This is a genomic window from Ruegeria sp. HKCCD6647-2 (genome assembly GCF_057221075.1).
In genome coordinates this window covers 1-56,542 of sequence record NZ_JBWVBD010000008.1, presented here as the reverse complement: position 1 = coordinate 56,542, position 56,542 = coordinate 1, and the positions used below count along the sequence as shown (strand labels likewise).

The window sequence follows — 56,542 nt, the reverse complement described above, 5'->3', positions numbered from 1 at the left end:
GGACGTTGTGGCGGCTGACGCAATCCGTCTTTGCGACGAAGGTCTGGCGCTGGAAATCGACCCGGATACAATGCTGGCCCCGGCGCCCGATGGCACACCTGCATCCGAAGACTTTGGTGACCTTCTGGTCAGCGACTGTTTTATTCCACAGATCGTGTATTCGACCACGTTCGGGTATCGGACTGACTTGGTGGGTGACACCCCGCCGACTGATGTCTGCGCGATCTTCGATCTGGAAACCTATCCCGGCAAGCGTTCGCTGGAGAAACGCCCGATCAACAACATGGAATGGGCCCTGTTGTGCGACGGTGTCGCCAAAGATGACGTTTATGACGTTCTCGCTACACCTGAAGGTCAAGACCAGGCACTGGCCAAACTCGACACCATCAAGGACAACGTTGTCTGGTGGTCCGCAGGGGCCGACACGCCGCAGCTTTTGGCTGACGGTGAAATCGTCATGGGGTCGACCTATAACGGTCGCCTGTTCAGCGTGATCGAAGAACAGAAACAGCCCGTTGCCATGCTGTGGGACGCGCAGGTGTTCGATCTGGACGGTTGGATCATTCCTGCCGGTCTGAGCGAAGAGCGTCAGCAGCGTGCACTGGACTACATCATGTTCGCAACCGATACGCAGCGTCTGGCGGATCAGGCCAAGTATATCTCGTACGGTCCGGCCCGCGCATCGTCTGCTCCGCTGGTTGGCCAGCACGCAGAGCTGGGCATCGACATGGCACCGCACATGCCGACCGATCCGGAAAACGCCAAGAACACGTTCCTCTACAACTACGAGTTCTGGGCTGATTATCGTGACGACATCGACGCCAAATTCCAGGCGTGGCTGGCACAATAAGCCGTTGCACGATTAACGACCATGTCAGGGGCGGTGCGCTGCCCCTGATCCAAGACAAGCCAAGGAACAACAATGACTGACGCAAGCCAAAACGTGGGACCGATGCTGGCAGCGGACGGAACACCGCTCAAGCAATCTCTGGCTCGTTCGCTACGACGGCAAAAACTACGCGCGTTGTTGTTGGTGGCCCCGCTTCTTCTGTTTGTTCTGTTCTCGTTTATTATTCCGATCGCATCGATGCTGTTCCGATCTGTTGAGAACAGCATTGTCGCGGACACGCTGCCGCAGACAGTTGCGGCGCTGAGCGAATGGGACGAACAAACTGGCGAACTGCCGGGCGAGGATGTGTATGACGCATTCGTCCGCGACATGATTGTTGCGATTGACAACAAAGAGCACACAAGGCTCGGCTCGCGTTTGAACTACGAAGAAACTGGCATGTCTTCGATGTTCCGCAGGTCCGGGCGACAGATCAATAAACTGGATCCCGAAACAGATGGTCCATTCAAGGAGCAGCTGATCGAAATCCATGACGGCTGGGGCGATCCGCAAACCTGGCGTGTCATCAAAACGCATTCGCCGCAGATCACCAACGGCTATTTCCTGAACGCGGTGGACATGCGCCGCACGCCAGAAGGGGCGCAGGCTCAGCCAGAGGACAAACAGATCCTCGTCAAGTTGTTCGGTCGTACGCTGTTCATGTCGCTTGTGATTACGGGCGCCTGTATTTTGCTTGCCTATCCGGTCAGTTACCTGTTGGCGACACTGCCGATGCGGGTCTCCAACCTGCTGATGATTCTCGTACTTTTACCCTTCTGGACGTCTTTGCTGGTGCGAACGTCCGCTTGGAAGGTCATGCTGCAACAGCAAGGGGTGATTAACGATACACTGGTCTGGCTTGGGCTGGTAGCGGATGATGCCCGACTGATTATCATCAACAATCAAATCGGCACGATCGTAGCCATGACGCACATTTTGCTGCCCTTTATGATCCTGCCGATGTATTCGGTTATGCAGACGATCCCGCCGTCATATACCCGCGCAGCAAAGTCGATGGGCGCGACCAACTGGACCACCTTCTGGCGCATCTATTTCCCGCAATCCATACCTGGTATCGGCGCGGGCTCGATCCTCGTCTTCATTCTGGCGATTGGTTACTACATCACGCCCGAGATCGTGGGCGGCACCAAGGGTGTCTTCATCTCGAACCGGATTGCCTATCACATCTCGTCCTCGCTGAACTGGGGGCTTGCCGCGGCCTTGGGCACGATCCTTCTGGGTGTCGTGCTGCTGCTCTACTGGGTCTACGACAAGATCGTAGGCATCGATAACGTGAAGCTGGGATAATCAAGATGGCCGCACTGACACCGATATCCCGCAAGCCCATGTCCATGGTTCTGCCCAGTGTCGCATTGGCAGGTGCCTTTGCCGGCATTTTCGTCGGCGCCGGAAATGGCTCGGTCATCCTTGGAATTCTGGGCGGAACCGTCCTGATTGCCGGGCTGGCTTGGGTCTATATCAACATCGTGAAAAATGAAAAGCTGGCCCGCTGGATCAACATCCTCGGCTTTGGCATCGTCGGATTTCTGGTTTCCGGTCTGATGGGTGGCGTTCTGGGCTTGTTGGGCGGCTGGTTCTTCATCTGGTTCATCTACTGGCTGTACGAAGGTCGGTATCGGCGCAAGCTGCTGCCTTATCTGACGGCTCAGCAGGTGTTTTACCACTATCTGTTCCGCGTGATCTGCGGCGCGATCTTTGTTTTCCTGATCACGCCGATCCTTGTGGTGTTGCCACTTTCCTTCAACGCGCAGGACTTCTTTACTTTCACTCCCGAAATGCTGCGACTGGACCCCGAAGGATACTCGTTAAAGCACTACCGCGATTTCTTTACCAACAATGAATGGCAGCGAAGCTTCAAGAATTCGCTGATCATCGCGCCGATTGCGACGGTAATTTCAGTCACCCTTGGAACACTGGCCGCCATCGGGCTCAGCCAGTCCCACGTTCCGGGACGCCGTGCGATCATGGGTATCCTGATTTCCCCGATGATCGTTCCGCTGATTATCTCGGCGACAGGCATGTTCTTTTTCTACAGCGATATCGGAAGGTTCCTTGAGGGCACGCTGGGCATGAACAAGAACTTCGTGGGCTATTTGAAGGTGGTCCTGGCCCATGCGGTTCTGGGTATTCCTTTCGTAATCATCACCGTTACGGCAACTTTGGTTGGCTTTGATCGGTCCCTGACGCGCGCCGCTGCAAACATGGGGGCAGGCCCGGTTCGCACGTTCTTCAAGATCCAGATGCCGTTGATCTTGCCGGGCGTGATCTCGGGTGGCCTGTTTGCCTTCATCACCTCCTTTGATGAAGTTGTGGTGGTCCTGTTTGTGGGCTCCGCCAGCCAAAAGACGTTGCCGTGGCAGATGTTCACCGGCCTGCGCGAACAGATCAGCCCGACCATTCTGGCGGTGGCCACGATCCTTGTGGTTCTGTCTATTGCCTTGCTAACCACGGTGGAATTGCTGCGGCGTCGTTCGGAACGGTTGCGGGGTCTGTCGCCCGCTTGACGCAGCGTTTCGTCTCATCTAACGATTTATCCGTTCATCCCCGCCGCGATGGCGTCGCGGCACCTTAGGGGATGATCGGCTCTCGGACCCCGAGACCGCCTGTCCTGAACGCCGGGACATGTGGCCGGGCATTGCACACCCGGCAAAGATGAGAGACCAAAAATGACAGATACGTCAAATCGCCCCGAATTCTTTACCTGCCACAATGGCGAAAAAGCACCGCTGCCGTTCAGCAAGGCTGAGTATGATCGCCGCCTGGCGGCCCTGCGCGCGATAATGGCCAGACGAGACATCCCCGTTGTCCTGCTGACGTCGATGCAGAATATCGCCTATTACTCGGGCTTTCTGTATTGCGCCTTCGGCCGTCCTTATGGCTGCGTCGTGACCCAGGATAGCTGCACCACGGTTTCCGCCAACATCGACGCCGGGCAACCCTGGCGCCGGTCGGTTGAAGATAACGTGATCTACACTGACTGGAAGCGCGACAACTACTGGCGTGCCGTTGCCAACCTGATCGGGAATGCGAAACGGATTGGCATCGAAAGCGATCATATGACGCTGGCGGCTCGCGATACTGCGCTGAACATGCTGGGCAGTCCCGAACTGGTCGACATCGCACCCGACACAATGGCTGCCCGCATGGTCAAATCAGCGGAAGAGATCGATCTGATCAAAGGCGGCGCCCGCACGGCGGACGTTGGTGGCGCGGCCATTCACGCGGCAATCCGCGAAGGCGCAACCGAGATCGAGATTGCAATGGCCGGTCGTGACGCGATGGAAGAGGAAATCGCACGCGCCTATCCTGAAGCCGAATATCGCGACACGTGGGTCTGGTTTCAATCGGGTCTGAACACCGACGGCGCACATAACCCTGTCACCAAACGCGCGTTGCGAAAAGGCGATATCCTGTCGCTGAACACCTTCCCCATGATCTCGGGCTATTACACCGCGCTGGAGCGCACCCTGTTCCTTGGGGAACCGGACGCCGACAGCCTACGCCTGTGGAAAGCCAACGTGGCCGCGCACGAGCTGGGCCTGAGCCTGATCAAGCCCGGAGCGACCTGTGCGGGCATAACCGCCGAGATAAACCGCTTCTTCTCGGACGAAGGGTTGCTGCAATACCGTTCCTTCGGCTATGGCCATTCCTTTGGCGTTCTCAGCCACTACTACGGTCGCGAGGCCGGGCTGGAATTGCGCGAGGACATCGACACAGTTCTGGAACCCGGCATGGTCGTGTCGATTGAGCCGATGCTGTGGATTCCCGAGGGTCAGCCCGGCGCGGGTGGCTATCGCGAACACGATATCCTTGTGGTCGGCGAAGACGGTGCCGAGAATATCACAGGTTTCCCATACGGTCCTGGTCACAACATCATCGGGGCCTGACGTGAAGGGGTGGGGCGCACGCTCCACCCATTTTCATATGCGCCCGGCAATCGATGGCTCGGCAGCAAGAAACGTCTAAGTTCAAACAACAGAATATCGAAACGGATCACGTCAGTGAGGTTGGTCAGCAATCCGGTAGAATCGCTTTGCCGTGTTGCAGAACACATCTGACTGATGCTCGTCGGGCACCAGCTGCTGGTATCGGGAAACGAGCTCATCATAAGTGGAAGACAGGCTGTCGACCGGAAAGTTGGAGCCAAACATGCAGCGATCGGCTCCGAACTGTGACAAGCAGGTTTCGACGATGGGACCGACACTTTCTGTGCTCCAGTCATGATCAAACATCCCGAGGCCCGAGAGTTTGCAGTGAACTTGTGGCAAGCTGGAGAGCGATTTGAGAGAAGTCTTCCATCTGACCAATCCCGCCTCGGATCGATCATGTGGCGATCCTGAATGGCACAGGGCAATCTGTGTGTGTGGGGCTTTCTCCAACACCGCGGCAGTCCGCTCCATCAGATCAGGCAGAAGTTGCAGGTCGAAGGACAAACCGCGTTCACCCAGTTGCTGCAGGCCGGCCAGAAATTCTGGGTTCTCGAGCAACGTGTTTGTGCCGGTTGCCATGTCTTCGCCGGGTGACCGACCAATGATCTGGCGCACACCCCGCACCGATGTCAGTGTCTGTAGCCGATCCAACTGGTCTGTCAGGTCCTCGGCAGTCAGATCGCAGAATGCGACCTGCACCAGAGGCCAGTCAGGGAATTGCTCGGCGACGGATTGCACCCATTGAGCTTCGGCCCAAGGGTCAGCTGAACCGACCTGTATGTGAACAGATGCTGTAAAACCGCTGGCCTCCGCCTCCCTGCGAAACTCAGGCAGTAGATAGTCTCGCTGAATTGGTGTCGGGTCGCCGAAGAAACGCCTGACACCCTTTTCCATCAACCATGGATAGAGTACGGCGTTCAGGTCCCAAAGGTGGTGGTGTGCATCGATCCTCATGTCGCATCAATTCCTGTTGTCCGCGCCAGGATATCAACGCCTTGCTGCTTCCAGAAATGGAGCAGATCGATAAAGATCCAGTTCTCGGCCAGTTTGTCCCCCTCGCGTCGGTAGATGTCGATCACCCGGAACTCACCAGCTTTGTCTGTGGCGGGCATTCCCATGAAACCACCGGTGGGGCGTGCCGTGAAATTCGGCCACCCGAAAAAGCCCCCATAGTGCCCTTCGGCCATGCGGCAGACATGTCTGGTTTTCGAACGCTCGGTAAACGCGGCGCGGAACGGACCGGCATGCTGCTTTGCATAGCGTTCGATTGTGTAGGTGGCGCCGATACCAGTCGGACCCCACCAAATCATGTCCTCGCACCATGTGCGCCGTAACTCGTCCTCAAGGTTCAAGCCGCTATCCCAGCGGCCAAGATCGGAGATCATTGCATTGATAGCAGACAAGGTCTTGTCAGCTTCTTCGGCTGGTTGCGGGTCAAACATCAGGCCGTCCTGGGTCAATGGTCCGGGCTGAACAAGCTGCGCCGCAGTCTGCGGCGGGAAGGGTCGCAAACCAGCCTGCATCATGAGATGCGGAATGTCGAAAAACATCGCAGTCTCGGTGATTTTCCCGTTCTCGACCCGGTTGAACTCGCAATACCGCAGAAAAGCCATCTTGCCGGTCGGGGCGATGCCCAGCCAGGTTTTGTCGAACAGTCCCATGAGATGACCCATGGAAACGACCCAGACCGAGGTGAACCCGTCGATTTCGTTGGTGCCCGCCATGAAAACGTCCATGCGACGTTGCATTCGTGTCAGGCTTTTCATCAGCGGATGCCAGAATTTCTGGGTCACTTCGTCGGTGCCGAACAGTTCATCAAACGGATGAAATCCACGCCAGAGATAGTCCTCTGCACAATACTCCGAGATCGTCTCGGCAATGGCCGATTCTTCAGCTCGACTCAGTGCTTCGTAAAGTTCGAGGATAATCGTCTTTTCGGATTCATAGGGCATATTGTTTTCTTTCAGTGCTTTAACCCAAGCGATGCAGTGCTCGGCGATACATGGACGGGCGATTTTGCATGCGCATGCAAAAAATTCTTGCCAGATGTTGCTGTTGATGTCTATGCTCTTGCAAACGTATGCACGATGCATTCGGCAGGGAGGACAGAATGGCCGAGATTCAACTTCGAAATGTTGGAAAGCGCTGGGGTTCGTTTATCGGGGTGGACAATTTCGACCTGACAATTTCCGACAAAGAGTTCCTGGTGCTTCTCGGCCCTTCCGGCTGCGGCAAAACTACGACGATGCGTATGATCGCCGGTCTGGAAGACGCAAGCGAGGGCGACATTCTGATCGATGGTACGCGCGTAAACGACATGGAGCCCAAGGATCGGGACGTCGCGATGGTGTTCCAGTCCTACGCTTTGTATCCGAACATGAACGTCTACGAAAACATCCGGTTTCCGCTGAAGGTTCGCGGTATCGACCCCTCGTCGCATGACGAAAAAGTGCGTCGTGCGTCGGCCATGGTTGAACTGGATGACTTTCTTCATCGCAAGCCAGCAGAGTTGTCGGGTGGTCAGCGTCAGCGTGTCGCTTTGGCCCGGGCAATTGTGCGCGAGCCGAACGTTTTCCTAATGGATGAGCCCCTGTCCAACCTCGACGCTAAATTACGTGTCTCGACTCGTGCCCAGATCAAGAACCTCAGCCACGAGCTTGCAGTAACCACAATCTATGTGACGCACGACCAGATCGAGGCGATGACACTGGCCGACCGTGTCGTGGTGATGAAACAGGGCGTGGTGCAGCAGGTTGGCAGCCCGACCGACATTTATGACACGCCCGCCAATACGTTTGTGGCCAGCTTCATTGGCAATCCGGCAATGAACCTGATGGATGGAGAAGTACGCGGCGGGACGTTTGCGGCCAAAAATGTTGAAATTCCCAATGTCAGCGCACCCGACGGCCCGCTGACTTTAGGCTTTCGCGCAGAAGATGCCTCGCTCGCGGCTGACGGCCAGGGGCAGATCAACGCGCCGATCTACACTCAGGAACTGCTCGGCGACGCGACGATGATCTCAGTGCGCGTGGGCGGGGCTTTGGTCTCTGTAAAGGCCGAAAAGAACTATCGCGCTGAAATTGACGACATGGTGTCAATCTCAGTTCCAAACGAGATTTGCCATTTGTTTGACGGTCAGACCGGGCAACGGATCTGACAATAGCCCCACTAAATCACCGGGGATGAGCCTCGGGGTCAAAACCACATGCGTGTAAGGGGCACGCATCCAAAACTCAAAGAAACAGGGAGACTGAGATGTTTCTGAGAAAGTTAGCTACCGTAACGACCTTTGTCGGTCTGATGGGCTCGGCCGCATATGCAGCGAATTGTGGTCCTGAAGGCCAGTCGGTCCGCATTCTGGCCAGTGATTTTCCGGCAATTCACGCCGTCGCAGGCACCGCCGAAACCAATTGCGCGGCCAACGCGTCTGAATTCTCAACGAACCATACGACCGAAGCGCGCCAGATCATGAACGCGGCCCTGACACCGAACCCGTCTGAATACACTTCGGTCATTCTGGCCAATTCGACGCTGACTCAGCTGATGAATGACGGTCTGGTGCGTCCGCTGAACGATCTGGTCGAAAAGTACGGCGAAAACATCTCTCCGAACTTGTTGATCACCATCGATGGCAATGTCATGGCGGTAGCCTTCATGGCCAACTCACAACACCTGTTTTCCCGCACGGATATTCTAGAGCAGGCAGGTTTTGACGGCATTCCCGCCACCTACGAAGAAGTCCTTGAAGCGGCCGAAAAAATCCGTGCCGCCGGCATTATGGAGCATCCGATCGTGATGAACCTGAGCGCCGGGGACGGCGGCTGGAACCTCGCTGAGGTGTTCAACATGATCTATCTTGGACATGGTGGAGAGTTCTTTGAGCCGGGAACGGCCGAGCCTGCGATCAACAACGAAAAAGGCCTGGCCACACTTGAAACCATGAAGGCGCTTGCCGAATACGCGCATCCTGACCACCTGACACATGCATCAAACGAGACACAAGGTTTGTGGGAGGCCGGTCAGGCGGCGTTGGGCGTTATGTGGGGGTCGCGCGGTGCGCCGATCCTGGATGATGAGGGTTCATCCGAAGAGGTGACCTCGAACACGGTTCTTTCGGCGGCACCGACTGTTGGTGGCGGGTCGATCCCGGCCGCAACTTTGTGGTGGGACGGCATCTCAATCGCATCCAACGTGTCGGATGAAGAAGCAGAAGCCACTTTTGCAGCGTTGGTCAGCGCTCTGACACCGGAAATGGTTGCGGAAAACAACGATGATGCGGTCTGGCTGCTTGAAGGCTACAAACCTGGGCCTGCCGCTGCCGGTGTTTCTGAAACTGCGCGGGGTGGGGCAAAACCTTACCCAATGATCCCGCAGATCGGTCTCATGCACGCCGCACTTGGAAAAGAACTGTCCGATTTCCTGAAGGGCAACGAGAGTGCAGAACAAGCCCTTGCCGATGTCGAGGCGGCCTACAGGACTTCGGCCAAAGAGGCTGGTTTCCTCCAGTAAATCTCCCCGACTTGAGGGGGCTGTCATGGCCCCCTCTCTTTCTCGAATTTAGATCGGGACGCATGCTATGAAACACCGCACCTTCTTCTGGTTTGTTCTGCCGACGCTGTCCGCGATGATACTGTTCATCGCGCTGCCCATCGTGTCGGTGTTTATCCAGTCGCTATTCGTCGAACACGAGCAGGTCCTGATCGTCTCGGAAAGCTGCGGTCCGTTTGGATGTAACCCGACTACGACGGTCGATACGGAAGCGACCGAGAAGCTGCGGGAAGAACAGCCGCTGGGCCGGTTCAACGGTCTGGGCACGTATTTCGACCGGTCGCATTTGGCGCTTGCTGATATCGGTGAGGCCTGGGCAAGCTCGGATAGTCTGGGTGACTTCTGGTCGAAGGTTTACAACCTGCCATTCTACAACGCTCTGACCTTTACACTGGCCTACACATTTCTTGTGACGCCCCTTGTTTTGGTGCTGGGCCTTGCGATCGCGGTGGGCGTCAATAACCTGCCCCGTGCAATGAAGGGTTTGGCGATATTCATTTCCCTCTTGCCGTTCCTCGTGACCCCGCTGGTTGGTTCATTGATCCTGTTCTGGATGGTCGACGGTGACGGTGTTATCGGGGCGACAATTCAGAAACTGTTCAATGATCCTTCGCTGAGCCTGAAAGCGTCTACGCCGCTCATGTGGATTATGCTGATGGTCTATGGTGTCTGGCACACCCTCCCCTTCAGCTTCATCACATTCTACGCGGGTCTTCAGACGGTTCCGGAAGACACGATCGAGGCCGCACAGATCGATGGTGCGAACAAGTGGCAGAGCATGATCCACGTCGTCGTGCCGCACCTGATGCCGCTGGTCTCGTTTGTGACGCTGATGATGATCATGGACAACCTGCGTGTCTTTGAACCCATCGTCAGCTTCAAGGCCGAGGCACATGCGCGCTCGCTCAGCTGGATTATCTTCAATGACCTGCGCGAAAGCGGCAACCCGCTCTATGCGTCGGCTGGCGCGACCTCGCTGATCACCATCTTCATCGTGGTCATTCTGATGATGCCGGTGCTGGTGCGCACATGGCGCGACTTCACCCGTAAATCTCACTGAGGACACGACATGGCGACCAAAGCACAATCCCGCATGACCCCGCTAAAACTGTTCTCTTACGGTTTTGTGTTGCTCTGGCTGATCATCGCGGCATTCCCGTTCTTCTGGACGTTCTGGGGCAGCTTCAAGGTGCAGGCCGACTTCTTGTCCAAGGCCGACTGGATGAACGCATTGCGCGGCACAAACACCATCGAACAAACCGGTAGCGCCTTTACTGGCGCAGGCTACTACGGCGCGTGGATCGAAGAAGACTTCTGGTTTAACTTCAAGAACACCGGCATCGTTGTGTTCTTTACCGTGGTCATCTCGCTGACCTTTGGAACGTTGGGTGGATACGCGCTGGCCCGGTCCGGATTCCGCTATGCGTTCTGGATTCTGATGGCCGCATTGGTGTTCCGCGCCATGCCACACATCACGCTGGTCTCAGGCTACCTACTTTGGTTCTTTGAGTGGAATGTCTGGGGCATCCTGCCGACTACCATCATCGTGCTTGTCGCAATCAACCAGCCGTTTACCCTGTGGATGCTGCACTCGTTCTTCAAGAATATCCCAAAAGACATGGACGAGAGCGCAATGGTCGACGGTTGCACTCGCTTTCAGGCTTTCCGGCACGTGATTGTTCCTGTCATGTGGCCCGGTGTGATCACCACAGGTCTCTTCAGTTTCTTGTTGGCCTATAACGACTTTACCGTGGCCGTGATGCTTTTGAGTGAAGAGAATGAGACTATCATTCCGGCCATCAACAGCTTCATGGGTACCACTCAGGTGGAAGGTAAGGTCATGTACGCCGTTGCTGCGGTTGTGTCTGCGACAGCCCCGCTGTTCGTCCTGATCCTGTTCTTCCAGCGCCAGATCGTCAGCGGCCTGACAGCAGGAGCGGTAAAGGGCTGATCATGAGCACGGTTCACGATCAAAACAAGGCGCTTGTTGAACCGCTTCGTGCCGCATTCCGTTCAGGCGACCCTGATCGGATGCGACAGGAAGTTCAGCGGGTCTTTGCCCCGGATGCGAGGATCCGCCTGGGTTATCCCTTTAACCGGGTGGCAGGCCCTGAAGACCTGTGGAACCGGGTTTACAATCCGCTGATCGCAGCCATGCCTGATCTCGAGCGCCGCGATTTTATCGTCATGGCCGGTCCCCGTTGGGGCGGCGGGGAGGCCGGGGATTGGATTGGGCTGGGCGGTAATTTCGTCGGCACATTGTGCGCGCCATGGCTGGGTATTCCTGCGACCGGTCAGCCAATGTTCATGCGGTATCACGAGTACCTTCGCATTGAGGGCGGCCAAGTTGTCGAGATGGAAGGGTTGTGGGACATTCCGCAGGTGATGCTTCAGGCCGGGGTCTGGCCCATGGCACCACAGCTGGGTGTGGAATGGATGTGCCCCGGTCCTGCAGACGGTCAAGGCATAGTAACGGCACCAAATGATCCAGAAATGACCGATGCTTCGGTCCGGTTGGTATGGGACATGCTGCACGATCTGAAGCAGGGCGATGCCAGTTTTCCGGGACGCGGGCTTGGCGGGTTCTGGAATGATTATGCCTATTGGTATGGCCCCACTGGATTGGGCACAGCGCGCGGTCATACGGGTATCCGCGACAATGTTTTCAGCGGGTTCCGTACAGGGTTGTCGGACAATATGCGCCACCTTGAGAAGGGCGTGTTCTTCGGAGACCGGAACCTGGTGGCCTTCACGGGCTGGCCATCCGGCACAGCCACGCATTCCGGGGATGGGTTTCTTGGGCTTGCCCCGACAGGGCGGCGTATTACGCGGTGCAGCCTGGATTTCTGGCGCGTGGAAAACGGGCTCGTGCAGGAATGCTGGGTCATGGTCGATATAATCGACCTTTATCGCCAACTGGGCGTGGACGTGTTTGCCCGCGCCGCGGCCATGAGCAATTTGAAGGAAGTGGCATGAGTTCCGCCGCAAGACACAGCTTTATTGCGCGTCACCCGGCGCTCAACCGGATGCCAAGAGATTATCTGACGGACGACTAACACGGTCTGCCGCTTCGAAATCTCTCAGGCATCAATAAAAGGACAAGACACATGAAGGGCTCCCGCCCCGAACAGGCCGTGCTGACCAAGGACACGGACATGAGCAAAACCGAAAACACGAGGGCCGTAATCGAAGGGATGGTTGACGGGCTCAACGATCACCGCATTGACGATATTGGAGAGTTCTTCTCGCAGGGATTCCGCTGGATGGGCAACCAGGGTTGCGGAACCAAGACCGGCCTGAAGGAGTTCCAGGAAAATTGGCAGCGCCCGTTCCAGGCGGCGTTTTCGGATAAGACGTGTATCGATGAAGCGCGCCTCTACATGGGCGAATGGGCAGCCGCTTTTGGTCGGCAGGAAGCCACCCATTCCGGCGAGTTTCTGGGCATCGCACCGACCGGCAAACGGGTGGAAATCCGATACATGGACTTTTGGAAAGTCGTTGACGGCAAGATCGTCGACAACTGGGTGAATGTCGATTTCGCCCACGTCGCCGCGCAGCTGGGCGTGGACGTGTTCAACGGTGAAGGCTGGGAAGCATTTGACCGGGGTGAGAAAACACCGCCCCGGCCCGACAACTGAGGATTAGGACAATGGCAATCGAATATCTCAAACGCGGCAAGCCCGAGGCCGACAGGGCCGAGGACGATGCCAAGACGCGCGCCGTCGTCGAGGCGACACTGAAAGATATTGAGACACGTGGTGACGCTGCGGTGCGCGAACTGTCGGAGAAATTCGACAATTACTCGCCAGAGAGCTTCCGCCTGAGCCAGCAGCAAATCGACGACCTGATTGCATCACTGACGGATCGTGAACTGGCGGATATTAAGTTTGCGCAGGAGCAGGTCATGAACTTTGCTCAAGCTCAGCGTGACTCGATGCTGGACATCGAGGTTGAGACGCTGCCTGGTGTGATCCTTGGCCACAAGAACATCCCGGTGCAGTCGGTGGGCTGTTACGTTCCGGGTGGTAAATTCCCGATGGTTGCTTCGGCTCATATGTCGGTGGCGACGGCCAAGGTTGCAGGGGTTCCTCGTATCATCGCCTGCACTCCGCCATTCCAGGGCAAACCAAACGCGGCGGTGATCGCGGCCATGCATCTGGGCGGCGCGCATGAGATATATGTTATGGGCGGCATTCAGGCCGTCGGCGCGATGGCGATCGGCACAGAAACGATCGAGCCGGTTCACATGCTGGTCGGGCCCGGAAATGCCTTTGTGGCCGAAGCCAAGCGCCAGTTGTTTGGTCGTGTCGGCATCGACCTCTTTGCCGGACCAACCGAGACGATGGTGATTGCCGATGAAACGGCCGCTGATGCTGAGTTGTGTGCAACAGATCTGCTTGGACAAGCTGAGCACGGCTACAACAGCCCCTGTGTTCTTGTCACCAACTCACGCAAGCTGGCCGAAAGTACTCTGGGCGAGATCGACCGCATTCTGGGCGTTCTTCCAACCGCCGGTACGGCCAAGGTTAGCTGGGAAGAATACGGCGAGATCATCGTCTGCGATTCCTACGACGAGATGCTGAAAGTTGCTGATGACATTGCGTCGGAACATGTGCAGGTCATGACCGACCGCGACGATTGGTTCCTTGAGAACATGTCCTGTTATGGCGCGCTGTTTCTCGGGCCACGCACCAATGTGGCCAATGGTGACAAGGTTATTGGTACAAACCATACCCTGCCGACCAAAAAGGCCGGGCGTTACACAGGTGGACTCTGGGTCGGCAAGTTCCTGAAAACTCACAGCTATCAGAAAGTTCTTACGGATGAGGCAGCGACCATGATCGGCGAATACGGTTCGCGCCTGTGTATGCTCGAAGGATTTGTCGGCCATGCCGAGCAGTGCAATATCCGTGTCCGGCGTTATGGCGGCATCAACATTCCCTATGGCGAAGGCGCCCCGTATCGAGAGGCGGCGGAATGAAGGACATCCATTCCACGAACAAGGCATTGATCGCCCCGCTTAGGGCCGCGATGTATGACTTCGACGAAGTGCGCGTTCGCGCGGCTTTGAACGGAGTGATTGCGTCGGACGCCGTCGTGCATATGCCGCATCCGTTTGGAGATCTGACCGGCCCGCAGGAACTTTACGACGCATGCTACGCGCCGTTGCTTAAGGCCTTGCCCGACCTTGAACGCCGGGACTGGATCGTTATGGGCGGCAGGACTGAGCATGGCGGCGACTGGATTGGTTGCGGTGGGCATTACATCGGCACGTTTGTCGCGCCCTGGCTGGACATACCACCGACTGGGCATCTGACTCATATGCGGTTCCACGAATTCTACCGCATCGAGGACGGCAAGGTCGTAGAAATTCAGACGCTTTGGGACATTCCCGAGGTGATGATGCAGGCAAATGCCTGGCCGATGGCGCCATCACTAGGGTTGGAATTCTGTATCCCAGGCCCCGCGACCCTTGACGGTATTGTGCCCGGACCATGGGACGAAACCAAATCGCAGGCGTCGTGCGATCACATCGTCGACATGTTGGAACATCTCAAGAAACACCCGAGCCGGGGCGGCCCGGAAGTGATGGAAATGGAGAAATTCTGGCACCCGCGCATGAACTGGTACGGCCCTGCGGGGATAGGTACTGGGCGTGGCATCGCGGGGTTCCGCAACTGGCACCAGATTCCGTTCCTGAACGGCATGCCGGACCGCGGAAAATACGTCGATGACATCACCTACCACTTCTTTGGCGATGCCGAATACATAGCAGTGACCGGTTGGCCCAACATGATCCAGACCGTAACCAACGACGGATGGATGGGCATTGCGCCTTCTGGCCAGCGTATTACTATGAAATCACTGGATTTTTGGCGGCTGGAAAACAGCCTGATCCGAGAGAACTGGGTGATGGTGGACTTGCTGGACGCGTACCGGCAACTGGGCGTAGATGTCTTTGCTCGTCTGCGCGAGTTCAACAAGGCGCGCGTGATGGGCGACATCCCATTCCCGGTCGGCGAGGTCTGATATGCCCGAATTTCCCAGCACCCCCAGTTTCAGTTTGAAAGGCAAACGCGCTTTGGTTGCCGGAGCCTCTTCAGGCATCGGCACGGCTTGCGCCGTGGCGCTTGCGGAACAGGGTGCTGAGGTGACATTGGCGGCGCGTCGGGCAGGCGCGCTGCACGAGATTTCGGCGCAAATGATGTCCAAGGGATGGGCCGCAAATGTGCTTGAGATGGACATCTCCGACGTTGCGGCAACCGCGACGGCCGTGGCGCAAAACGGGCCATTCGACATTCTGTTGAACTCTGCTGGGCTCGCGCGTCACAGCAAGGCGGTCGATACGGTACCTGGCGACTTCGACGCTGTCATGGACGTCAATGTCCGGGGTGCCTATTTCCTGACGCAAGCCGTTGCCAAAGGTTTGCTCGAGGCCAATCAGCCCGGTTCTCTGATCAATGTCTCCAGCCAAATGGGCCATGTCGGTGGACGTGAACGCGCGGTGTATTGTGCATCGAAGTTCGCGGTCGAAGGGTTTACCAAGGCGATGGCGCTGGAATTCGGACCCTCCGGAATCCGGGTCAACACGATTTGCCCGACATTCATCCTGACTGATCTTACACGAGCGACTTTCGATGACCCGGACAAACGCGCTTGGATTCTGGACAAGATCAAACTGGGTCGTCCGGGCGAGATTGAAGATATCATGGGAGCAGTCGTTTATCTGGCCTCGGACGCCTCAGCACTGGTAACAGGTACGGCAATGATGATCGACGGGGGTTGGACAGCAGACTGATGGCGGCGCATAAGATCACATCTTTGGACGTTGCCCGATTGGCAGGGGTCAGCCAGTCCGCAGTGAGCCGTGTCTTTACGCCTGGGGCTTCGGCATCTAAGAAAACCATCGAAAAGGTACGCCGAGCAGCCGAGGAGCTGGGTTATCGCCCGAATGTGCTGGCCCGCGCAGTTGTGTCGGGCAAAAGCCGGATCATTGGCCTTGTGGTCGCCTACCTGAACAATCAGTTCTATCCCGAAGCTTTGGAAAAGCTGACAAATGCTCTGCAGGAACGTGGGTATCACGTGTTGATTTTCATGGCGTCTCAATCGGCTGGAAACATCGACAAGGTTGTCGAAGAAATCCTCGATTTTCAGGTGGATGGTATCATCGCAGCATCTGTAGCCTTGTCATCGGACTTGTCGGCCCGGTGCCGTGCGGCCGGTGTTCCAATGGTTCTGTTCAACCGCGCCCAGGACGATCCGACCATGTCCGCCGTGACATCGGACAATATAGCCGGTGGTCGCAAAGCGGCCGAATTCTTGCTGGCAGGAGGGCACAAGAAAATCGGCTACATCGCCGGGTGGGAGGGTGCATCAACCCAGCGTGATCGCGAGGCTGGTTTTGTGGCGGCATTGGGCGAAGCCGGTGTCGAGCTTCACGCACGCGAGGTCGGGAACTTTGTTACCGAACAGGCACAAGACGCAACAAGACGGATGTTTGCCTCTGACCCGCCGGATGCCGTCTTTGTTGCCAATGATCATATGGCGATTGCGGTCATGGATACGCTCAGGTTCGAGCTGGGCCTGAACATACCCGATGACGTTTCGGTCATTGGCTACGATGATGTCTTGGTCGCCTCGTGGCCGACTTATGATCTGACAACCGTGCGGCAGCCGGCCAACAGGATGGTCGCCGAAACCGTGGATATTCTGCTTAGAAAAATCGAAGGCCCGGACGTTGGTCCGCGCCGTTTAGAGATTGACGGGCCCCTGATCGTTCGCGGTTCGGCCCGCATACCTGAAGGATGGAAAACATGAAGGGATTCGACCCCAAATTCAAAGATTTTCCCGATTACATCATCGGGATCACCAAGGAGATTTGGGAGGATCGTGGCATTGCTACGCTGCATCACTACTATTCGCCGGATATTGTGGTGCGTTCGCCAGCTTCTGTTGTGGTCGGCAATCAGGGTGTCATTGCCGCCACAATGGCGACTTTGGCCGAATTCCCGGACCGCACGCTTTTGGGCGAGGACGTGATCTGGTCGGGGACACCCGAAGAAGGCATGTTGTCATCGCACCGGCTGTTGTCCACAGCGACACATCTGGGCGACGGCGTCTATGGCAAAGCAACCGGGAAGAAGCTGGTCTATCGCATCCTCGCCGACTGTCATGCCATCAACAACCAGATCAACGATGAGTGGCTGATCCGGGATCAGAGCGCAATCGTGCAACAGATGGGTTGGGACCCCAAGGAATACGCCCGCGACCTGATTGCGCGCGAAGGAGGACCCGAAGCCTGTGTTCAGCCCTTTACGCCCGCAAATGATCAGCCCGGCCCATACAAGGGCAAAGGCAATGACAACGAGTGGGGCCAGAAATATGCGGGCATCCTCTCCCGTATCATGAGCGCCGACATGGGGGTGATCGAGGCCGAATATGATCGTGCCATACAGTCAGAGTATCCGGGCGGGTCAACCGGCCACGGTTGGGGACCCGTCGACCGGTTCTGGATGGGGCTGCGCGCGTCGTTCCCGAATGCCGAGTTCAAGATTCAGCATCAGATCGGTCGCGACGATCCCTTGATGCCGCCGCGTGCTGCGATCCGCTGGACGCTGCACGGCAAACACGACGGTTGGGGCGTCTTCGGTGTTCCGACCGGGGCCGACGTCCTGGTGCTGGGCGTCAGTCATGCGGAATTCGGCCCCTGGGGATTGCGCCGCGAGTACACCTTGTTTGACGAAACGTCGATCTGGAAACAGATACTGCTCCAAACCGGCGACCTGTAGCATGCAGCACAGGTTCTCTGATCTGGATGCAGGGCAGGCGACAAGGCGGTTTCACGCACATCGCGCCAGCCTGCGCGCCCGACGGCTGAACAACCGCCCGCCGGGTCTTGGGGTTTGACCTATTCAAACCCCAATCAGAAGGAAAACAGATATGAGTACTATCCAAAGCCGCATTGTCCGTTATGGCGAACTGCGACCTTGCAAAACCGCCTTCATCGATGCCCATACACCGGGCAGCGACCAGAAAGAGAACTTCACGATTATTGGTGGCGGTGTGTCGGAGTCTCCGGACCAGCATGTCCACATCACCGACAAGATCGGTTTCAACATTGGCGCTGCGGGTCAGCCGCCGAAATGCCGCAACTCCCTGCACAGCCACACGACCGCCGAGGTTTTCTTCGTGGCCAAAGGCCGTTGGCGCTTCTTTTGGGGCCGTTACGGTACTGCGGGTGAATTCATTGCCGAGGAAGGTGACATCTTCAATATCCCTACCGGCATCTTCCGCGGCTTCGAAAATGTGGGCCAGGACTACGGCATGATCATGTCGATCCTGGGCGGTGATGATGCAGGCGGCGGTGTCACATGGGCCCCTCAGGTCATCGAAGACGCGCAGGCGCATGGTCTGATGCTGGGGGACAACGGGGTTCTTTATGACAGTAAGAAAGGCCAGGAACTGCCCCACAATGTGCGCCCGATGCCGCTGCTGACGGAAGAGCAGTTGAAAGACTACCCCGAGGTTCCGGTTGAGGATGTCGTTGGCAAATACGTCGCTCGGTATTGGGATCTGATGGCGTTGTCGTCCGGTAAACCCGCGCAGGTGATTGGTGAGAACGCCCTGATCAAGGACAGGCCGGGGTTCGAAGTCGACTTCCTCGGCCGAGGTTCATCCGTAAACGAACCGGTTGCCGCCGAAAAGCCGGTGGTTCTGATGCCTGCCAGCGGTCACTGGCGTATTTCAGTGGACGGGTATGAAACTACCCTGTCCACTGGCGATACGGCTTTGGTTATGCCCGGTGAATCCTATAGCGTTCAACCGTCGATGACCGGACAGGCAGGCCTGTACCGGATCACGGCGACCGAAGACCCGGCCGGAGCAACCTGGACAGGATGAACGCGGACCCCAAAGACACCCATGCCGTATACGAACGGCAAGCCACAGAGTACGACAAGCGTCGCTCAAAAGCTCTGTTCGAAGCGCGCTGGCTGGCGCGCTTCACGGCCAGCCTCAAGCCCGGCGACCACGTTTTGGATCTTGGTTGCGGCGCGGGTGATCCCATTGCGCGTTGGTTCATGGCCGAGGGTTTTGACGTCACCGGTGTCGACTTTTCCGAGGCGATGCTGGCCATTGCCCGGGACCGCTGGCCGGAAGGTGATTGGCGACACGCGGATATGCGGGATTTCGAGCTGACCCAGCAGTTTGATGGCATCATCGCGTGGAACAGTTTTTTCCATCTGACGGCGGACGAGCAGAAGGCCTGCATCGCCCGGATGGCGCGCCATTTGCGATCCGGTGGAATGCTGATGCTGACCGTCGGCCCGCGCGCAGGCGAAGAGAGCGGAACCGTAGGAGCGGAGTTGGTCTACCACGCTTCGCTGTCACCTGCCGGTTATGCGGTGTGTTTGGAGAATAACGGGCTGCGGTTGACCGGGTTTCTGGCCGAAGATCCTGATACCCAAAGCCATACAGTCCTGATGGCTCGAAAAATCTAAGGAGACCCTGATGACCGTCAAAACTACCCATGTTGGGTCTTTGCCCCGAACACAGGATGTTGTCGATTTCATCTTTGCGCGTGAAAACGAAGAAACGTTCGATGCCGCTGCGTTTGATGACTGCATGACCGATGCGGTCTCTGAGACCGTGCGCAAGCAGGTGGAGGCCGGCGTCGATATCGTCAGCGATGGTGAGACGTCCAAGATATCTTATGCCACTTATGTCAAAGATCGCTATACCGGCTTTTCCGGTGACAGCCCGCGTAATGCGCCAGCAGATTTGAAAATGTTCCCCAGTTTTTTGGAGCGGCTGGCCGATGACGGTGGCACACCGCAATATGCGCGTCCGATGTGTACTGGTGAGGTGCGCTCGAAGGGACAGGGTGAACTTGAAAAGGACATTGCCAATCTCAAGGCCGCAATGGCCAGGCATGGGGCTGAGCGCGGTTTCATGAATGCCGCGTCACCCGGTGTGATCTCGCTGTTTCTGCAGAACGATTTCTACCCCACGCGCGAGGCCTACCTGGCCGCGCTGGCCGATGCGATGAAGGAGGAATACGAAACCATCGTGGCCGCCGGTCTGGATCTGCAACTGGATTGCCCCGATCTGGCCTTGTCGCGCCACATGCTGTTCACCGACCTTTCGGACGACGCGTTCGTAAAGATTGCCAACATGCATGTCGAGGCTCTGAACCACGCGCTTCAGAACGTCCCGCAAGATCGCGTGCGGGTGCATATATGCTGGGGCAATTACGAAGGGCCACATTGCTGCGACATTGCGATGGATAAGGTCTTCAATACCCTGATGGCGACCAAGTCGCGCTATGTCTTGTTTGAAACTTCGAACCCGCGCCACGCTCATGAGTGGACGGTGTTCCGGGACCGCAAGGGTGAGATACCAGATGACAAGGTTCTGGTTCCCGGTGTGGTCGACACCACCACCAATTTTGTCGAGCACCCGGAGCTCGTCGCCCAGCGGATCGAGCGTTTCACGGGTATTGTCGGCGCGGACCGGGTGATCGCGGGCAGCGACTGCGGTTTTGGCACTTTTGCGGGCTTTGGTGCGGTCGACCCTCAGATTGCCTATGCCAAACTGGCGGCGTTGTCTGAAGGGGCCCAACTGGCTTCGGCATGAAACCCGTGATCCTGTTGCCGGGCATGATGTGCGATGCCCGCCTCTTTGGCCCGCAGATCGAGGTGTTGTCGGGCAGGATGCCCGTGATGACCTTTCCGCTATGTCGGCACAAAAGTGTGCAGGACATGGCTGCGGATATCCTGGGCAATGCGCCACCCGTTTTCGCACTGGCGGGTCTGTCAATGGGCGGCATCGTGGCAATGGAAGTGTTGCGGCAAGCCTCGGAGCGCGTTTCGCGGTTGGCACTGCTCGACACCAATCCGCTGGCGGAAAAGCCCGAAATGAAGGCTCGACGCGCGCCGCAGATGGCCGCTGTACGCGAAGGGCGTCTGTGGAATGTCATGCGAGATGAAATGAAGCCCAACTATCTGGCCGACGGTCCCCGTCAGGGGGCAATTCTGGATCTTTGCATGACGATGGCAACCGACCTGGGACCGGACGTTTTCCTGCGCCAATCACAGGCGTTGATGGATCGCCCCGACCAACGCGCGACCCTGTCGGACTATTCCGGCAAAGCCTTGGTCCTGTGCGGAAGGGAAGACGGATTGTGCCCGGTCGAGCGCCACGAATTGATGCATGATTTGCTGCCCAACAGCACGCTTGAAATCATCGAAGGGGCAGGGCACCTGCCCACATTGGAACAACCGACTGCAACCACGGCGGCTCTGATCCGCTGGCTGGAGGACACATGACACCGTCTCTTCTATCCCTGCTGCGCAAGGTCGACACGCCCACGGTCTGCAATGCCATCGAAGTGGCGCAGGGCAAACGTGGGTTCGACAGGTTCACGCGCGGCACCATGATATGCTCGGCTCCCAATGAACCTGCGGTAGTTGGGTACGCCCGCACCGCCAGGATCGCGGCGGTTAATCCTCCGACCGAGCCGCCGGAGATCATCAAGACCCGGCGGATGGACTATTACAAATACATGGCGGAAGCACCCGCTCCGTCGGTCGCGGTGATCGAGGATGTGGATTATCCGGAATGCATTGGCGCCTATTGGGGCGAGATCAACACAACAATACACAAGGGTTTTGGTCTGTCCGGTGCCCTGACAAACGGCGTCATGCGTGACCTTGGCGATGTGCCCGAGGGGTTTCCGGTCATCGCTGGCTCGGTCGGGCCCAGTCACGGCTTCGTCCATGTGCGCGAGATCGACACACCTGTTTCGGTATTTGGCCTTGCAGTTCATCCCGGAGAACTGATCCACGCGGACCGCCACGGCGCGCTCGTAGTGCCCGATGACGTGGTCGATCAATTGGAGTCGGCGATCCAGAAATTGTTGACGACAGAACGCATTGTTCTCGACGCTGCAAGCCAGTCAGGCTTTGATTTCGAAGCGTTTCAAGCTGCCTGGGCGGCGTTCGAGAAAGCTCGGGTCTGAATGGGCTCTGCACTTGTTCTGGGCATTCAATAACCAATCCTAGGGTCAGGACTCATAGCCAGTAGATGACGAGTGAGGGAGAGCGATGGCAGAGAGGAGGACCTCAGGGCATCTATCGTATCGGGTTGCCACGCGCCGCCAGACTTTCAACCTGCCGAACATGATCTCGATCCGGTTGCGGCGTTTGTAACGGCGCCTGTCGTACTTCACCGCTTTCTTCCGCTGTTTCCGGCCAGGGATGCAGGCGCGTATCCCTTTGTCTTTCAATGCTTCTCTGAACCAATCGGCGTCGTAGCCACGATCTCCAAGCAGCCACTCCACCTTGGGCAAACTGCTCATCAACGCGCGGGCGCCGATGTAATCGCTGACTTGTCCTGCGGTCACAAAGAGGCCGAGCGGGCGCCCCTGGCTGTCGCAGATCGCGTGCAGTTTCGTATTCATGCCGCCCTCTTGGTCCGACCAATCAGGCGTCCGCGCGCCCCTTTTTTTGACGCCCAAACTGGTCGCTGTCCGGTGGGCCTTCAGGTAGGTGGCGTCGATCATAACAGTCTTCTCTTCGCCGTGATCTGCGGCCAAACCCGCCATCATCCGGGCGAAGATACCCTTATCACTCCACCGCTTCCAGCGATTGTACAGCGTCTTGTGCGGCCCATAGGCAGCAGGCGCGTCGCGCCATCGCAAGCCGTTGCGATTGATGAAGATAATACCGCTCAAAACACGGCGGTCATCGACGCGAGGCTTGCCGTGGGACTTCGGAAAGAAAGGCTCAGGCGCGCCATTTGCGCGTCAGTCAGCCAGAAAAGATCAGACATACTCACCGCTCGGTTTTCGCCCCGTGAAGCATGCAGCCAAGCAGAAATCAATGGGTCCTGACCCTAGCCGGATTTTGCGAATCCGACCTTCGCCAATAAGATGCCCAGAATGTTATTCTTTGATGGTTTGTAGTGGGGAAAAGGCATGTCGTCAGATAACTGGACCGTGGGATCCTATTTGGCAAAGCGATTGCAGGAAGCGGGGATTGCAGAATATTTTGTGGTTCCGGGCGACTATAATCTGGTGTTGTTGGACGAATTGCTCGGCAATCCGGAAATGCGAATGATCAGTTGTTGTAACGAGCTTAATGCCGGTTACGCTGCTGACGGGTATGCACGGGCTACCGGAGGGCCATCTGCGGCCGTCGTAACGTTTTCCGTCGGGGGTTTGAGCCTGCTGAATGCAGTTGCGGGTGCCTATGCCGAAGACCTTCCACTGATAGCAATTTCCGGCGGGCCAAACACCAATTCGGAGGCTGAATGGGAGTATCTGCACCACACGCTGGGCGAAGTTGACTATGGGTATCAGCGCGAAATGTTCGCGCGCGTAACCGCCGAAGCGGTCATGATTCATCATCCGTCCCTGGCGCCTGTGGCAATTGACAGGGCGATAGATACCGCGATGTTACGCCGCAAACCGGTCTATATCGAAATCGCCTCGAATATTGCCGGCGCCCCCACATCGGCGCCAATACCGCGCAGCTTTGCCCGGCAGCCGAACAGCGACCCAAATACTTTGGCTGCAGCGGTAGAGCAGGTTGCAGCTTTTTTGAATACAGCAGAACGCCCGGTATTGGTGGCAGGCAGCAAAACGCGTGCTGGTGGGGCGGAACGTGCATTGCGTGACATGGCAAAAGCCAGCGCGTACGCGCAGGCCGCCATGCCCAACGCCAAAAGCTTTCTGTCTGAAGCGGACAGGAACTTTATGGGAATCTACTGGGGGCCGGTCAGTACGCCGGGCTGCGGAGAAATCGTGGACGCGGCCGACGGTTTGCTGTTTGTCGGCCCTGTTTTTACCGACTACACTACCACTGGTCATCAGCTGGGTTTCGATCCCGACAAATCGGTCCTGGTGCATCCGACATCGGTTCAGCTGGGGGCTACCCATTTCAGCAATGTACGCATGGATGAGTTTCTGGACACGCTTTCCGACAAACTTACGCCCAACAACGGGGCAATCGCGGCTTTTGAACGGGTCAGAGTTGAAAAGAGCCTGCCTGACCCCGGTCCCGAGGAAACTCCGGTAACAGTTCGGCAGCTTTTTAGTCGTATCCAGAGGATGCTGGACCAGAACAGCACGCTGCTGGTGGAAACAGGCGATTCTTGGTTCAACGGCATGGAAATCGACTTGCCCGAAGGCACGCGGTTCGAGATCCAGATGCAGTATGGCTCTATCGGCTGGTCAGTCGGTGCTTCGCTGGGTTACGCGCTGGGTAGTGGCGGGCGGCGGTTGATCTCCTGTATCGGTGACGGGTCGTTTCAGTTAACCGCTCAGGAAATCTCGACCATGATCCGGTATGACGCAAAGCCGATCATCTTTCTGATCAACAATGGCGGCTACACGATCGAAGTGGAAATCCACGACGGCCCGTACAACACAATCAAGAACTGGGATTACGCTGGCCTGATTGACGTGTTCAGCGCTGGAGAAGGCAAGGCGTGGGGGTGCAAAGTCGCAACAGAAGGAGAGTTGGATGCGGCAATTGAAAGCGCACAAAAGCATGATGGCCTGTGTTTGATTGAGGTGCTGATCGACCGAGATGATTGCAACGTAAACCTTCTGAGGTGGGGCAATCAGGTGGCGCGCAACAACGGACGCGCAAACCGGTGTCGCTAGGAATTGCCTGGTGAAAATACTAACTGGCGGGCAAACCGGAGTCGACTTGGCGGCATTTGAGTTTGCGCTGACGAACGGAATTTCTTACGGCGGATGGGTTCCGAAAGGCCGGACAAATGAAGCTGGCTGCATCCCTGATCGATTTCACGGGCTGCGCGAAACGCGATCTCGGGACGTTAGCGAAAGAACAAAACTGAATGTCCGGGATAGCGACGTATTGCTCGTTTTTTTGGCCGGATCACCCAGCCCCGGCACAAATCTCACAATCGATTACGCCCAAGAGATTGGAAAACCACATTTGATCGTAGACGTGAGAGAGGGTGAAGAGTTCTGTGCCCGCCAGGTCCGATCTTGGATGGCTTCGCATGTTTCTGAAGTAATCAATGTCGCTGGTCCGCGAGAGTCAGAAGCGCCATTTATTGGCGCAAAGGTTTTTGACATTTTGAGTAGGGCTTTTGCCCCGAACGGACGGTCGACGTAGCTGGCTGAAGCGGGGCTTAAGCTCAGCCGAAGCGCTAACAACGGCTTTTGTCAGGCGTGATGATCCTGACAACAGGTATCTGACTGCTTCCAATAAAGAACTTGAAACAATACCGCACGAAGAAACCATGCAGTGCTTAGGGTAAACGCCCGCCAGCACCGGAAACCATCATCCCGATAGATTAGAGGACGATGTTGCACCATCAATCAATTTGGACCAGTCGGATGAGGCTGCTCAGCAGGTTGTAGGAGCCGATGTGCGGATATTGCGATCTTTAGGTTAAAGTGAAGAAAGTTCGGCCAGCCTGCCCGTGAACAATTCCTGGTCGACGAACAGCGCCTACGGGTGAACGTTGTTCCGTTCGCCGTTTTGGCCTAAAGTGCTTGGGTTGCAGCTCTCAACTGACGTCTGTGAGCTGTCCTCAGAGTGGTCCCGGCCCCGAAAACTGAAGTGCCCGTAGTATCTTTGCCATTTGTGGTGATCAGGAATCCCGGACTGCAGTTTCGAGCGTTCAACAGCGGAGGGTGGATCAGGCAGGTAGCTAATAATGCGGTCGACAGACAACACTGAAATAGCAAATGACCATAAAGTGGCGGCGCAACCGCGGCCTCTTGAATGGATCGAACATGCGGATGAGATTCACAAGAAAGTTGTTTTAGTAGACTGGATGCTTGGCAACCGTTGCAATTACTCATGCAGCTACTGTCCACCAGCACTTCATGACGGAACCAAAGGCTGGCAAAGCCTTGAAGACGTTGTCGGTATGATTGAAGCCCTGCAAGAACACTATCAGATCGGCTTGGGGCGACGTGTCTGGCTGCAGTTGACCGGGGGAGAGCCAACTCTTCACCCGAAAATCAAGGACATCCTGGGTGCAGCCCACTCCCACGAGATGAAGGTTAGCCTGATATCAAACGGGTCCCGAACCGAACGTTTCTGGCAGGCCATTCGGGATAAACTGGACTCTCTTATTCTGACTTTTCACCTCGAAGAAGCTGAATTTGCGCATGTCCACCGGGTCATCGAGATCTTGTCCGAAGTCATTCACGTTCAAGTCAACCTCACAATGCTGCCGGAGCGGTTCGACGAGAGTTATGATGTTGCCCGCAAACTTGGCACTGATTTTCCCCATATCGGGATCGTTATGAAACCATTGCGAGTCGGTTTTGGACACGCTCTCTATCCTTACAGTGAAACTCAAATCGCCAAGATGCAGGAAAGGATGTCCAGGCCACCTGCGGCGAACGGCCGGCTGCGGCACCCACGCGGCATCATGGCCCGTCATGGCGCTGACGGCACCCGAGAGGAACTTCGGGCCAATGCCTTCATTCTCAGGGCCGAGAACCGTTGGCAAGGCTGGACCTGCGAGGCGGGACTGGAATCCTTGCGGATAACCGGCGACGGTTACGTACACCGCGCCGTGTGTGGTGTGGGCGGCCGTATAGGCGAAATCGGACGGGAGATTACATTGCCCGAAGACCCGATAATCTGCACACGCGACACATGCTCCTGCGTGGCTGACATCCTTATTTCGCGCGCAAAGTGGGATTAGGGGTGACCAAGTAAGGCTTCCAGGGTGAATCGGTTTGCGGCATTGCTTTTCATGCCAAGGTGCCAGAACGGCGAACAATTGCGCAAAGCCTGAAAGATTGTCTCGAACCAAAACGCATCGAGGGACAGTCAAACCACGCTCAAGACGTTGCGGCTGCAAATACAAGAGGGGTTGCTAACGGCGGCTGTCAATCTGCCTGGATTCTACGGTTTTTCGCCTATTCGGGCTGGGCCGCCCATGCTTCAGTCTACAAGCCCTTCAACCGTAGGGAGCAGCCACTGCGCCGCGCTAAATTCTAAGGTTAACAGTGTCTTGTTCGTCGAGGCAGATTGAGTCTTCATAGACGTCGAAAAACAGTGATCTCGTTCCAGAAAAGAAACTACTGCATTCACCCGGCGGCGTTGGCTTACTTGTTTTCAGGCAGTCAATTTTTTATAATCAGTGGTCTATACTTAATAGATTTTTTGATGCCCAGGAGTGTACTCGGTTTGCCCGCACTGCAACGGCTTGAAACGTTTTTCTGCGGTCTGTTCAGGGGGAATTAATGACCAAGGCTAGCGACGAAAGAACGCTACCTGAAGTTGCCAAAAAAGGCGCCGATGAGGCGTCTGACGTCTACGATTTCATACGGTCGCCTGACTGGCAGGAGATGCTTGAAAACGCTCGTATACAGCGTGAGAAAAATCTTGCGGCTCGCAGCCGGGAAAACAATGAAACCCGGAAACCCAAGCAAGGCCGTCAAAAGGCAGATCACTCAACCACAAGAGAGAGATCCCCGGCGCCTAAGACCTGGCAAGACCGGGTCGAAGAAGCGCGTCAGCAAAGACAATCCGTGCTTGCGCGCCGCAAAGGTGAGTCGGGAGATTTGCCAAAAGGTGATTCTAATAGAAGCGGGGGTGACAACCGCAGCACCCAAGGGTCTGGAAAAAACGGCGAGGCGTTTGATGCCCGGACACAGGAAAAGCGGTCGGCCGGTATAGGCGAGAAGATTCATGGAAACCTTAGGGTAGAACCAACAATAGCACCGCCCTCAACCGGGCAGGAAAACAAGAGTATCGGTCGACAATCGCCGTCCCGAGATAATCTTGCCGAAGACAAAGAAAAAGCAAATGTCAAAGAGGATAAGAAATACTCTGAGATAACTGCCGGACCATCCACTGAAGAGGCTGCCAATAGCCTTCGTAAAAGGCTTCTTCGAAGTCCAGCAAAGCAGCAGACTCGCAGAATAAGGCTGGACTCAGTTGCTGTCGGATGCGTGATCGGTGTGCTTGCTGCGTCTTCGGTCTACTTTGCTTCATACGAATGGGATTTGTTCGGGCCACGTCAAAATGTCGGTCGCGAAACCGTTGGTACCGAGTTGACCGGAACCGCCTCGTTACCCATTGGAGAATTCGTGCAAACGAGCGCACCAATTCAGGACGTGCCGGTTGCCGCGGAAGAACCAACGGAACTCACGCTCAATCCGCTCGGCGTGCTGCCAGAACTGGCGTTGCCCGTCGCCAGTTTGGTGGAACCAAAGAATTTGGACAGCTTCGTTTCTCTGACACCGCCGGGAGCCGGGGCGGTAAAGGTTGTTGATGCCTTTGGACCCAGAATACGGCAAAACGCGCCCGAACTTCGATCAAGTGCACCGGCAATAGATCAATCCCCATTGCCAAGAGAAGTGTTGGTCGTTCAACCGCTACAGGCGGCAAACCCGAGCTTTGTTCTTCACTTAATCTCACCAGAGACTTTCGGCTCGGCGATTGCGCTGTCCGATGAAGGCGTGTCTAGAACTGACACTATCGGGTTGCTGGCGGACGCGAGCGCGGCTCTGCCGCGCCCACCCAGCGCTTTGGTTGCGCCAGTGTCACTGGTGACCCCGACCACCCAGACGGCCGAAGTAGAATTCGGCCCGCTGCCACAGCCGCGCGGATTAGATTTCATCGCGGCAAGTTCGGAAAATCCCGGCGCATCGTCGCTGTCTGTCATTGGCCTTGCCGGTCAACAGGAAGTTCCCTTTTCCATCGATCCAATTGTCACGGGAATTAGGACGGTCTCATCGGATCCTTCGGTGCAGCCGGAGGACATTTCGCTGGATCCAGAGCGCGTGCAGCCCCGTGAATTGCGACTGCAGCTAATACCAGTTGAGCCAACTGACAACGCAGCGCCAATTGAAGAAGTTACCGAGCCTCCGGCAACGGCCGTTCTGGGTGAAGGCGCGGAATTCCGGCTATTTGCACCAAATAGTCTTCCAGATGGCGCTGTTGGTGCTGTTGTCGCAAGCCTAAGCGCAACCGGTCACGAATTGAGTGGATCGGCACGTGTCGGGTTCGGGATTACGCAATCCAACGTTCGGTTTTACCATCGTCAGGATGCCAAGAGGGCAGCGGCCCTCGCGAAAGATGCGAACGCTTTGCTGCGGGATTTCACAGGGTCAGCGTCCAAGACGCCGGTTGGGGTAATAGAGTTGTGGTTGGCCGGAGAAGGCTCCGGCGGCGGTTCGGTTACGCCAACGCCCAGAAGAACCAGCCGCAGCGCTCCTGCCAGCAACCCTGTTGATCAACTAAGAAGCCAGGTTCTGCAAAAGCTGAAGACAGCGACGAACCAGTGACATTCCACACGACATTAACTGCGAAGGGCCGGAACAACGTGAAAAGTTAGAAATCAAACACCGGGTGTGCACCAATGACTGACAGCAAACTTATGGGTATTGTTACTGCCCTCCTTTTCTTAACGACCTCTCATAGTGCGGGCGCTGAGGTCACGCTCGAACACCTGCTGAACATCGATCAGTTCCTATCCAACAACGACACCCAATCGCTGTATTCCTATCTCGAGAGAAACCCGGATTTACTTGTGGGCGAAGACGAGCTGTCGCTGGAACTGCGCAGCTTTTACGAGGCAGCCTCGGTTGGAAATCTGGATTTCGGCTTTGCTACCGGAACGCCGACCAGCCCGGATGACACTGCGGCCGCAAACACGTTGCAGCACTGAATTCCATGTCCGTCGTGCCCGTCATCAGTTGCTCGGATCGACCGAAAGTTGCCTACATAATCGAGCCGCGCTTCTCTGGTGGAACATCTGCAGCGGTCGCCGCAGAGTTACGGGAGGCAGCGGAGCTCGGGCACGTGGTCGTGCATGCGGTAACGTCCAGAACATTCGGTGAAAGCCAATACGTTGCGCCAGTGTTGCGGAAGGTGCTTGACGAATTGCACATTCCGCTGATCTGGGATGCCCCTCGGATAAGTGCTGATTTTGTCATCCTGCACAACCCGTCCTTTCTGAAATTTCAGCAGCAATTGGAGGCGAGGATATTTGCTCGGGACCTCATTGTCGTGACGCACGAGAACTTCCTGCGTCCAGGTGGGGAAGAGGGGTTTGACGTTGCAATATGCCTCGATCAAATTGACATCGCGTCGCTTGCGCTGAGGAAGTCTCTCGCCCCGATTTCACCTTACAACCGAAAGACCGTGGCCAATTGGTTGGCCGATTCACGTGTGGCTCAACACTGGAATGTGCTCGAAACCGACTGGTTCAATATTTGCGCGACCGAAGTCCGCGAACCGTGCAAAAAACCCGAGGATCGCCGTGGAAGGCATTCACGGCCGGGGTTTGAAAAGCTTCCCAATATTGCCGACCTTGAATTGTGTTTTCCGGAGCATTCGCAATCCAATGTTATTCTCGGTGCGGACGCGTTGTTGGGTGCGGGCATTCTTCGCACGCATTGGACCCTGTTTCCCTTCGACGCCATTAGTGTGGACGAGTTTTTTGAGATGATAGATTTCTTCGTTTATTTCACAGCGCCGACCTGGCAGGAGAGTTTTGGGCGCGTCATTGCAGAGGCTCTGGTAGCCGGCAAGGTCGTCCTCACGGACACCAATACCGGCAAGACCTTTGGCGAAGCCGTCATCACCTGCCGACCCAGCGAAGTTGACGGGATCATCGCTGACCTTGTCGCCAAACCGCAGGAATACCATCAGCAGGTATCCAAGTCGCGCGCGATTCTTGAGCGCTATTCCGCTCAGAATTTCAGGGCGATGCTTTCAGGTATTCTGACCGCTGAAAGCGGGGTGCTGAAATGATCTATGTTGAGGCTGGCACGCGTTCGATACGGTCGTTTGATGCGCAATTGATATTTGCCGAGCAACTTGCCGCTCGGGGTTTCGATGTGTGCATCGGTGCCGAGTATTTGCCGAAGGATGCCGGGCGCGGCAGAGTTTATGAGGCGGCCAACTTCCTCGTCGACCCTGACGAGCAAGTGGCAGAAATCGTCTTTGTTCTGGGCGCCGAGGAAATTGACGATCTTCTGCTTGCGTCTTTGCGGCAAAAGCAACTCGGCGCGGACGTACCGGTGATCGCAACGGGTCGTTTCGTGACACAGCAAAGTTTCATCGCTGCAAAGGCACGCCTTGCCTATGCGATTGGACGCGAAGCCCGTGTCATCGACCTTGCAGACTTTCAGCCGCGACCGATGTTGCCCTCGGCCGTAAGCCCCTTGGTCGCAGAAGTTCGACCGGTTGGACGGCCGGCACAGGGGAAGCCGACGGTCACCGTCGTCCTAGGCGAAATGGAACTGGACAATGCCGAAACGCTTCCCTGCTTGTCCCGGATGAGTAATCAGGGTGGGTACAAGCTGAAGCTAGTCGTGAGCGGGGCGCAGAACGAGGCAATCAAGGCGTCGTCCTTTCACGATTTGCCCACGATCCTGTTCACGGATCTTTCACCGCTTACCTTGGCAAATTCGACAGATATTCTTGCCATGTTCGGGCACGGTATCGCCGGTGTTCGCATGGCGGCGCTGGCGGTCCAGTTGATTGCCGCCGGTGGTATTGCAATAGATTGCACCGAGGACGAAGTTCTTGTGTCGACGGGTGCACCGGCATTGCTTGGACCAAAAACTCTGTTTGCATTGGATGGGTATCTCACTGGAAAAATACTTGGAAGCATTCCACAGATCGCGGAACAGGTATCAAGATCTCAGTGGTTGAATTCGGTGGACATTTCCCGTCTGGAAACCGCAGCAGGTCTCAAGCCAGAAATTCACCGGCCCGAGCGGACGACACAAAGAACCCTGTTCTTACCCACGAACGGGGTAGGGTTAGGGCACGCGCAGCGTTGCGCAATCATTGCCAAAGCATTGCCGGACAACATGCCCGCAGTATTTGCCGCGTTTCCCAGTTGTGTGCCGTTGATCAGACGGGAAGGCATAGATTGCATTCCGCTGGTCGCGCGAACTGATTTGAACGATCATTCCAACGCCAATGACATCTTGACCTATCGCCGTCTGGGCGCCGCATTGCAGAAGAGCGACATGCTGGTGTTTGACGGCGGCTATGTATTCGATTCTGTCTACAGGATAATTCTTGAGAAAAAACTGTCGGCGGTTTGGATACGGCGGGGCTTGTGGCCCAAGGGTCGATCAAGGCTCGGCATGCTTCAGCGTGAAAGCGCATTCGATCGTGTTATCGTGCCGTCAGAGGCCTTTGACGAACTCAATGATGCATACAGCTATGGTGATCACGTGCATCGTGTCGGCCCTATTTTTCGCGATTTGGGTCAATCTGAAAAAGACCGCGAGCACCTCAGAGCCGGGCTGGCCAAGCGAATGGGGCATGATTTCAAGCAGCTGGTCGTCAGCATGCTGGGTGGGGGCGTAGCCTCAAAAAGATCCGCTCAATTGCAGGCAATTTCAGGGATCATAGAAGCCCGACCCGACTGCTTGCACCTGATCGTCACCTGGCCCGGAAGCAAGGTGCAGCCGTCAACGTTCAATTGGAAGAACACCAGAGTTGTTCAGACTTTAGAGGCCACAAAGCTCTGCGCGGCCGCAGACTTGGTCATATCGGCGGCGGGGTACAATTCGGTCAATGAGATTCTGTATCACAGTTTTCCGGCCATTCTGATCCCACAGTCGGCACCCTATCTGGACGATCAGGAACGACGCGCCAAGGCTTTGGCCGATCGCGAGCTTTCCGCTATGATCACCGAAAGAGAATTCATGAAGTTGGAGCGGGCAATGTCTGATTGTCTGGATTCCGGCGGTGTGGAAATCTATCGATCTGCATTGCAAAAAATAGAACTACCCGAAGCGGGGGCGTCGAAAGCCGCCAAAATTTTAGCTGAAATCAGTTGTTGTAGATGACAGAAAACCATTGGTTCAAAATTCTTAGTCGAACGTCACCGGAACGGCCGGTTTCCCTGGACGACTTGATGACCGATCACCGGAAATCCCGGCCGCACGGGAAAGTGGTGTTTCCTCAAATGAAACTGGTGCCGTCAACCGCCCTCTGGGAATGCGAAACGGTCAAGCGCACGCATATCGGTGTAAGGATACACGAACCTCCGAAATCTGTTTGCAAGATCGCACGACTACTTGCCGCTGCCGCAATTGAACGAAATGTGGTTCCAATCATTCTAAGCCGTGTTGATTTCTGCGGATTTGAGCAGTTCGGTTTCCGCATTGAACGCATCCCCGATGAGCAATCCGCAGCGCAGGTCGCAGAGGAGGAAATCCGGAAGTTCTGGGACCTTGCGATCATCATCGACGGGCATGAAATCGACCTTTTGAACTAACAAATCCATGCCGCGCCATTAAGGTTCACGAACGCCGTCAGCGACCTGGTGTAGGCGATTGGCGCCCTAACTTCTCATATTCGAGGTTTCATGCAGGGTTTGAACGGTCCTCTCACCTGTGCTCTTGCGCGATCTGCTTCCTTGGGGTTTTCTGCCGGCGACCCCAACCGCTAACAGGACCCCGATTTGGACTGGCGCGATCATGGCATCCTTCTGACCTCTCGCCGCCATGGCGAGACAGCGGCGATTATTGAGGTCTTCACCGAAACACACGGTCGACATGCCGGCGTCGTGCGCGGTGGGACCAGTCGCAAGATCGCGCCGGTCCTGCAACCCGGGGCGCAGTTGGACGTGCTTTGGCGCGCCCGACTTGAGGAACATATCGGGACTTTTCAGGTGGAACCTCTGCGATCCCGCGCGGCAGCGGCGTTTTCGGGGCGGTTGGCACTGGCGGGGTTGAATGCCGTCGTGGCACTGCTGTCGTTTTGTCTGCCAGAGCGAGAACCGCACCCCGCAATCTACAAACAGACCGAACAACTGATGGACCTTCTGGGTCAGGATGAAATCTGGCCGCTGGCCTACCTGCATTGGGAATTGGCCCTGCTGGAAGAGCTGGGCTTTGGCCTCGACCTGACTACATGTGCGGTGACCGGTGCGACCGAGGGTTTGGTCTATGTTTCCCCCAAGACCGGCCGTGCGGTCAGCGCGGACGGCGCAGGGGAATGGGCCGAGAAACTACTGCCTCTGCCGCCGTGTCTGCGTGGAAAAGGCGCTTCGCCGGATACGGAAATCGCCGAAGGTTTACAAACCACAGGCTACTTTCTTGAGCACCGTGTGGCGCCGGCTTTGGGCCACAACCCGCTACCCGAGGCACGTGGCCGGTTTGTGGAGCAATTCACTCGGCGGCTTTGAATACCATTTCATGCCCGTCTTCGTTGCGCAGGATCAGCACGTCACCGGACACTTCGGATTGAGTCATCGTCAGCAACGCCGCGAAATAAACACCTTCTGCTTCGAGGCCGGCACAGGCTGCACGGGTCGCCGAAAGATCCAAAATCTCGAACCACGGATAGGGCGCGTTCAGAGTGCCGTTGTAGCTGTTGCAAGGGGCGTTACCCTCGATACGGCCTTCTTCGGGAAATCGCAGAAGGGCGCTGGCCTGATAGGGTTGTCCGTCGATTTCCCGCAGGACCCAGGTCTGATCCGCCGCGCCGTAGGCCGCGACAGTCTCGTCTTTGTCACACTGGAAAAATGCCAGCAGGGGCAAGGTCAGGATCAGCCGAGTCATGACAAGGTCTTAGCCCATCGCGTATGTGGAAGGAACCGGTGTCAAAACGATAGCGTTCCGTTCAGTAGTTCCTCGCGCACTTCCAGCCGCGGCCGCCAATTGTACCTCGTGTCCTCGCGCGTCGCCGCCCAATGCAGCGCGCCGCTGTTTCGCCAGGGGTCGAGGATGATACCATCGTACATCGAGTCCCCCTTGGCACTGATGAGGGCCGAGTGGTGGATGATGCGAAACTGTGTTGGCGGAGAGGTGGCCCAATGCAGGTCCAACGTGCGGAAATCCTCTTGCCGCAGGCGTTTTGTCATCGCTTCCGCCCAGTCGTTGCACAGACCACGCTCGCGAAACCCGTTGGCGACTTTGGCATTGTGGATGATGGCAGGATCGGTGACTTCCCATTCTCGTGCCAAGCGTTGCGAGTAGGCATAGGAGATATTTGCGGCTTGCCGCGCCTCGGCGGGATCGACCCCGGGGTCCAGGTTTTGGATGGCCTGTGCCAGCGCATCGATGTCACTCTGGCTGGCGGTGGGGTAGGTTGTTGCGCAGCCGCCTAAGGCAAGGGCTGCAAGCATCGCCCAAAGTGCTAGAAATCGTCTGGTCATCTTAGCTGCCAACTGCTCGGATACTGATTTGTTCCCGGCGTGCTCTACCCCTGTTCTGCCTCGGATCAAAGGGGAAGTTTCCGCGTCAGCGGATCACGACCGACCCTTGTGCGTGCAGCCAAGTTCTCGTGCATTTCCGCCAACGCAAGAAAAAGACCCGGCGCAAGGGCCGGGTCAGTTGGGGAAACGGAGTTGCCGAAACGGTCACCCAAGCAGACGTCGTGCGATAACCTGTGCCTGGATTTCGGCAGCCCCTTCGAAAATGTTCAGAATGCGCGCGTCGCACAGGACACGGCTGATCTTGTATTCCAGTGCAAAACCGTTGCCGCCATGGATTTGAAGGCCATTATCCGCAGCAGCCCAGGCCACACGGGCCCCCAGCAGCTTGGCCATCCCTGCCTCAAGGTCGCAGCGCTGGCCGTGGTCTTTTTCCCAGGCCGAGAAATAGGTCAACTGGCGCGCAATCATGATCTCAACCGCCATCATCGCCAGCTTGCCGGATACGCGCGGGAAGTTTATCAGCGACTTGCCGAATTGCTTGCGGTCCTGTGCGTATTGCATGGCGATATCCAGCGCGCTTTGCGCCACCCCGATCGCGCGGGCCGCAGTCTGGATGCGGGCGGATTCGAAGGTTTCCATTAGTTGTTTAAAACCTTTGCCTTCTTCGCCGCCGAGAAGGTTTTCGCCTTTGACGTGGAAGCCATCAAAGCCCAGTTCATATTCCTTCATGCCGCGATAGCCCAGAACCTCGATCTCGCCGCCGGTCATGCCAGGGGTGGGGAAGGGGTCTTCATCTGTACCCGGTGTCTTTTCGGCCAGGAACATGGACAGGCCACGGTGATCGGTAGTGTCGGGGTTCGTCCGCGCCAGCAGGGTCATCACATGGGTGCGGGCGGCATGGGTGATCCACGTCTTGTTGCCGGTGATCTTGTAGTCGCCGTTCTCGTCCTTGACCGCGCGGGTGCGCAGGCTGCCAAGGTCGGAGCCAGTGTTAGGTTCGGTAAACACCGCCGTGGGCAGGATTTCCGCACTCGCGATTTTGGGCAACCATTGTGCCTTTTGCGCGTCGGTGCCGCCCGCAATGATCAACTCGGCCGCGATCTCGGATCGGGTGCCCAGCGAGCCGACACCGATATAGCCACGCGACAGTTCCTCGGACACGACGCACATCGAGGCTTTGGACAGGCCGAAGCCGCCGAACTCTTCAGGAATCGTCAGTCCGAAGACGCCCATCTCGGCCAGTTCTTCGATGATCTCAATCGGGATCAGCTCATCCTTCAGGTGCCATTCATGCGCGTTGGGCTCGACCTTGTCCTGTGCATAGCGCCGGAACTGGTCACGGATCATTTCAAGTTCTTCATCCAGCCCCGATGCGCCGAACATCGTGGCGCCTGCCTGATCCTGCATCAACTCGACCAGTCGGGTTCTTGCGGCCTGAGAGTTGGCCTGCGTCATGAGGGTCTGCACTTCGGCGCATTGGAAACCGGACAGAGCATCCCAGCCCAGACCCAGATCCTGCAGCCGGACAACCTCACCCTGATTCATCGGAATACCGCCGGCAACCTGATGCAGGTACTCTCCAAAGGCGATCTGATGCAGCAGCTGTTCCATCTCACCGAATTTACTGTCGGCATCCAATGCCTCAGCCCAGCGCTGCATCTGTTGCAGAGACTGGTTATACGTAGCCAGCCATGCCAGCCCGTGCGCAGCGGTCTGGTTCGCCTCGATCAGGGCACCCGAGATCCGGTCGCCGTCCGTCACCATTGCCCGCACCGACTCGCGTGCTTGTTCGAAAACAGAGTTGACCGCGGGCAAGGCTGCGCCTGTCAAAGTCAGGAGGTCAGATAAAACTGCTTGTGCGGTCATGTTGGTCACGTCCTGTCCGTCATGGGCCATGAATCACGTCCTTCTTTGGGTCGTCTGGTCATATCATGCTGCACGTGCAGCGCAACAAAAATACGAATAATGGTGCAAAAAAGTTCAAAAATTACTCAATCGTTTTTGCAGTGCAGAGAAATTTCAGGATGTTAAGAAGAGGGATGGCGCCGTTCGCAATGATGTCACCTCATGATCTGTATCTGGCTCTGGCTGTGGCGTTTCTGGCCGGGTGGGTCAAAGGCATGGTGGGATTTGCCATGCCAATGGTGCTGGTCTCGGGGCTCAGCATCATGTTGCCGCCGGATCTGGCTTTGGCCGGTCTTATTCTGCCTACATTGGTCACCAACGGAATACAGGCCCTGCGCGAAGGCGCTGCAGCCGCGCTGAAATCGATCCGTCAGTTCGGGGTTTTCCTGACTGTCGGGCTGGTCTTTCTGCTGGTCAGCGCTCAGATGGTCCGCTTGCTGTCGCCTCAGGTCTTCATGATGATGATCGGCATACCGGTGTCCTTCTTTGCATTGGTGCAGTTGCTGGGACTGAAGCTTGTATTGCAGCGCCCTTCCGCTCGGGTTGAGGCTGCCGCGGGCGCGATCGCCGGATTTGTTGGCGGAGTCTCCGGCGTCTGGGGGCCGCCGACTGTGGCTTATCTGACGGCGTTGAACACGGCCAAGAAAGATCAGATGCGCGTGCAGGGTGTCATTTATGGCCTGGGCGCGGTGGCTTTGGTCGCCGCACATATTGGTTCCGGTATCTTGCGATCCGAGACAGCCACGTTTTCGGCGCTGTTGATCCTGCCTGCCTTGGTGGGAATGTGGGGCGGTCTGTCTTTGCAGAACCGGATTGATCAGGCGCAGTTTCGAAAGCTGACACTGCTTGTATTGCTGATTGCCGGGCTGAACCTATTGCGGCGTGGGATAATGGGCTGACCAGTCAGGCGCGTCGATCGGCAAGACGAAAACTGAAATATAGCCCCAGCATCAAGAAGAACAGGCCGGAAATGTCACCGATCAGGTAGGCGAAATATTCCACCGTGGCGCTGCCGAATGCCAGATTGGTCAATACGGCCACCAGAATGGACGTGATCACACCGATACCCATAACGCATGCCCAGCAAGGGCGACGGTCAGGTTTGGGAAACAGATCCCATCCCAGCCATTTGCAGGCATAGAAGACCGCAGGCACGGTCGTGACGGCAATTGCTATGGCCAGCAAGCGGCTGGGCAGGAACACATCCCAGCCTCCGACCATCGCGAACACAATGAAAACGCCCGGCAACAACGCAAAAATTGCGCGCCAGCCCAACAACCAGGCCGACAGAACCCGTACACCATGCGGCAGAAACAGCAGGCTGGCATGGCTGGGATATTCCGGGAAGAACATGTTCTGCAGTGGCATCAGGACCTCGAAGGTCAGAATCGACGCCGCCACATAGGCCAACGAAGCGAAGAACGTGTCCGAAATCCACCCGCGCACTGACGTCAGCCGTTTACTTGCCGTAAAGAAATGTCACCTGGGGGCATGGACGATGTACCGACCCCGGTTAGAACTGCCGCTTTGTGACAAATACCCCTTTTGAACCAACGATTTCAGGGCCCGGAAAAAAGTCGGGCGGGAAACGCTTTGAACCAGCGTGTGTTCGATCAGGCCGAATGTACGCACTTCCTGATTGGCTTTCGACAGTTCCTCGGCCGCGTAGTAGATGTCACGCTCGACCGGGGACAACTCCTCCAGCCCCAATGTGCGTTCCATGCTCTGCATCAGTTTGCGCAGTTCAGTGAGTTTCGAGATTTCGGTCATGATTTACCTGTTGCTTCCAGCGCCGAGCAAAGATGTTTTGAACAGGACACTGTTCTATTCAACCTCAGCCTGGCGCCCACCCCCAATTGGACTCTTTCACCATGTGATCGGGCAACTCACAACGCGGGTGTGAGTGTATTCGCAGGAGCTGCCCAAAGGTACCTGACAGACCCGGTCCGACCAAAAAAACCGAACAGGATCATCGTAATGACTAAGTTTGATACCCCATGTCTGCTGGTCGCGCAATTTAATTATAACGACACACTCGACAATGTGACTGCGTGGATGTTCTCGGCGGCTCGAAAAGGGGCGCTGTGGCCCCTCTTTGCCTCTTACCCGATCGCGACAGCTTTGATGTCTTCGTCGATAAACGGCACGTATTGCTCAAAATTCTCGGCGAACATCTGAACCAGCTTCTCGGCCTGCTTGTCAAAGGCTGCCTGATCGTCCCATGTGCGACGCGGGTCCAGCAGAACTTCGGGAACACCGGGCACGGCAACCGGAACGTCAAAACCGAAATTGGCATCCTTTCGGTATTCGGCATCGGCCAGCGAGCCATCCAGCGCAGCGGTCAGAAGGGCACGGGTGGCCTTGATCGGCATCCGGCTTCCGACACCATATGCACCACCGGTCCAGCCGGTGTTAACCAGCCAGCATGTCGCGCCGTGCTGGGCGATCTTGTCCCGCAGCAGGTTGCCATACGCTTCGGGGCGACGCGGCATGAAAGGTGCACCGAAGCAGGTTGAGAATGTGGGCTGTGGCTCGGTCACGCCGCGCTCGGTGCCCGCAACCTTGGACGTGAAACCCGACAGGAAATGGTACATCGCTTGCGCAGGCGTCAGCCGAGCGATCGGAGGCAGAACGCCAAACGCATCGCATGTCAGCATGATGATGTTCTTTGGATGGCCCCCAAGCGCGGTCTTGGACGCGTTCGAGATGTATTCCAGCGGATAGGCGCACCGCATGTTCGCGGTCAGCGAGTCGTCGTCGAAATCCAGTTCCTTGGTTTCGGGATCGAAGACCATGTTCTCGATAACCGTTCCGAATTTCGAGGTTGTCGCATAAATCTCGGGTTCGGCCTCGGCGTTCAGGTTGATGGTCTTGGCATAGCAGCCGCCTTCGAAGTTGAATGTGCCGCGGTCCGACCAGCCGTGTTCGTCATCGCCGATCAACACACGTGACGGATCAGCCGACAACGTGGTTTTACCGGTGCCCGACAGTCCGAAGAATACGGCGGTATCGACCGGGTTGCCAACGGCGTGGTTGGCCGAGCAGTGCATCGGCATCACGCCTTTTTCAGGCAGCATGTAGTTCAGCAGGGTGAAAACGGACTTCTTGTTCTCACCCGCATACTCTGTGCCACCGATCAGGATCAGTTTGCGGTCGAAGTTCAGCGCGATCACGGTTTCGCTGCGACAGTTGTGCTTGGCTGGATCTGCCTTAAAGCTCGGGCAGTTGATGACGGTGAAATCGGCCACGAACTCGTCCAGATCCTCACGATCCGGGCGGCGCAGCAGGTGGCGGATGAAGAGGTTGTGCCAGGCCATTTCGGTGACCATGCGCACATTGATCGCATAAGCTGGATCGGCTCCGCCAACGAGATCCTGCACGAAATAGTCGCGACCCTTCATATGGGCCAGCATGTCTTCATAAAGCGCATCGAACCCTTCGGGGCTCATCTCTGCATTGTTTTCCCACCAAATGCTGTCGGCAACGCTATCTGTCTTGACGACGTGCTTGTCCTTGGGTGAACGACCGGTGAACTTGCCGGTGGTCACCAGAAAGGCACCACCATTGCCGAGCGTACCTTCGCCGCGCTTCAGCGCTTCTTCGATCAGCGCCGGTTCCATGAAGTTGTAATAGACATGTCCCAGACCCTCGATGCCCTGATCCTCGAGGCGGAATTGCGGGTTAACCCGTCCAGATGTCATGTGTGTCTTCTCCTGTGGCGGCGCGGCGGCAGTTGGGGCCGGGTGCGCTCTTGGGGCATTCATGCCGGAATATCCGGCGGACAGGGCCTCTTATCACGGTCGTTTGGGGCATGAACAGGACGGTTTGGCGCAGTTAGCGCAACCAAGCTAAGGTTTAGCGCCACCAAGTTTTTCCTGCCGGAAAACCCGGCAGATTCTTGGGGGTATCAAGGCAAATTTGCCGCATACCTGCCCCAACAAAGGCACGATTCGCAGTTACGGATTGATTCGGCGTCTTAAAACCGCCAACAATGCCTTACAAAAAAGCGTATTATTGCGCGAGTGAGCAGGAATAGGGGTGAACCCGATGTCAAAGATTGCACTGGTGGACGACGACAGAAACATTCTGACGTCCGTGTCCATGACACTCGAAGCCGAAGGGTTTGAGGTCGAAACCTATAACGACGGGCAGGCCGCGCTGGACGCGTTCAACAAGAAGCTGCCGGACATGGCCGTGCTGGATATCAAGATGCCGCGCATGGATGGCATGGATCTGCTGCAGCGCCTGCGGCAGAAAACCCAGATGCCGGTCATTTTTCTGACGTCCAAGGACGATGAGATTGACGAAGTCCTGGGGCTGCGCATGGGCGCAGATGACTATGTCAAAAAGCCTTTCTCACAACGCTTGCTGGTCGAACGGATCCGCGCCCTGTTGCGGCGGCAGGAGGCCACCGAAGGCGATGTGGCGAATACCAACACAGGTGACGCAAAGGTGATGGAACGCGGCGAGCTGCGGATGGATCCCCTGCGACACGCGGTGAGCTGGAAAGGTGCTGATGTATCGCTGACGGTGACTGAATTCCTGCTACTGCAGGCGCTGGCACAACGTCCGGGTTTCGTCAAAAGCCGGGATCAGCTGATGGACGTGGCCTACGACGATCAGGTCTATGTGGATGACCGGACGATTGACAGCCACATCAAGCGCCTGCGCAAGAAAATGCGTGCCGCAGATCCGGAATTTTCGGCAATCGAGACTTTGTACGGTATCGGATATCGGTATAACGAAGAGTAGACGCGACCGTTTTTAAGGGGTGGTAGGGTCTCGTGCGCGATACCGAACAATCCAGCGAATTTCGCGACGGTGACGTCGTACTTGGGGATGACTGGGTCATTCCCCAGGATCCTGACTCTGCGGAACTGAATGCAAAGCGGTCAAGGCGCAATCTGTTCTCCCTGCGCAGATCGCCACTGGCCCGCAGGATCATCACGTTCAATCTGATCGCCTTGGTCATTCTGGTGGCCGGGCTGCTTTATCTGGATAATTCCCGCGAACAAAGGGTGCAGCAGACGGCACGCAATCTGATCGGCGATGCAAAACTGGTCAGCAACGTTTTTGAAACCCAGCTGCGTCAGCCGTTGGTTTCAGGTAGCGGCGAGGCTGTCGCACTGGATGTACGTGACACGCTTTCAGGGCTCAGCTTGCCGGAAGGTGGCGAGGTGTTTGTCTATGATGGCACCGGTACTCTGATTGGCTGGACACGAGGGGCGACGCCCGCGTCCGAACTGCCTGTCCTGCTTCGCACGGATCGTAACGCGGCGACCGGAAGCACATTGATCAGCGATGCGCTGAATGCAGTCTGGATGGGCGTGCATACAATCTTTAGCCGTGCGCCGGAAGGCGAGGCTCCGACACTGGCACAGCGCGTACAGGAGATTATCCCCAAAACGCTTGCGGGGGACGTGCAGGTTCAGACAGTGCTGGATGACGCAGGCGATACCGTTATCGTGGCCGTCGCACCGATCTTGCTGGAAGGCGCACCCGTCGGTGCCGTCGCGATGGCGGGACCCGCCGGAGAGATCGATGCCCTGGCCCGGCAGGAGCAGGAGCGGATCCTGCAGATGTTTATCGTGGCGCTGCTTGTTTCTATCGGACTCAGTCTGGTTCTGGCATCTACCATTGCCAACCCGCTCGCAGATCTGGCCTCGGCAGCCGAGATCGGCAAGGATCGTGGTTCGAGCGTCAATCCGGGTCGCATTCGTATCCCGGATCTTAGTGCTCGTCCGGATGAAATCGGTCGCCTCAGCCGGGCTCTGCGCGGGATGGTGACTGCACTCTATAACCGGATCGATGCGAACGAACAGTTCGCTGCCGATGTGGCCCATGAAATCAAGAACCCGTTGGCCAGTCTGCAGTCCGCAGTTGGCACATTGCGCATGGTCAAACGTGATGATCAGCGCGAAAAACTGCTGGGTGTCATCGAGCACGATGTGCGCCGGCTGGATCGGCTTGTCAGCGATATTTCGAACGCTTCCCGTCTGGACGCGGAACTTGTCAAGGAAGAGGAGCAGCCGTTTGACCTGCTGAAACTCCTCGACAATATCGGTCAGTTCCTGGGCGAGGATGCACGCTCGAAAGGTATCGAATATATCACCGACCTGCCATCCGATCCCATCGTGATCAACGGGCTCGAGGCGCGGCTGGCGCAGGTCTTTGTAAACCTGATTACCAACGCAATCTCATTCTGCCAGGAAAACGATGCAATTCGCGTCTGGGTGCGCCAGCGTGACAAAAGGGTCTTGATCGTGGTCGAAGATACCGGACCCGGCATTCCAGATCAGGCGCTGACCAAAGTGTTCAAGCGGTTCTATTCAGAACGGCCCGAGGAGCATTTCGGCAATAACTCGGGCCTGGGCCTGGCTATCTCCAAACAGATTGTCGAGGCACATGGCGGTGTGATCTGGGCCGAGAACATCCGCCCGACCGAAGCGGACATCACGTCAGATCCGCTGGGCGCGCGGTTTGTCGTAGGACTTCCCGTGTAGGCTCATGGATGCGCAATCCCTGACAGAAACCACCGGTCAGGATAGGGCCTGTATTCACGCGACCTGCGTGTCCGTTCATGGGAATGGTGTGTTGATCGTGGGGCCGTCCGGCTCGGGCAAGTCCGGCTTGGCGCTGCAACTTATGGCGCTCGGGGCGCAGTTGGTTGGCGATGACCGGGTCGATCTGAGTATGCAGGCGGGCAAGGTCATGGCAGACGCAAAACAGCCGATCCGCGGCCTGATCGAGGCGCGCGGTATCGGGCTATTGCGCGCGGACCCGGCGGGGCCGGTTCCCTTGTCTTACGTCGTCGATCTGGGGCAAGCGGAACCCCGCCGTCTGCCCGAGCCGACCCATGTTCACCTCCTGAGCCAAACTGTTCCCTTGCTTCGTGCTGCAGACACGCCCAATTTGGCTGCAGCGTTGGTTCAACTTGTGAAAATGGGGCGTGTGGACCCGCAATGGCCGAACACATGACATCGCAACGTCGCATCGTTTTGGTAACGGGACCATCCGGTGCGGGACGCTCGACAGCGATCCATGTCCTGGAAGACCTTGGTTTTGAAGCAATCGACAATTTGCCCATGGGTCTTTTGTCCCGATTGCTCGACGGCTCTGACGATGCCCGGCCCATGGCGTTGGGGATTGACGCGCGCAACCGGGACTTTTCGACCATCGGATTTATCGAACTGGCTGCACGGCTGGGGCGGATGGAGAATGTCGATCTGACCACGCTCTACTTGGACTGTAGCGACGAGGTATTGCTGCGGCGGTTTTCCGAAACCCGAAGGCGCCACCCGGTCGCCGCAAATGCCAGTCCGGAAACGGGCGTTCGGCAGGAAAAAGAACTGCTGCAGCCGATCCGCGAAATTGCGGATACACTGATCGACACGAGTTCCCTGAACATTCACCAATTGCGCGAAGAGGTCGAGCATTGGTTTGCCCCCCGAGGCGGGCGTCATCTGGCCGTATCCATCGAGTCTTTTTCCTACAAGCGGGGCTTACCACGTGGGTTGGACATGGTTTTTGACTGCCGGTTTTTGGCCAATCCCTACTGGCGTCCGGAGTTGCGGGCAGAGGATGGTCGAAATCCGGATGTGGCGGCCTATGTTCAGTCCGATACGAACTATGCAGCGTTCTTTGACAGGGTCGTTGACCTGCTGATCCAGCTGCTGCCGGCCTTTCGGGCGGAAGGCAAGGCACACCTGTCCGTGGCTTTCGGTTGCACTGGCGGGCAGCACAGGTCAGTTGCAATGGCGGAAGCGGTTGCAAAGGCTCTTGCAGAACAGGGGCAGCAGGTGTCAATTAGGCACCGCGAAATGGAACGTCGATCGTTGAATGTGAGGCCGGGTTGATCGGGATCGTAATTGTAGCTCATGGCGGACTGGCGCAGGAGTATCTGGCCGCGACCCAGCACGTGGTTGGCATGCAACCCGGGTTGGTAGCCGTTCCGATCGAGGCCGATCACAATCGTGAGGAAAAACAGGAAGAGATCTGCAGCGCCGCTGACGAGGTCGACGTTGGCGACGGTGTCGTGGTGGTGACCGACCTTTATGGCGGCAGCCCATCCAACCTCAGTTTGCGGGCCTGCGCGCCGCAGGATCGGCGAATCCTTTACGGGGCGAACCTGCCCATGTTGATAAAATTGGCTAAAAGTCGCCACTTGCCGGTGGCGGAAGCCGTGCGTCTGGCCCTGGAATCTGGCCGCAAATACATCAATGCACAAAACGTGACGCTGGACTAAGACCGGGTTAATTGAAATGGCCAACCGAAGCTTGAAAATCATTAATGAAAAAGGACTTCACGCCCGCGCCTCAGCCAAGCTGGTCGAAGTGGTCGAAGGCTTTGACGCAAGGGCAGAGGTGTCCAGAGACGGACTTTCTGCCTCGGGCGACAGTATCATGGGTCTTTTGATGTTGGCAGCGTCGCGCGGAACCACTATTGACGTCGAGACGTCCGGCCCGGATGCTGAGGCGTTGGCAGAAGCTTTGGAAACTCTGGTGAACGACAAGTTCGGCGAAGGGTTCTGACCGCAGATCTGCCGCGGAAAATTGGACGGGAAGACCAGGAATTGGCGGAAACCACGCACGATACCAAGACAGGCCCGGTCGTGGATCAAAGCCCTGATCAAGGCGAAATCTACGATCGCAAAACCCTGACTTACGCAAACTCGTTTGACGACGCCTGGACTGCAACAGCCATTCGCGCCATCGAATGGTGTACCGGCAAGCTGACCATCCTGCGCATGGTCAACAAGTTCGAGAAGCAGAACGAGCATTACCGTGGTCAGAAGTTCTGGGGCGGTGCGCTCAAGACAATGGGGATCGACCTGACAACCCCGGCGGAGCAGATCGCCCGTATTCCCAGCGAAGGACCGGTCGTGGTTGTCGCCAATCACCCGCATGGCATGGTCGACGGAATGATCCTTGCGGAACTGATCGGCCGCGTTCGAAGTGATTATCGCATTCTGACCCGCTCGGTCCTGACCGGCCTCGACGAGGCGGCGACGTCATTCATGATTCCCGTTCCCTTTCCGCACGACCCCGAAGCCCAATCCAAGATGCTGGAAATGCGGGGCAAGGCGATGGACCATCTCAAGAACGGCGGCGTCGTCGCCCTGTTCCCGTCCGGTGTTGTCATGTCGTCCGACAACTGGTTCGGCCCGGCAATCGAGCGTGAGTGGAATGTGTTCACCGCCAAGATGATCCGCCGCTCCGGCGCGCGCGTCGTTCCGATCTTTTTCCCTGGCTGCAACTCGCGCTGGTACCAGATTGCCAACCGCCTGTCGCCGATCCTGCGTCAGGGACTGCTGCTGCACGAAATCGTCCGGTCTTGCAACAAGCCGCAATCCCCGGTCATCGGCGATCCGGTTTCGGACGAGGATATGGCCTTGCTGGAACGCGATCCACGGGGATTCATGGCCTGGCTCAGACAGCACACCCTGTCACTGGGCCAATCGACCAAAAACTGATCCGCTTCTTCATCTGGCCAAAAACATCCCGGGGGTGAGCCCGGATGAAATCCGGGCGAGGGGGCTGGCCCCTTATTAACGTGTCGGAACCGGCACTTCGCCACGATAGTCATAGAACCCGCGCTGCGTCTTGCGACCCAGCCACCCGGCCTCTACATATTTCGTCAGCAATGGGCAGGGGCGATACTTGGTGTCTGCCAACCCGTCATGCAGCACGTTCATGATCGCCAGGCAGGTGTCCAGTCCAATGAAATCCGCCAGCTCCAGCGGCCCCATAGGATGGTTTGCCCCCAGCTTCATTGATTGGTCGATGGACTGAACGCTGCCAACACCTTCGTAGAGCGTATAGACGGCCTCGTTTATCATCGGCATCAGGATACGATTTACGATGAAGGCTGGAAAATCTTCGGCACTTGCTGCGGTTTTGCCCAGCTTGTCCACTACGGCCTTGCAGGCATTAAACGTCGCCTCATCTGTGGCGATACCGCGAATCAATTCCACCAGCTGCATCACCGGCACAGGGTTCATGAAGTGAAATCCCATGAACCGCTCGGGCCGGTCCGTCCGGCTGGCGAGGCGGGTAATCGAGATCGAAGACGTGTTCGAGGTCAAGATCGTGTGCGGCAGCAGATGCGGCTGCAGGTCTTCAAAAATCGCCTGCTTGACGGTTTCCCGCTCGGTTGCGGCTTCGATCACCAGATCGGTCTTCCCCAGATCCGACAGATTCAGCGTAGTGGTAATGCGCCCCAGTGCCGATTGTACATCACTGTCGGTAATCTTGCCGCGCGATGCCTGGCGCGCCAGGTTCGCTTCGATTGTCGCCAAGGCGCTGTCCAGCGCCTCCTGGCTGATGTCGTTCAGCAGTACGTCGTATTCCGCCAATGCCAGGACATGAGCGATACCGTTGCCCATCTGGCCAGCGCCGATCACTCCGACTGTTTTTACGTCCATGTCCTGGTGCCCCTGTTCGCAGAATACGGCGACATTATCGGCAGTTCCGGCCCGGCGGCAAGGGGATCGGGACCGTGAAATTCGCTTCAAATGCGCGCATTAAGGAATCTGCAAGACATAAGGCTGCAAGATGGCAACCGGGTGATGAAAACTGGGTGATTGATATGAGCTACCAACCAATCGGTGCGGGTGGTCCCGCAGAATCCGCTTGTCATTATGGCGCCTCGCATTTGGCGTTTCGGGCACCGCAACGCTCGATCGAGCGTCCCTACATAGCCTGTATCGGCGGAGATGAGACGTTCGGCCGGTTTGTGGAGCAGCCTTTCCCCGCCATTCTCGAGCGTCAACTCGACATGCGTTGCATCAACTTCGGCAGTTTGTTTTGCGGAGCCGAAGCCCTTTGCCGGGATGCGGGCTTGCTTGAACTTGCAAACGCGGCCGAGCTTTGCGTGCTTCAGGTTCCCGGTGTTTTGGGGCAATCGAACCGGTACTATCGGGTGCATCCGCGGCGAAATGATCGTTTCCTGAAGCCCGCGCGAGACCTGGTTGAACTTTATCCCGAGATGGATTTTACCGACGTTCATTTTGTGCGGCATCTTGTAAATCGATTGAATAGCCACTCGGACGCTCGCTTCGACCTGGTTGCAGATGAACTTCGGCAAAGCTGGCGAACCAAGCTTACGTCGTTTCTAGGGAAAGTCTCGTCGCCCGTTATTCTGCTTTGGCTTGAGGTAACCGCCGGACATGCGGATTGCTTCATCGGCAAACCGACTGACAATCCAGTCACGGTTGATGCGTCGATGTTTCAATCTGTTGCGGCGTTATGTACGCAATCGGTCGCGCTTCAGGTTAACGTGTCCGGGGCGTCGGACGAACTGGAGGATATGCTGTTCGGTACTCTGCAGCAGCCGATGGCGGAGTGCATGATTGGGCCCGCTACGCATCGCAGGATTGCCGGGGCTTTGACAGGCACAATTCGGGATTTGATATGAAAAAGGCCCGCTGCTGGGCGGGCCTTGTCAGGATTTCTTTGAATCCTTGTATTGTCAGCCGAGTTTTTCGGTGAGTTCCGGCACGGCGTCGAACAGGTCGGCGACCAGACCGAAGTCCGCAACCTGGAAGATCGGGGCTTCTTCGTCCTTGTTGATCGCAACGATGACCTTGGAGTCCTTCATACCTGCCAGGTGCTGGATCGCACCTGAGATGCCGACGGCGACGTACAGATCCGGGGCAACAACCTTTCCGGTCTGACCCACCTGCCAGTCGTTCGGAGCGTAACCCGAGTCGACTGCGGCACGCGACGCGCCAACAGCCGCACCCAGCTTGTCCGCCAGGCCTTCGATCAGTTTGAAGTCCTCTTCCGAGCCTACGCCACGGCCGCCCGAGACAACTGCGCCGGCCGATGTCAGTTCGGGGCGGTCGCTCTCGGCCACCTTGTCCTCGACCCACTCGGACAGGCCCGGGTTGTCGCCGACCGAGATGGTCTCGACCGGGGCCGAGCCGCCTTCGCCCGCAGCGTCAAAGCTGGCGGTCCGGATGGTGACGACTTTCTTGGCGTCGTTCGATTTCACGGTCTGGATCGCGTTGCCCGCATAGATCGGACGCTCGAACGTCGAGCCGTCAACGACACCGGAGGCATCCGAAACAACCATTACGTCCAGTAGAGCTGCGACACGTGGCATCACGTTCTTGGCGTCGGTGGTGGCGGGTGCAACGATGTGCTCGTAACCGTCGGCCAGACCCACGATCAGCGCGGCAGTGGATTCCGCCAGACGGTGGCCCAGCGATGCGTCTTCGGCTACCAGAACCTTGGACACACCGTCGATCTTTGCTGCGGCCTCACCGGCTGCAGCAGCAGAACCGCCTGCGGCCAGAACGGTGATGTCGCCCAGCGATTTGACGGCAGAGACAGCCTTGGCGGTGGCGTCCACAGACAGCTCACCATTGTTGACTTCAGCAAGCAGAAGTACAGCCATTACACAGCCCCCGCTTCTTTGAGTTTCTCGACCAGCTCGTCGACCGAGCCCACAATGATGCCTGCGGCGCGCGCCGGCGGCTCTTCGGTCTTGACGACCTCGAGGCGCGGTGTGACGTCGACGCCGTAATCGGCGGCAGTTTTCTCATCCAGCGGCTTTTTCTTCGCCTTCATGATGTTGGGCAGCGACGCATAGCGCGGCTCGTTCAGGCGCAGGTCGACGGTCACGATGGTCGGCATCTTGACGCTGATGGTCTGCAGACCGCCATCCACCTCGCGGGTGATCTTGGCGCTGTCGCCTTCGATGTCCAGCTCGGACGCGAAGGTGCCTTGCGACCAGCCCAGCAGGGCCGACAACATCTGGCCGGTGGCGTTCATGTCATTGTCGATCGCCTGCTTGCCCGCCAAAACGATACCGGGCTGTTCTTCCTCGACCACTTTGGCCAGGATCTTGGCAACGGCCAGCGGCTCGATGTCCTGATGGACGTCATCGGCAGCGACAACCAGAATGGCGCGGTCGGCGCCCATGGCCAGTGCGGTGCGCAGGGTTTCCTGCGCCTGCTTCACGCCGATCGAAACGGCAACGACTTCGTCAGCCTTGCCCGCTTCTTTCAGGCGGATTGCTTCTTCCACGGCGATTTCGTCGAAGGGGTTCATCGACATTTTGACATTGGCGAGATCAACACCGCTCCCGTCCGCCTTCACGCGAACCTTCACGTTGTAGTCGATCACGCGCTTGACAGGCACAAGTACCTTCATTTTTGCGTATGCTCCTTACAAAAACGGCAAGCCGCGATGCGACTCCACCAATGCTCTCGCCGCGTTTGATAGCGGGTCATTGCGACTCGCAACAGGGCAAAATCGTCACGTCATGGCTCCGGGACGTCGCGTTTTGTCATTTTCTGTCTCGGGGACCGCCGGATAGGGCAGGATCAGCGGTTGGCGCCAGGGATCCACAACACGTCATCGCGCCCGCCGTTATTGGCGCAACGCGCGGCAACAAAGAACCAGTCGCTGAGACGGTTGAGGTATTTCACAGCAACTTCGTTCACCGGTTCCATATTGGTCAACTCGACGGCCAGTCGTTCCGCGCGGCGCGACACCGTGCGGCATACATGCAGATGTGCGGCCAATCGTGTTCCGCCGGGCAGGATGAAACTGCGCAGAGGCTCCAGCGATTCGTTCATGGCGTCGATTTCCGCCTCTAGCCGATCAATCTGGGCTGAAACGATGCGTAAGGGCGGGTAGTCAGCCTCGGCATCCTTTTCCATGTCAGGGCGGCAGAAATCCGCGCCGAGATCGAACAAGTCATTCTGAATGCGCGCCAAGGCCGCGTCGATATCGCCCTCGGCCTCGGTGCGGGCGACGCCGACAAAGGCGTTCAACTCGTCCACGGTGCCGTATGCGGTCACGCGACCCGAGTACTTGGCCACTCGTTCACCGTTGCCGAGGGCGGTTTTGCCGTCGTCGCCGGTGCGTGTGTAAATCTTGTTGAGAACGACCATCTACTGAACTCCCTGTCCGCGCAAATAGACGTAGAGCACGATCAGCACCACGGCAATGAATTGAAACAGGATACGCAAGCGCATCATCTTGTTGCTTTTCTTGGCAGCGGCCATGCCGCCCTTGCCGAAATTGGCGATGCCAAGGGCCAGAACGACGACGACCGCCGCCATGGCCAGAAGCAGTACGACCATCAGTAGGTCCACGATTACACCGTCCGCGTTGTTGTTTCTGTCGCACTCATCTAGACCCGTCGGGCCAAAAAGCGAACAAGTTATTTTGCCTCAGACAGCCGAGAGAATACGATCGATCGCACGTGTTGGCAGAATACGGCGCAAATAGCCGGCAATATAAGTCGGCGTTGTCACGTAATAGCGTTCGCGGGGACGTTTTGATTCAACCGCGTGGGCCAGTTTAAGAGTCACGGCCGAAGCTGGCAGTTCGAAGCGGTCGGGCCCAGAGGATTCGTAGAGGCGTTTCAGCAGCGATGACTCGTATTTCTGTCGCAACGCAGAGTTTTCCCAATCAATGAACCGCTCGAAAATCGGGATCGCGTTTTCGCGGAGCTTTGTCTTAATGGGGCCGGGTTCGATCAGGATGACCTTGATGTCCGTGCCGCATAGTTCCAACCGCAGTGTGTCGGTCAAACCTTCGACCGCGTATTTGGTGGCAACGTAGGCCCCGCGCCAGGGAAAGGCCACCAGACCCAGAACCGACGAATTCTGAACAATACGCCCGTGTCCTTGTGCCCGCATGACCGGAATGACCTGCCGGGTCAGTTCGTGCCAGCCAAAAACGTTGGTTTCAAAGATATGGCGAAGGCCGTCAGTCGGAACATCCTCCACCGCTCCGGGCAGTCCATGCGCGCCGTTATTGAAAAGGGCGTCCAGCGTTCCACCGGTGGCCTCCAGAACCTCGGCCAGACCTGACGCGATGCTTTCGGCGTCGGTGTAATCGATCAGCGGGCTGTCAAAGCCCTGCGCGCGCAACCGGTCGCAGTCGCCTTGTTGGCGGCACGAGGCAAAAACGCGCCAGCCCCGCGCACGCATCCCATGCGCTGCGTCCTGACCGATCCCGGATGAACAGCCTGTAATGAGAATGGATTTCTGCATGTCATTTCCGTACCTGAACTCAGCCATAGCTATGGCGAGCTTTGGGTCAGGGCAATGACGGCGGTTGTCAGTTTGTGGATTTGCTGACCAGAGACTCGGAAATCCATCCCACCTGTTGCGCATTCAACACGCGCAAGCGCAACCAGCCGGTGCCCGATTCGCCAAGGACTTCGACCTTCTGGCCCAGTTGGACCTTGCCGATGATGGGGTAGATTGTGCCGGGCCCGTCGCGCACGTTTACGCGCGTGCCCGAAACTTCACGAATGTCTTGTTTGGGTTCTTCCGGTATCACCTCGGTCTGCGCGGGTTCATCATCCGCCGTCGGTGCGACTTGTCGCAACCCCGCCACTCCGTCTTCCAGTGAGGCCAGCGTGAAGCTTTCGCCTTGATCGTCAAATGCCGAAATCTGGGAGAACCCATTGAGACTTGGTGGTTCTTCAACGACAACCCCGCCTGCAGCAGTAACAGTCGGTTCCGGCAGTGTTCGAACTGGGGCCGTTCGTGCGGCGACGTTGGTCACCAGATCTGTGGCCTGGGGTTCTACATCGCGCGTCGGGGTTTTTTTTTGCACTGTTGCCATGCGTACAGGTTGCTCGGCACGCATACCGCGCGGCTCAAAATCCGGTCCGCCGCTCATAACGTAAAAGCACCAGCCGAGCAGGGCAAAAGTAACGACAATAAGGCGCGTCATGGCGCATCCCCCGGGTAATCGAACATACAAATTCAGCAGCATTCCAATGGAGTAGAGGATACCATAATCCGGCCCATGTGTCGAAAAACCGGGGAAATCCGGGACTTGCCTCCCCCTGTTGCAAAAAGCGCGACTTGTCCCCAGCAAAATATGTGCTGCTTGCTTTACCAAGGCGCACTTGCGGCGTATCACATCATATATGAACGATACGATCGACGACCCCAACATGGAGGCCCCCGAGAACGGGGGCGAAGTAGCCGAGCCGCTGCGCCGCGCAATCGGCGAACGCTATTTGACCTATGCGCTCAGCACGATCATGCACCGTGCCCTTCCGGACGCGCGCGACGGGTTGAAACCGGTTCACCGGCGAATCCTCTATGCAATGCGCGAACTGCGTCTGAGCGCAACAGGCGGGTTCCGTAAGTCGGCGAAGATCTCGGGCGACGTGATGGGTAACTATCACCCGCACGGGGACGCCGCGATCTATGATGCGATGGCGCGTCTGGCGCAGGACTTCAACGTCCGCTACCCGCTGGTCGACGGGCAGGGAAACTTTGGCAATATCGACGGTGATAACCCGGCGGCCTCACGATACACCGAGGCGCGGATGACCATCGTGGCCGAAGCGTTGCTTGAGGGGTTGAACGAGGACGCGGTCGATTTTCGCGACAACTATGATGGCACGTTGACCGAACCGGTCGTGCTGCCTGCGCAGTTCCCGAATCTGCTGGCCAACGGCGCCAGCGGTATCGCTGTGGGCATGGCGACGAATATCCCGCCGCATAACATCTCGGAACTGTGCGACGCCTGTCTGCATCTGATCAAGACGCCGGATGCGCGCGACGACACTCTGTTGAATTATGTCCCCGGCCCGGATTTCCCGACCGGCGGCGTGATCGTCGAGCCGCCCGAGAACATCGCGCAGGCCTATCGCACCGGGCGCGGTTCGTTCCGCCTGCGCTGTAAGTATGAGGTCGAGGATCTGGGTCGTGGACAGTGGCAGATTATCGTCACCGAGATCCCGTATCAGGTTCAGAAATCCAAGCTGATCGAAAAGATCGCGGAACTGATTCAGACCAAGAAAATCCCGATCCTCGCCGATGTGCGCGACGAATCCGCTGATGACATCCGACTGATCCTCGAACCGCGTTCCAAGAACGTGGACCCCGAGGTGCTGATGGGCATGCTTTATCGCAACTCGGATCTCGAGGTGCGGTTCAGCCTGAACATGAACGTGCTGATCGACGGGGTGACGCCCAAGGTCTGCTCGATGAAGGAAGTGCTGCGCGCTTTCCTCGATCACCGGCAAGAGGTGCTGCTGCGTCGCTCGCGTCACCGCATGGCCAAGATCGACCATCGGCTGGAAGTGTTGGAGGGCTTTATCGTCGCCTTCCTGAACCTCGACCGCGTGATCGACATCATACGTTACGACGACGATCCCAAGGCCGCGCTTATGCGCGAGGATTGGGGCATTGATCATATCCGCGCAACCAGCGAGGCCGACTATGTCTCGCCCAAGCCGGGTGAGGGCGAACTGTCCGAGGTTCAGGTCGACGCGATCCTGAACATGCGTCTGCGCAGCCTGCGTCGCCTGGAAGAGATGGAGTTGGTCCGCGAGCGAGATGAATTGATGCTTGAGCGGGCCAATCTCGAAGACTTGCTGGCCGATCCCGCCTTGCAGTGGGCGAAGATCGCCGAGCAATTAAAAGAGACCAAGAAAACCTTCGGTAAAGACTATGAAGGTGGCGCGCGGCGTACCCAGTTTGCCGAGGCAGGCAACGTCGAAGAAGTGCCGCTTGAGGCGATGATTGACAAGGAGCCGATCACTGTCGTTTGCTCTCAGATGGGCTGGATTCGCGCCATGACCGGCCATATTGACCTGACCCGCGAACTGAAATTCAAGGACGGCGACGGCCCGCGTTTCATCTTCCACGCCGAGACGACCGACCGCCTGCTTGTCTTTGCCTCGAACGGGCGATTCTACACGGTCAGCGCCGCAAACCTGCCGGGCGGGCGCGGCATGGGAGAGCCCCTGCGCCTGATGGTCGACCTGCCGAACGAGGCACAGATTGTCGACATTTTGATACACAAGGCGGGGCGCAAACTGCTGGTGGCCTCGGACGCGGGCAATGGGTTCATTGTCCCTGAGGATGAGGTTCTGGCGCAGACCCGGAACGGCAAGCAGGTGCTGAACGTTAAGACCGATGAGATGGCGATGATCTGCAAGCCTGTAGAGGGCGATCATGTGGCCGTTGTTTCTCAAAACGGAAAATTCCTGGTTTTTCCGATCTCCGAGCTGCCGGAAATGACACGCGGCAAAGGGGTGCGCCTGCAGAAATACAATATGGCGCGCGGACGGCAGGGGACCCTGGAGCTGGACGGTGGCTTGTCGGACATCACCACATTCGCTTGGGAAGAGGGCCTGAAATGGTCGATGGGTGGTGACAAGACACGCCACGAGGCCGACTTGACCCAATGGCTGGCCAAGCGTGCCGGAGTAGGCAAAAAGCCACCATATGGCTTCCCGCGCGACTATAAGTTTTCGTGATCTGGTTGCCACGGCTGTGAATTTCCGCCGATACGGCTTTGCACAGGCCGTATCGGTGCGCTACATCCGAAAAAACTGGCCTATCGAGACGAGACACATGTTGCGCATTCTGACCCTGATCACCGGACTTGCCCTGATGGGCGCATGCACACAGACGCAGGTTTATGAAGAGCCGGAGAGTCTTGGCGAATTCAAACTGCGCGTGAACTATGCGTTTGCTGAAAAAGCGAGAAAGGGTCCGGTGTCGCGGGATGCAACTTCCAAGGAGTGGGAGAATGCGATCCAGAACGCGGTCGATATTCGCCTGGGCCGCTACGAAGGCGCTCAGGAGTACGACATCGGTATCAGCCTGGAGGGCTACATGCTCGCGCCTCCTGGAATCCCGGTGATCTATAACCCCAAAAGCACCGCCATCGTCCTGGTGAACGTCTATGACGTGAACAAGAAAGAGTTCCTGGCCAAGGGCAAACAGTTTCAGGTCCTGGAGGATACGACCAGCGAAAGCGCTGTCGCGGGATCGGGCCATTCCCGAACAAAAGAAGAGCAGATGAGCGGGCTGGCATTGAAAGTCGCCGACCGTGTCGAGGAATGGCTGGCAGCTGAACACAAGGACAATGGCTGGTTCGACAGGCGCCCGGACCTGATCCAGCCGCTGGAATCCGACGAACTCACGCGAAATCCGGCGTCATAACCGGCTTTTCCCTCAGGATGTGCTTGATTTTCCCCTTTGAACCAAATATCTCGCGCGCGCAGATGTAACCACGGGACCACGGGTCCCCCAAATCGCAAAAGGGCGCCTGAGGAATGGCAAAGGAAAAGTTTGAGCGTACAAAACCGCACGTCAACATCGGCACGATTG

At 57.2% G+C, this 56,542-nt stretch carries 56 protein-coding genes and 1 pseudogene (1 of these 57 cut by a window edge); 40 read left to right on the top strand and 17 right to left on the bottom strand.

Annotated features, from left to right (window positions below; genetic code table 11):
- The 4 genes from AC2TDJ_RS18835 to AC2TDJ_RS18820 all read left to right on the top strand — a co-directional run.
- On the top strand, positions 1-850 hold the 3' portion of the coding sequence (locus tag AC2TDJ_RS18835; protein ID WP_480844224.1) for an extracellular solute-binding protein. The gene continues 242 nt to the left of window position 1, outside the view; the window shows 850 of its 1,092 coding nt (coding positions 243-1,092); its start codon lies off the left edge, out of view; it ends in the stop codon at positions 848-850.
- A gap of 72 nt (positions 851-922) precedes the next feature.
- A complete protein-coding gene (locus AC2TDJ_RS18830; protein ID WP_480844223.1) occupies positions 923-2,197 on the top strand; it encodes an ABC transporter permease in 1,275 nt (424 codons plus the stop codon).
- 5 nt (positions 2,198-2,202) lie between these two features.
- Positions 2,203-3,414 (top strand): ABC transporter permease, encoded by a 1,212-nt coding sequence (locus AC2TDJ_RS18825; protein WP_480844222.1) that lies wholly within the window; start codon positions 2,203-2,205, stop codon positions 3,412-3,414.
- 162 nt (positions 3,415-3,576) lie between these two features.
- Positions 3,577-4,797, top strand: a complete 1,221-nt coding sequence (locus AC2TDJ_RS18820; protein ID WP_480844221.1) for an aminopeptidase P family protein — start codon at positions 3,577-3,579, stop codon at positions 4,795-4,797.
- Positions 4,798-4,908: 111 nt separating this feature from the next.
- Here the strand turns inward: AC2TDJ_RS18820 and AC2TDJ_RS18815 are convergent, their stop codons facing one another.
- Together AC2TDJ_RS18815 and AC2TDJ_RS18810 are read right to left on the bottom strand one after the other, a co-directional pair.
- Positions 4,909-5,793, bottom strand: coding sequence for an amidohydrolase family protein (locus AC2TDJ_RS18815; RefSeq protein WP_480844220.1), 885 nt, complete (start codon positions 5,791-5,793; stop codon positions 4,909-4,911).
- A complete protein-coding gene (locus AC2TDJ_RS18810; protein WP_480844219.1) occupies positions 5,790-6,791 on the bottom strand; it encodes an ester cyclase in 1,002 nt (333 codons plus the stop codon). The genes AC2TDJ_RS18815 and AC2TDJ_RS18810 overlap by 4 nt, the downstream gene beginning before the upstream one ends.
- 158 nt (positions 6,792-6,949) lie before the next feature.
- On the opposite strand from AC2TDJ_RS18810, the gene AC2TDJ_RS18805 reads away from it, so the two are divergent.
- From AC2TDJ_RS18805 to AC2TDJ_RS18730, 16 genes are all read left to right on the top strand, one after another.
- The gene (locus AC2TDJ_RS18805; RefSeq protein ID WP_480844218.1) at positions 6,950-7,996 is read left to right on the top strand and encodes an ABC transporter ATP-binding protein; all 1,047 of its coding nucleotides are present in this window, start codon (positions 6,950-6,952) and stop codon (positions 7,994-7,996) included.
- Positions 7,997-8,094: 98 nt separating this feature from the next.
- Positions 8,095-9,348, top strand: a complete 1,254-nt coding sequence (locus tag AC2TDJ_RS18800) for an ABC transporter substrate-binding protein (protein WP_480844217.1) — start codon at positions 8,095-8,097, stop codon at positions 9,346-9,348.
- 67 nt (positions 9,349-9,415) lie between these two features.
- Positions 9,416-10,447, top strand: coding sequence for a carbohydrate ABC transporter permease (locus AC2TDJ_RS18795; protein ID WP_480844216.1), 1,032 nt, complete (start codon positions 9,416-9,418; stop codon positions 10,445-10,447).
- 9 nt (positions 10,448-10,456) lie between these two features.
- Positions 10,457-11,338: a carbohydrate ABC transporter permease gene (locus AC2TDJ_RS18790; protein ID WP_480844215.1), complete on the top strand. Its 882-nt coding sequence runs from the start codon at positions 10,457-10,459 to the stop codon at positions 11,336-11,338.
- A gap of 2 nt (positions 11,339-11,340) precedes the next feature.
- Positions 11,341-12,363: an ester cyclase gene (locus tag AC2TDJ_RS18785; protein ID WP_480844214.1), complete on the top strand. Its 1,023-nt coding sequence runs from the start codon at positions 11,341-11,343 to the stop codon at positions 12,361-12,363.
- Between the two features lie 131 nt (positions 12,364-12,494).
- The gene (locus AC2TDJ_RS18780) at positions 12,495-13,025 is read left to right on the top strand and encodes an ester cyclase (protein WP_480844213.1); all 531 of its coding nucleotides are present in this window, start codon (positions 12,495-12,497) and stop codon (positions 13,023-13,025) included.
- An 11-nt stretch (positions 13,026-13,036) separates the two neighbouring features.
- Complete coding sequence (gene hisD, locus AC2TDJ_RS18775) at positions 13,037-14,368, top strand: histidinol dehydrogenase (protein WP_480844212.1); 1,332 nt, start codon at positions 13,037-13,039, stop codon at positions 14,366-14,368.
- Positions 14,365-15,417, top strand: a complete 1,053-nt coding sequence (locus AC2TDJ_RS18770) for an ester cyclase (protein WP_480844211.1) — start codon at positions 14,365-14,367, stop codon at positions 15,415-15,417. The genes hisD and AC2TDJ_RS18770 overlap by 4 nt, the downstream gene beginning before the upstream one ends.
- A gap of 1 nt (position 15,418) precedes the next feature.
- Complete coding sequence (locus tag AC2TDJ_RS18765) at positions 15,419-16,186, top strand: SDR family NAD(P)-dependent oxidoreductase (protein ID WP_480844210.1); 768 nt, start codon at positions 15,419-15,421, stop codon at positions 16,184-16,186.
- Entirely contained in the window at positions 16,186-17,205 is a 1,020-nt protein-coding gene (locus AC2TDJ_RS18760; protein WP_480844209.1) for a LacI family DNA-binding transcriptional regulator, read from the top strand. Before AC2TDJ_RS18765 ends, AC2TDJ_RS18760 begins: the two co-directional genes overlap by 1 nt.
- A complete protein-coding gene (locus AC2TDJ_RS18755; RefSeq protein ID WP_480844208.1) occupies positions 17,202-18,176 on the top strand; it encodes a nuclear transport factor 2 family protein in 975 nt (324 codons plus the stop codon). The genes AC2TDJ_RS18760 and AC2TDJ_RS18755 overlap by 4 nt, the downstream gene beginning before the upstream one ends.
- 151 nt (positions 18,177-18,327) lie before the next feature.
- Positions 18,328-19,287 carry a cupin domain-containing protein gene (locus tag AC2TDJ_RS18750; protein WP_480844207.1) on the top strand — a complete coding sequence of 320 codons (960 nt, stop codon included), beginning with the start codon at positions 18,328-18,330 and terminating at the stop codon, positions 19,285-19,287.
- Positions 19,284-19,886 (top strand): class I SAM-dependent methyltransferase, encoded by a 603-nt coding sequence (locus AC2TDJ_RS18745; protein ID WP_480844206.1) that lies wholly within the window; start codon positions 19,284-19,286, stop codon positions 19,884-19,886. The genes AC2TDJ_RS18750 and AC2TDJ_RS18745 overlap by 4 nt, the downstream gene beginning before the upstream one ends.
- Before the next feature lie 10 nt (positions 19,887-19,896).
- Positions 19,897-21,021: a cobalamin-independent methionine synthase II family protein gene (locus tag AC2TDJ_RS18740; RefSeq protein WP_480844205.1), complete on the top strand. Its 1,125-nt coding sequence runs from the start codon at positions 19,897-19,899 to the stop codon at positions 21,019-21,021.
- The gene (locus tag AC2TDJ_RS18735) at positions 21,018-21,713 is read left to right on the top strand and encodes an alpha/beta fold hydrolase (protein WP_480844204.1); all 696 of its coding nucleotides are present in this window, start codon (positions 21,018-21,020) and stop codon (positions 21,711-21,713) included. Before AC2TDJ_RS18740 ends, AC2TDJ_RS18735 begins: the two co-directional genes overlap by 4 nt.
- Positions 21,710-22,405 (top strand): RraA family protein, encoded by a 696-nt coding sequence (locus AC2TDJ_RS18730; protein ID WP_480844203.1) that lies wholly within the window; start codon positions 21,710-21,712, stop codon positions 22,403-22,405. The genes AC2TDJ_RS18735 and AC2TDJ_RS18730 overlap by 4 nt, the downstream gene beginning before the upstream one ends.
- A gap of 52 nt (positions 22,406-22,457) precedes the next feature.
- Here AC2TDJ_RS18730 and AC2TDJ_RS18725 read toward each other — a convergent pair.
- Positions 22,458-23,217 (bottom strand): annotated as a pseudogene (locus tag AC2TDJ_RS18725) (IS5 family transposase).
- 145 nt (positions 23,218-23,362) lie between these two features.
- Here AC2TDJ_RS18725 and AC2TDJ_RS18720 point away from each other — a divergent pair.
- The 9 genes from AC2TDJ_RS18720 to recO all read left to right on the top strand — a co-directional run bounded on the left by AC2TDJ_RS18720 (position 23,363) and on the right by recO (position 34,554).
- Positions 23,363-25,054 (top strand): thiamine pyrophosphate-binding protein, encoded by a 1,692-nt coding sequence (locus AC2TDJ_RS18720; RefSeq protein ID WP_480844202.1) that lies wholly within the window; start codon positions 23,363-23,365, stop codon positions 25,052-25,054.
- A gap of 10 nt (positions 25,055-25,064) precedes the next feature.
- The gene (locus AC2TDJ_RS18715; protein ID WP_480844201.1) at positions 25,065-25,535 is read left to right on the top strand and encodes a putative molybdenum carrier protein; all 471 of its coding nucleotides are present in this window, start codon (positions 25,065-25,067) and stop codon (positions 25,533-25,535) included.
- A 589-nt stretch (positions 25,536-26,124) separates the two neighbouring features.
- Positions 26,125-27,087 carry a radical SAM protein gene (locus AC2TDJ_RS18710; RefSeq protein ID WP_480844200.1) on the top strand — a complete coding sequence of 321 codons (963 nt, stop codon included), beginning with the start codon at positions 26,125-26,127 and terminating at the stop codon, positions 27,085-27,087.
- A gap of 544 nt (positions 27,088-27,631) precedes the next feature.
- Complete coding sequence (locus tag AC2TDJ_RS18705; protein ID WP_480844199.1) at positions 27,632-29,680, top strand: hypothetical protein; 2,049 nt, start codon at positions 27,632-27,634, stop codon at positions 29,678-29,680.
- Positions 29,681-29,754: 74 nt separating this feature from the next.
- On the top strand, positions 29,755-30,063 hold the full coding sequence (locus AC2TDJ_RS18700; protein WP_480844198.1) for a hypothetical protein: 309 nt from the start codon (positions 29,755-29,757) through the stop codon (positions 30,061-30,063).
- Positions 30,064-30,068: 5 nt separating this feature from the next.
- Positions 30,069-31,151 (top strand): hypothetical protein, encoded by a 1,083-nt coding sequence (locus AC2TDJ_RS18695; protein WP_480844197.1) that lies wholly within the window; start codon positions 30,069-30,071, stop codon positions 31,149-31,151.
- Entirely contained in the window at positions 31,148-33,211 is a 2,064-nt protein-coding gene (locus AC2TDJ_RS18690) for a glycosyltransferase (protein WP_480844196.1), read from the top strand. The genes AC2TDJ_RS18695 and AC2TDJ_RS18690 overlap by 4 nt, the downstream gene beginning before the upstream one ends.
- A gap of 68 nt (positions 33,212-33,279) precedes the next feature.
- Positions 33,280-33,642, top strand: coding sequence for a hypothetical protein (locus tag AC2TDJ_RS18685; protein ID WP_480844195.1), 363 nt, complete (start codon positions 33,280-33,282; stop codon positions 33,640-33,642).
- Positions 33,643-33,828: 186 nt separating this feature from the next.
- Complete coding sequence (recO, locus tag AC2TDJ_RS18680; protein WP_480844194.1) at positions 33,829-34,554, top strand: DNA repair protein RecO; 726 nt, start codon at positions 33,829-33,831, stop codon at positions 34,552-34,554.
- Here recO and AC2TDJ_RS18675 read toward each other — a convergent pair.
- The 3 genes from AC2TDJ_RS18675 to AC2TDJ_RS18665 form a co-directional block, all read right to left on the bottom strand.
- Positions 34,538-34,930: an META domain-containing protein gene (locus AC2TDJ_RS18675; RefSeq protein ID WP_480844193.1), complete on the bottom strand. Its 393-nt coding sequence runs from the start codon at positions 34,928-34,930 to the stop codon at positions 34,538-34,540. The two genes, recO and AC2TDJ_RS18675, sit on opposite strands and share 17 nt — an antisense overlap.
- A gap of 41 nt (positions 34,931-34,971) precedes the next feature.
- Positions 34,972-35,526, bottom strand: a complete 555-nt coding sequence (locus tag AC2TDJ_RS18670; RefSeq protein WP_480844192.1) for a hypothetical protein — start codon at positions 35,524-35,526, stop codon at positions 34,972-34,974.
- A gap of 204 nt (positions 35,527-35,730) precedes the next feature.
- Complete coding sequence (locus tag AC2TDJ_RS18665) at positions 35,731-37,422, bottom strand: acyl-CoA dehydrogenase family protein (RefSeq protein WP_480844191.1); 1,692 nt, start codon at positions 37,420-37,422, stop codon at positions 35,731-35,733.
- Positions 37,423-37,565: 143 nt separating this feature from the next.
- Between AC2TDJ_RS18665 and AC2TDJ_RS18660 the strand changes: the two genes are divergently transcribed.
- Positions 37,566-38,330 (top strand): sulfite exporter TauE/SafE family protein, encoded by a 765-nt coding sequence (locus AC2TDJ_RS18660; protein WP_480844190.1) that lies wholly within the window; start codon positions 37,566-37,568, stop codon positions 38,328-38,330.
- A 4-nt stretch (positions 38,331-38,334) separates the two neighbouring features.
- Here the strand turns inward: AC2TDJ_RS18660 and AC2TDJ_RS18655 are convergent, their stop codons facing one another.
- The 3 genes from AC2TDJ_RS18655 to AC2TDJ_RS18645 form a co-directional block, all read right to left on the bottom strand.
- Positions 38,335-38,877 carry a hypothetical protein gene (locus tag AC2TDJ_RS18655; protein ID WP_480844189.1) on the bottom strand — a complete coding sequence of 181 codons (543 nt, stop codon included), beginning with the start codon at positions 38,875-38,877 and terminating at the stop codon, positions 38,335-38,337.
- Between the two features lie 33 nt (positions 38,878-38,910).
- The gene (locus AC2TDJ_RS18650; protein WP_480844188.1) at positions 38,911-39,201 is read right to left on the bottom strand and encodes a hypothetical protein; all 291 of its coding nucleotides are present in this window, start codon (positions 39,199-39,201) and stop codon (positions 38,911-38,913) included.
- 332 nt (positions 39,202-39,533) lie between these two features.
- Entirely contained in the window at positions 39,534-41,132 is a 1,599-nt protein-coding gene (locus AC2TDJ_RS18645) for a phosphoenolpyruvate carboxykinase (protein ID WP_480844187.1), read from the bottom strand.
- Positions 41,133-41,478: 346 nt separating this feature from the next.
- Between AC2TDJ_RS18645 and AC2TDJ_RS18640 the strand changes: the two genes are divergently transcribed.
- The 7 genes from AC2TDJ_RS18640 to AC2TDJ_RS18610 are packed head-to-tail and all read left to right on the top strand — an operon-like array spanning position 41,479 to position 46,903.
- On the top strand, positions 41,479-42,183 hold the full coding sequence (locus AC2TDJ_RS18640) for a response regulator transcription factor (protein WP_480844186.1): 705 nt from the start codon (positions 41,479-41,481) through the stop codon (positions 42,181-42,183).
- 32 nt (positions 42,184-42,215) lie between these two features.
- Positions 42,216-43,934, top strand: a complete 1,719-nt coding sequence (locus tag AC2TDJ_RS18635) for an ATP-binding protein (protein ID WP_480844185.1) — start codon at positions 42,216-42,218, stop codon at positions 43,932-43,934.
- Positions 43,935-43,938: 4 nt separating this feature from the next.
- Positions 43,939-44,409 (top strand): HPr kinase/phosphorylase, encoded by a 471-nt coding sequence (locus tag AC2TDJ_RS18630; RefSeq protein ID WP_480844184.1) that lies wholly within the window; start codon positions 43,939-43,941, stop codon positions 44,407-44,409.
- A complete protein-coding gene (gene rapZ / locus AC2TDJ_RS18625) occupies positions 44,394-45,287 on the top strand; it encodes an RNase adapter RapZ (RefSeq protein ID WP_480844183.1) in 894 nt (297 codons plus the stop codon). The genes AC2TDJ_RS18630 and rapZ overlap by 16 nt, the downstream gene beginning before the upstream one ends.
- Complete coding sequence (locus AC2TDJ_RS18620; RefSeq protein WP_480844182.1) at positions 45,284-45,676, top strand: PTS sugar transporter subunit IIA; 393 nt, start codon at positions 45,284-45,286, stop codon at positions 45,674-45,676. The genes rapZ and AC2TDJ_RS18620 overlap by 4 nt, the downstream gene beginning before the upstream one ends.
- A gap of 16 nt (positions 45,677-45,692) precedes the next feature.
- The gene (locus tag AC2TDJ_RS18615; RefSeq protein WP_480844181.1) at positions 45,693-45,962 is read left to right on the top strand and encodes an HPr family phosphocarrier protein; all 270 of its coding nucleotides are present in this window, start codon (positions 45,693-45,695) and stop codon (positions 45,960-45,962) included.
- Between the two features lie 41 nt (positions 45,963-46,003).
- Positions 46,004-46,903: a lysophospholipid acyltransferase family protein gene (locus AC2TDJ_RS18610; RefSeq protein ID WP_480844180.1), complete on the top strand. Its 900-nt coding sequence runs from the start codon at positions 46,004-46,006 to the stop codon at positions 46,901-46,903.
- A gap of 75 nt (positions 46,904-46,978) precedes the next feature.
- Here the strand turns inward: AC2TDJ_RS18610 and AC2TDJ_RS18605 are convergent, their stop codons facing one another.
- Entirely contained in the window at positions 46,979-47,854 is an 876-nt protein-coding gene (locus AC2TDJ_RS18605; protein WP_480844179.1) for a 3-hydroxybutyryl-CoA dehydrogenase, read from the bottom strand.
- A gap of 164 nt (positions 47,855-48,018) precedes the next feature.
- Between AC2TDJ_RS18605 and AC2TDJ_RS18600 the strand changes: the two genes are divergently transcribed.
- Positions 48,019-48,846, top strand: a complete 828-nt coding sequence (locus AC2TDJ_RS18600; RefSeq protein ID WP_480844178.1) for a DUF6473 family protein — start codon at positions 48,019-48,021, stop codon at positions 48,844-48,846.
- Between the two features lie 54 nt (positions 48,847-48,900).
- Here AC2TDJ_RS18600 and AC2TDJ_RS18595 read toward each other — a convergent pair whose 3' ends face one another.
- The 6 genes from AC2TDJ_RS18595 to AC2TDJ_RS18570 all read right to left on the bottom strand — a co-directional run bounded on the left by AC2TDJ_RS18595 (position 48,901) and on the right by AC2TDJ_RS18570 (position 53,135).
- Entirely contained in the window at positions 48,901-49,830 is a 930-nt protein-coding gene (locus AC2TDJ_RS18595; RefSeq protein WP_480844177.1) for an electron transfer flavoprotein subunit alpha/FixB family protein, read from the bottom strand.
- On the bottom strand, positions 49,830-50,588 hold the full coding sequence (locus AC2TDJ_RS18590; protein WP_480844176.1) for an electron transfer flavoprotein subunit beta/FixA family protein: 759 nt from the start codon (positions 50,586-50,588) through the stop codon (positions 49,830-49,832). Before AC2TDJ_RS18590 ends, AC2TDJ_RS18595 begins: the two co-directional genes overlap by 1 nt.
- A 173-nt stretch (positions 50,589-50,761) precedes the next feature.
- Complete coding sequence (locus tag AC2TDJ_RS18585; RefSeq protein ID WP_480844175.1) at positions 50,762-51,334, bottom strand: cob(I)yrinic acid a,c-diamide adenosyltransferase; 573 nt, start codon at positions 51,332-51,334, stop codon at positions 50,762-50,764.
- Positions 51,335-51,538 carry a twin transmembrane helix small protein gene (locus AC2TDJ_RS18580; RefSeq protein WP_480844174.1) on the bottom strand — a complete coding sequence of 68 codons (204 nt, stop codon included), beginning with the start codon at positions 51,536-51,538 and terminating at the stop codon, positions 51,335-51,337. It lies immediately after the preceding gene.
- A 78-nt stretch (positions 51,539-51,616) separates the two neighbouring features.
- A complete protein-coding gene (locus tag AC2TDJ_RS18575) occupies positions 51,617-52,444 on the bottom strand; it encodes an SDR family NAD(P)-dependent oxidoreductase (protein WP_480844278.1) in 828 nt (275 codons plus the stop codon).
- 67 nt (positions 52,445-52,511) lie between these two features.
- Positions 52,512-53,135, bottom strand: coding sequence for an SH3 domain-containing protein (locus tag AC2TDJ_RS18570; protein ID WP_480844173.1), 624 nt, complete (start codon positions 53,133-53,135; stop codon positions 52,512-52,514).
- A gap of 199 nt (positions 53,136-53,334) precedes the next feature.
- Here AC2TDJ_RS18570 and AC2TDJ_RS18565 point away from each other — a divergent pair, with 199 nt between their 5' ends.
- Positions 53,335-55,683 carry a DNA topoisomerase IV subunit A gene (locus AC2TDJ_RS18565; RefSeq protein WP_480844172.1) on the top strand — a complete coding sequence of 783 codons (2,349 nt, stop codon included), beginning with the start codon at positions 53,335-53,337 and terminating at the stop codon, positions 55,681-55,683.
- Between the two features lie 97 nt (positions 55,684-55,780).
- Positions 55,781-56,374 carry a hypothetical protein gene (locus tag AC2TDJ_RS18560; protein WP_480844171.1) on the top strand — a complete coding sequence of 198 codons (594 nt, stop codon included), beginning with the start codon at positions 55,781-55,783 and terminating at the stop codon, positions 56,372-56,374.
- Here AC2TDJ_RS18560 and AC2TDJ_RS18555 read toward each other — a convergent pair.
- Positions 56,352-56,542, bottom strand: a 191-nt coding sequence (locus tag AC2TDJ_RS18555; protein WP_480844170.1) for a hypothetical protein, incomplete at its 5' end; no start/stop codon positions are given. The two genes, AC2TDJ_RS18560 and AC2TDJ_RS18555, sit on opposite strands and share 23 nt — an antisense overlap.

Excerpts from the sequence above, each read along its gene's own strand:
- AC2TDJ_RS18830 (WP_480844223.1), top strand. The coding sequence starts at position 923 with ATGACTGACGCAAGCCAAAACGTGGGACCGATGCTGGCAGCGGACGGA.
- AC2TDJ_RS18825 (WP_480844222.1), top strand. The coding sequence starts at position 2,203 with ATGGCCGCACTGACACCGATATCCCGCAAGCCCATGTCCATGGTTCTG.
- AC2TDJ_RS18820 (WP_480844221.1), top strand. The coding sequence starts at position 3,577 with ATGACAGATACGTCAAATCGCCCCGAATTCTTTACCTGCCACAATGGC.
- AC2TDJ_RS18815 (WP_480844220.1), bottom strand. The coding sequence starts at position 5,793 with ATGAGGATCGATGCACACCACCACCTTTGGGACCTGAACGCCGTACTC.
- AC2TDJ_RS18810 (WP_480844219.1), bottom strand. The coding sequence starts at position 6,791 with ATGCCCTATGAATCCGAAAAGACGATTATCCTCGAACTTTACGAAGCA.
- AC2TDJ_RS18805 (WP_480844218.1), top strand. The coding sequence starts at position 6,950 with ATGGCCGAGATTCAACTTCGAAATGTTGGAAAGCGCTGGGGTTCGTTT.
- AC2TDJ_RS18800 (WP_480844217.1), top strand. The coding sequence starts at position 8,095 with ATGTTTCTGAGAAAGTTAGCTACCGTAACGACCTTTGTCGGTCTGATG.
- AC2TDJ_RS18795 (WP_480844216.1), top strand. The coding sequence starts at position 9,416 with ATGAAACACCGCACCTTCTTCTGGTTTGTTCTGCCGACGCTGTCCGCG.
- AC2TDJ_RS18790 (WP_480844215.1), top strand. The coding sequence starts at position 10,457 with ATGGCGACCAAAGCACAATCCCGCATGACCCCGCTAAAACTGTTCTCT.
- AC2TDJ_RS18785 (WP_480844214.1), top strand. The coding sequence starts at position 11,341 with ATGAGCACGGTTCACGATCAAAACAAGGCGCTTGTTGAACCGCTTCGT.
- AC2TDJ_RS18780 (WP_480844213.1), top strand. The coding sequence starts at position 12,495 with ATGAAGGGCTCCCGCCCCGAACAGGCCGTGCTGACCAAGGACACGGAC.
- hisD (WP_480844212.1), top strand. The coding sequence starts at position 13,037 with ATGGCAATCGAATATCTCAAACGCGGCAAGCCCGAGGCCGACAGGGCC.
- AC2TDJ_RS18770 (WP_480844211.1), top strand. The coding sequence starts at position 14,365 with ATGAAGGACATCCATTCCACGAACAAGGCATTGATCGCCCCGCTTAGG.
- AC2TDJ_RS18765 (WP_480844210.1), top strand. The coding sequence starts at position 15,419 with ATGCCCGAATTTCCCAGCACCCCCAGTTTCAGTTTGAAAGGCAAACGC.
- AC2TDJ_RS18760 (WP_480844209.1), top strand. The coding sequence starts at position 16,186 with ATGGCGGCGCATAAGATCACATCTTTGGACGTTGCCCGATTGGCAGGG.
- AC2TDJ_RS18755 (WP_480844208.1), top strand. The coding sequence starts at position 17,202 with ATGAAGGGATTCGACCCCAAATTCAAAGATTTTCCCGATTACATCATC.
- AC2TDJ_RS18750 (WP_480844207.1), top strand. The coding sequence starts at position 18,328 with ATGAGTACTATCCAAAGCCGCATTGTCCGTTATGGCGAACTGCGACCT.
- AC2TDJ_RS18745 (WP_480844206.1), top strand. The coding sequence starts at position 19,284 with ATGAACGCGGACCCCAAAGACACCCATGCCGTATACGAACGGCAAGCC.
- AC2TDJ_RS18740 (WP_480844205.1), top strand. The coding sequence starts at position 19,897 with ATGACCGTCAAAACTACCCATGTTGGGTCTTTGCCCCGAACACAGGAT.
- AC2TDJ_RS18735 (WP_480844204.1), top strand. The coding sequence starts at position 21,018 with ATGAAACCCGTGATCCTGTTGCCGGGCATGATGTGCGATGCCCGCCTC.
- AC2TDJ_RS18730 (WP_480844203.1), top strand. The coding sequence starts at position 21,710 with ATGACACCGTCTCTTCTATCCCTGCTGCGCAAGGTCGACACGCCCACG.
- AC2TDJ_RS18720 (WP_480844202.1), top strand. The coding sequence starts at position 23,363 with ATGTCGTCAGATAACTGGACCGTGGGATCCTATTTGGCAAAGCGATTG.
- AC2TDJ_RS18705 (WP_480844199.1), top strand. The coding sequence starts at position 27,632 with ATGACCAAGGCTAGCGACGAAAGAACGCTACCTGAAGTTGCCAAAAAA.
- AC2TDJ_RS18700 (WP_480844198.1), top strand. The coding sequence starts at position 29,755 with ATGACTGACAGCAAACTTATGGGTATTGTTACTGCCCTCCTTTTCTTA.
- AC2TDJ_RS18695 (WP_480844197.1), top strand. The coding sequence starts at position 30,069 with ATGTCCGTCGTGCCCGTCATCAGTTGCTCGGATCGACCGAAAGTTGCC.
- AC2TDJ_RS18690 (WP_480844196.1), top strand. The coding sequence starts at position 31,148 with ATGATCTATGTTGAGGCTGGCACGCGTTCGATACGGTCGTTTGATGCG.
- AC2TDJ_RS18685 (WP_480844195.1), top strand. The coding sequence starts at position 33,280 with ATGACCGATCACCGGAAATCCCGGCCGCACGGGAAAGTGGTGTTTCCT.
- AC2TDJ_RS18675 (WP_480844193.1), bottom strand. The coding sequence starts at position 34,930 with ATGACTCGGCTGATCCTGACCTTGCCCCTGCTGGCATTTTTCCAGTGT.
- AC2TDJ_RS18670 (WP_480844192.1), bottom strand. The coding sequence starts at position 35,526 with ATGACCAGACGATTTCTAGCACTTTGGGCGATGCTTGCAGCCCTTGCC.
- AC2TDJ_RS18665 (WP_480844191.1), bottom strand. The coding sequence starts at position 37,422 with ATGGCCCATGACGGACAGGACGTGACCAACATGACCGCACAAGCAGTT.
- AC2TDJ_RS18660 (WP_480844190.1), top strand. The coding sequence starts at position 37,566 with ATGGCGCCGTTCGCAATGATGTCACCTCATGATCTGTATCTGGCTCTG.
- AC2TDJ_RS18650 (WP_480844188.1), bottom strand. The coding sequence starts at position 39,201 with ATGACCGAAATCTCGAAACTCACTGAACTGCGCAAACTGATGCAGAGC.
- AC2TDJ_RS18645 (WP_480844187.1), bottom strand. The coding sequence starts at position 41,132 with ATGACATCTGGACGGGTTAACCCGCAATTCCGCCTCGAGGATCAGGGC.
- AC2TDJ_RS18640 (WP_480844186.1), top strand. The coding sequence starts at position 41,479 with ATGTCAAAGATTGCACTGGTGGACGACGACAGAAACATTCTGACGTCC.
- AC2TDJ_RS18630 (WP_480844184.1), top strand. The coding sequence starts at position 43,939 with ATGGATGCGCAATCCCTGACAGAAACCACCGGTCAGGATAGGGCCTGT.
- rapZ (WP_480844183.1), top strand. The coding sequence starts at position 44,394 with ATGGCCGAACACATGACATCGCAACGTCGCATCGTTTTGGTAACGGGA.
- AC2TDJ_RS18615 (WP_480844181.1), top strand. The coding sequence starts at position 45,693 with ATGGCCAACCGAAGCTTGAAAATCATTAATGAAAAAGGACTTCACGCC.
- AC2TDJ_RS18605 (WP_480844179.1), bottom strand. The coding sequence starts at position 47,854 with ATGGACGTAAAAACAGTCGGAGTGATCGGCGCTGGCCAGATGGGCAAC.
- AC2TDJ_RS18600 (WP_480844178.1), top strand. The coding sequence starts at position 48,019 with ATGAGCTACCAACCAATCGGTGCGGGTGGTCCCGCAGAATCCGCTTGT.
- AC2TDJ_RS18595 (WP_480844177.1), bottom strand. The coding sequence starts at position 49,830 with ATGGCTGTACTTCTGCTTGCTGAAGTCAACAATGGTGAGCTGTCTGTG.
- AC2TDJ_RS18590 (WP_480844176.1), bottom strand. The coding sequence starts at position 50,588 with ATGAAGGTACTTGTGCCTGTCAAGCGCGTGATCGACTACAACGTGAAG.
- AC2TDJ_RS18585 (WP_480844175.1), bottom strand. The coding sequence starts at position 51,334 with ATGGTCGTTCTCAACAAGATTTACACACGCACCGGCGACGACGGCAAA.
- AC2TDJ_RS18575 (WP_480844278.1), bottom strand. The coding sequence starts at position 52,444 with ATGCAGAAATCCATTCTCATTACAGGCTGTTCATCCGGGATCGGTCAG.
- AC2TDJ_RS18570 (WP_480844173.1), bottom strand. The coding sequence starts at position 53,135 with ATGACGCGCCTTATTGTCGTTACTTTTGCCCTGCTCGGCTGGTGCTTT.
- AC2TDJ_RS18565 (WP_480844172.1), top strand. The coding sequence starts at position 53,335 with ATGAACGATACGATCGACGACCCCAACATGGAGGCCCCCGAGAACGGG.
- AC2TDJ_RS18560 (WP_480844171.1), top strand. The coding sequence starts at position 55,781 with ATGTTGCGCATTCTGACCCTGATCACCGGACTTGCCCTGATGGGCGCA.